This window comes from Streptococcus sp. DAT741 (genome assembly GCF_009866825.1).
GTDB lineage: Bacteria > Bacillota > Bacilli > Lactobacillales > Streptococcaceae > Streptococcus > Streptococcus ruminantium.
The window spans coordinates 1,729,122-1,786,792 of record NZ_CP019557.1; the positions used below are offsets into that span (position 1 = coordinate 1,729,122).

The 57,671-nt window shown below is 39.7% G+C and carries 55 protein-coding genes and 2 pseudogenes (2 of these 57 cut by a window edge); 11 read left to right on the forward strand and 46 right to left on the reverse strand.

The annotated features are described in order from the left end of the window. From sufD to BZG42_RS08200, 5 genes are all read right to left on the reverse strand, one after another. Positions 1-1,029 carry the 5' portion of a Fe-S cluster assembly protein SufD gene (gene sufD, locus BZG42_RS08180; RefSeq protein WP_155964976.1) on the reverse strand. 234 nt of this gene lie to the left of the window's left edge, so only the first 1,029 of its 1,263 coding nucleotides appear in the window; its start codon is at positions 1,027-1,029; the stop codon falls past the left edge of the window. A 16-nt stretch (positions 1,030-1,045) separates the two neighbouring features. Continuing rightward, positions 1,046-1,819 carry a Fe-S cluster assembly ATPase SufC gene (sufC, locus tag BZG42_RS08185; RefSeq protein ID WP_024531874.1) on the reverse strand — a complete coding sequence of 258 codons (774 nt, stop codon included), beginning with the start codon at positions 1,817-1,819 and terminating at the stop codon, positions 1,046-1,048. A 92-nt stretch (positions 1,820-1,911) separates the two neighbouring features. Then, positions 1,912-3,072, reverse strand: a complete 1,161-nt coding sequence (locus tag BZG42_RS08190; protein WP_120172178.1) for a glycosyltransferase family 4 protein — start codon at positions 3,070-3,072, stop codon at positions 1,912-1,914. Further along, on the reverse strand, positions 3,069-3,791 hold the full coding sequence (gene mecA / locus BZG42_RS08195) for an adaptor protein MecA (protein ID WP_024531872.1): 723 nt from the start codon (positions 3,789-3,791) through the stop codon (positions 3,069-3,071). The genes BZG42_RS08190 and mecA overlap by 4 nt, the downstream gene beginning before the upstream one ends. A 210-nt stretch (positions 3,792-4,001) precedes the next feature. Continuing rightward, entirely contained in the window at positions 4,002-4,838 is an 837-nt protein-coding gene (locus tag BZG42_RS08200; RefSeq protein WP_155972136.1) for an undecaprenyl-diphosphate phosphatase, read from the reverse strand. 131 nt (positions 4,839-4,969) lie between these two features. On the opposite strand from BZG42_RS08200, the gene BZG42_RS08205 reads away from it, so the two are divergent. Further along, positions 4,970-6,532 carry an ABC transporter substrate-binding protein/permease gene (locus BZG42_RS08205; protein ID WP_155995776.1) on the forward strand — a complete coding sequence of 521 codons (1,563 nt, stop codon included), beginning with the start codon at positions 4,970-4,972 and terminating at the stop codon, positions 6,530-6,532. Then, entirely contained in the window at positions 6,525-7,268 is a 744-nt protein-coding gene (locus tag BZG42_RS08210; RefSeq protein ID WP_024531869.1) for an amino acid ABC transporter ATP-binding protein, read from the forward strand. Before BZG42_RS08205 ends, BZG42_RS08210 begins: the two co-directional genes overlap by 8 nt. A gap of 248 nt (positions 7,269-7,516) precedes the next feature. On the opposite strand, the gene BZG42_RS08215 is transcribed toward BZG42_RS08210, so the two are convergent. The 6 genes from BZG42_RS08215 to BZG42_RS08235 form a co-directional block, all read right to left on the reverse strand. Continuing rightward, positions 7,517-7,726, reverse strand: coding sequence for a capsule biosynthesis transcriptional regulator (locus tag BZG42_RS08215; RefSeq protein ID WP_024531868.1), 210 nt, complete (start codon positions 7,724-7,726; stop codon positions 7,517-7,519). An 85-nt stretch (positions 7,727-7,811) separates the two neighbouring features. Then, positions 7,812-8,711, reverse strand: coding sequence for an SPFH domain-containing protein (locus tag BZG42_RS09970; protein ID WP_024531867.1), 900 nt, complete (start codon positions 8,709-8,711; stop codon positions 7,812-7,814). 9 nt (positions 8,712-8,720) lie between these two features. Further along, positions 8,721-9,971 carry a threonine ammonia-lyase IlvA gene (ilvA, locus tag BZG42_RS09975; protein ID WP_155995774.1) on the reverse strand — a complete coding sequence of 417 codons (1,251 nt, stop codon included), beginning with the start codon at positions 9,969-9,971 and terminating at the stop codon, positions 8,721-8,723. Positions 9,972-10,378: 407 nt separating this feature from the next. After that, positions 10,379-11,401, reverse strand: a complete 1,023-nt coding sequence (ilvC, locus tag BZG42_RS08225; RefSeq protein ID WP_024531865.1) for a ketol-acid reductoisomerase — start codon at positions 11,399-11,401, stop codon at positions 10,379-10,381. A 360-nt stretch (positions 11,402-11,761) separates the two neighbouring features. Next, the gene (ilvN, locus tag BZG42_RS08230; protein ID WP_029751313.1) at positions 11,762-12,016 is read right to left on the reverse strand and encodes an acetolactate synthase small subunit; all 255 of its coding nucleotides are present in this window, start codon (positions 12,014-12,016) and stop codon (positions 11,762-11,764) included. Next, a complete protein-coding gene (locus BZG42_RS08235; protein WP_155973874.1) occupies positions 12,009-13,712 on the reverse strand; it encodes an acetolactate synthase large subunit in 1,704 nt (567 codons plus the stop codon). Before BZG42_RS08235 ends, ilvN begins: the two co-directional genes overlap by 8 nt. 385 nt (positions 13,713-14,097) lie before the next feature. Between BZG42_RS08235 and ilvD the strand changes: the two genes are divergently transcribed. After that, a complete protein-coding gene (ilvD, locus tag BZG42_RS08240) occupies positions 14,098-15,813 on the forward strand; it encodes a dihydroxy-acid dehydratase (protein WP_155995772.1) in 1,716 nt (571 codons plus the stop codon). 131 nt (positions 15,814-15,944) lie between these two features. After that, the gene (locus tag BZG42_RS08245) at positions 15,945-16,331 is read left to right on the forward strand and encodes a DUF6176 family protein (protein WP_120172183.1); all 387 of its coding nucleotides are present in this window, start codon (positions 15,945-15,947) and stop codon (positions 16,329-16,331) included. A gap of 216 nt (positions 16,332-16,547) precedes the next feature. On the opposite strand, the gene BZG42_RS08250 is transcribed toward BZG42_RS08245, so the two are convergent. Then, positions 16,548-16,667 carry a putative metal homeostasis protein gene (locus tag BZG42_RS08250; RefSeq protein ID WP_099773173.1) on the reverse strand — a complete coding sequence of 40 codons (120 nt, stop codon included), beginning with the start codon at positions 16,665-16,667 and terminating at the stop codon, positions 16,548-16,550. Positions 16,668-16,820: 153 nt separating this feature from the next. Between BZG42_RS08250 and BZG42_RS08255 the strand changes: the two genes are divergently transcribed. Next, positions 16,821-19,586, forward strand: coding sequence for a pneumococcal-type histidine triad protein (locus BZG42_RS08255; RefSeq protein ID WP_155995770.1), 2,766 nt, complete (start codon positions 16,821-16,823; stop codon positions 19,584-19,586). Positions 19,587-20,060: 474 nt separating this feature from the next. On the opposite strand, the gene BZG42_RS08260 is transcribed toward BZG42_RS08255, so the two are convergent. Then, the gene (locus tag BZG42_RS08260) at positions 20,061-20,402 is read right to left on the reverse strand and encodes a metal-sulfur cluster assembly factor (protein ID WP_024533119.1); all 342 of its coding nucleotides are present in this window, start codon (positions 20,400-20,402) and stop codon (positions 20,061-20,063) included. Positions 20,403-21,023: 621 nt separating this feature from the next. On the opposite strand from BZG42_RS08260, the gene BZG42_RS08265 reads away from it, so the two are divergent. Together BZG42_RS08265 and BZG42_RS08270 are read left to right on the forward strand one after the other, a co-directional pair. Next, positions 21,024-21,245 carry an AbrB/MazE/SpoVT family DNA-binding domain-containing protein gene (locus BZG42_RS08265; protein ID WP_001100856.1) on the forward strand — a complete coding sequence of 74 codons (222 nt, stop codon included), beginning with the start codon at positions 21,024-21,026 and terminating at the stop codon, positions 21,243-21,245. Next, positions 21,242-21,649 carry a type II toxin-antitoxin system death-on-curing family toxin gene (locus BZG42_RS08270; protein WP_024533120.1) on the forward strand — a complete coding sequence of 136 codons (408 nt, stop codon included), beginning with the start codon at positions 21,242-21,244 and terminating at the stop codon, positions 21,647-21,649. The genes BZG42_RS08265 and BZG42_RS08270 overlap by 4 nt, the downstream gene beginning before the upstream one ends. A gap of 95 nt (positions 21,650-21,744) precedes the next feature. On the opposite strand, the pseudogene BZG42_RS08275 reads toward BZG42_RS08270, so the two are convergent. Together BZG42_RS08275 and BZG42_RS08280 are read right to left on the reverse strand one after the other, a co-directional pair. Continuing rightward, positions 21,745-23,180 (reverse strand): annotated as a pseudogene (locus BZG42_RS08275) (ATP-binding protein). A 20-nt stretch (positions 23,181-23,200) separates the two neighbouring features. Continuing rightward, on the reverse strand, positions 23,201-26,209 hold the full coding sequence (locus tag BZG42_RS08280) for a type I restriction endonuclease subunit R (RefSeq protein ID WP_155995768.1): 3,009 nt from the start codon (positions 26,207-26,209) through the stop codon (positions 23,201-23,203). A gap of 124 nt (positions 26,210-26,333) precedes the next feature. Between BZG42_RS08280 and BZG42_RS08285 the strand changes: the two genes are divergently transcribed. Beyond that, positions 26,334-26,882, forward strand: coding sequence for a restriction endonuclease subunit S (locus BZG42_RS08285; RefSeq protein ID WP_155995766.1), 549 nt, complete (start codon positions 26,334-26,336; stop codon positions 26,880-26,882). Here BZG42_RS08285 and BZG42_RS08290 read toward each other — a convergent pair. The 9 genes from BZG42_RS08290 to BZG42_RS08330 all read right to left on the reverse strand — a co-directional run bounded on the left by BZG42_RS08290 (position 26,879) and on the right by BZG42_RS08330 (position 33,634). Further along, positions 26,879-27,415, reverse strand: a complete 537-nt coding sequence (locus BZG42_RS08290) for a restriction endonuclease subunit S (protein WP_155995764.1) — start codon at positions 27,413-27,415, stop codon at positions 26,879-26,881. The two genes, BZG42_RS08285 and BZG42_RS08290, sit on opposite strands and share 4 nt — an antisense overlap. Before the next feature lie 13 nt (positions 27,416-27,428). Further along, complete coding sequence (gene xerA, locus BZG42_RS08295; RefSeq protein WP_155972448.1) at positions 27,429-28,415, reverse strand: site-specific tyrosine recombinase/integron integrase; 987 nt, start codon at positions 28,413-28,415, stop codon at positions 27,429-27,431. Between the two features lie 62 nt (positions 28,416-28,477). Further along, entirely contained in the window at positions 28,478-29,680 is a 1,203-nt protein-coding gene (locus BZG42_RS08300; RefSeq protein WP_159780116.1) for a restriction endonuclease subunit S, read from the reverse strand. After that, complete coding sequence (locus BZG42_RS08305; protein WP_155972388.1) at positions 29,670-31,175, reverse strand: class I SAM-dependent DNA methyltransferase; 1,506 nt, start codon at positions 31,173-31,175, stop codon at positions 29,670-29,672. Before BZG42_RS08305 ends, BZG42_RS08300 begins: the two co-directional genes overlap by 11 nt. A gap of 302 nt (positions 31,176-31,477) precedes the next feature. After that, positions 31,478-31,840 carry a transposase gene (locus BZG42_RS08310; protein ID WP_155972390.1) on the reverse strand — a complete coding sequence of 121 codons (363 nt, stop codon included), beginning with the start codon at positions 31,838-31,840 and terminating at the stop codon, positions 31,478-31,480. Next, positions 31,837-32,199 carry a plasmid mobilization protein gene (locus tag BZG42_RS08315; protein ID WP_155972392.1) on the reverse strand — a complete coding sequence of 121 codons (363 nt, stop codon included), beginning with the start codon at positions 32,197-32,199 and terminating at the stop codon, positions 31,837-31,839. Before BZG42_RS08315 ends, BZG42_RS08310 begins: the two co-directional genes overlap by 4 nt. Position 32,200: 1 nt before the next feature. Beyond that, positions 32,201-32,482: a DUF5962 family protein gene (locus BZG42_RS08320; protein ID WP_155972394.1), complete on the reverse strand. Its 282-nt coding sequence runs from the start codon at positions 32,480-32,482 to the stop codon at positions 32,201-32,203. A 12-nt stretch (positions 32,483-32,494) separates the two neighbouring features. Continuing rightward, positions 32,495-33,337 (reverse strand): phage replisome organizer N-terminal domain-containing protein, encoded by an 843-nt coding sequence (locus BZG42_RS08325; protein ID WP_155995760.1) that lies wholly within the window; start codon positions 33,335-33,337, stop codon positions 32,495-32,497. 12 nt (positions 33,338-33,349) lie between these two features. After that, complete coding sequence (locus BZG42_RS08330) at positions 33,350-33,634, reverse strand: DNA-binding protein (RefSeq protein WP_065957486.1); 285 nt, start codon at positions 33,632-33,634, stop codon at positions 33,350-33,352. A 124-nt stretch (positions 33,635-33,758) separates the two neighbouring features. On the opposite strand from BZG42_RS08330, the pseudogene BZG42_RS08335 reads away from it, so the two are divergent. Next, a pseudogene (locus BZG42_RS08335) lies at positions 33,759-34,280 on the forward strand (helix-turn-helix domain-containing protein). Between the two features lie 49 nt (positions 34,281-34,329). Further along, positions 34,330-35,484, forward strand: coding sequence for a site-specific integrase (locus BZG42_RS08340; RefSeq protein ID WP_155995758.1), 1,155 nt, complete (start codon positions 34,330-34,332; stop codon positions 35,482-35,484). Between the two features lie 283 nt (positions 35,485-35,767). On the opposite strand, the gene rpsI is transcribed toward BZG42_RS08340, so the two are convergent. The 7 genes from rpsI to BZG42_RS08375 all read right to left on the reverse strand — a co-directional run bounded on the left by rpsI (position 35,768) and on the right by BZG42_RS08375 (position 41,256). Next, on the reverse strand, positions 35,768-36,160 hold the full coding sequence (gene rpsI / locus BZG42_RS08345; RefSeq protein ID WP_024531759.1) for a 30S ribosomal protein S9: 393 nt from the start codon (positions 36,158-36,160) through the stop codon (positions 35,768-35,770). 19 nt (positions 36,161-36,179) lie between these two features. Then, positions 36,180-36,626: a 50S ribosomal protein L13 gene (gene rplM, locus BZG42_RS08350; protein ID WP_024531760.1), complete on the reverse strand. Its 447-nt coding sequence runs from the start codon at positions 36,624-36,626 to the stop codon at positions 36,180-36,182. A 456-nt stretch (positions 36,627-37,082) separates the two neighbouring features. Continuing rightward, entirely contained in the window at positions 37,083-37,946 is an 864-nt protein-coding gene (locus tag BZG42_RS08355) for a DegV family protein (RefSeq protein ID WP_155972404.1), read from the reverse strand. Continuing rightward, complete coding sequence (locus BZG42_RS08360; RefSeq protein ID WP_155995756.1) at positions 37,943-38,464, reverse strand: NYN domain-containing protein; 522 nt, start codon at positions 38,462-38,464, stop codon at positions 37,943-37,945. The genes BZG42_RS08355 and BZG42_RS08360 overlap by 4 nt, the downstream gene beginning before the upstream one ends. Further along, positions 38,465-39,193 (reverse strand): 23S rRNA (guanosine(2251)-2'-O)-methyltransferase RlmB, encoded by a 729-nt coding sequence (gene rlmB / locus BZG42_RS08365; protein WP_155995754.1) that lies wholly within the window; start codon positions 39,191-39,193, stop codon positions 38,465-38,467. A 126-nt stretch (positions 39,194-39,319) separates the two neighbouring features. Next, a complete protein-coding gene (locus BZG42_RS08370; RefSeq protein ID WP_155995752.1) occupies positions 39,320-40,435 on the reverse strand; it encodes an SH3 domain-containing protein in 1,116 nt (371 codons plus the stop codon). After that, positions 40,435-41,256, reverse strand: coding sequence for a GIY-YIG nuclease family protein (locus BZG42_RS08375; RefSeq protein ID WP_155995750.1), 822 nt, complete (start codon positions 41,254-41,256; stop codon positions 40,435-40,437). The genes BZG42_RS08370 and BZG42_RS08375 overlap by 1 nt, the downstream gene beginning before the upstream one ends. 78 nt (positions 41,257-41,334) lie before the next feature. Between BZG42_RS08375 and BZG42_RS08380 the strand changes: the two genes are divergently transcribed. Further along, positions 41,335-42,315 carry an aromatic acid exporter family protein gene (locus BZG42_RS08380; protein ID WP_120172215.1) on the forward strand — a complete coding sequence of 327 codons (981 nt, stop codon included), beginning with the start codon at positions 41,335-41,337 and terminating at the stop codon, positions 42,313-42,315. A gap of 31 nt (positions 42,316-42,346) precedes the next feature. Here BZG42_RS08380 and BZG42_RS08385 read toward each other — a convergent pair whose 3' ends face one another. The 15 genes from BZG42_RS08385 to BZG42_RS08455 all read right to left on the reverse strand — a co-directional run. Continuing rightward, the gene (locus BZG42_RS08385; protein ID WP_120172217.1) at positions 42,347-43,477 is read right to left on the reverse strand and encodes an ABC transporter ATP-binding protein; all 1,131 of its coding nucleotides are present in this window, start codon (positions 43,475-43,477) and stop codon (positions 42,347-42,349) included. Between the two features lie 115 nt (positions 43,478-43,592). Next, a complete protein-coding gene (locus BZG42_RS08390; RefSeq protein WP_120172219.1) occupies positions 43,593-44,459 on the reverse strand; it encodes a helix-turn-helix domain-containing protein in 867 nt (288 codons plus the stop codon). Position 44,460: 1 nt separating this feature from the next. Beyond that, a complete protein-coding gene (locus BZG42_RS08395) occupies positions 44,461-44,859 on the reverse strand; it encodes a Mini-ribonuclease 3 (protein ID WP_120172220.1) in 399 nt (132 codons plus the stop codon). Further along, complete coding sequence (gene cysS, locus BZG42_RS08400; protein ID WP_120172221.1) at positions 44,852-46,195, reverse strand: cysteine--tRNA ligase; 1,344 nt, start codon at positions 46,193-46,195, stop codon at positions 44,852-44,854. The genes BZG42_RS08395 and cysS overlap by 8 nt, the downstream gene beginning before the upstream one ends. Before the next feature lie 10 nt (positions 46,196-46,205). Then, positions 46,206-46,391, reverse strand: a complete 186-nt coding sequence (locus BZG42_RS08405) for a hypothetical protein (protein ID WP_024531771.1) — start codon at positions 46,389-46,391, stop codon at positions 46,206-46,208. Then, on the reverse strand, positions 46,385-47,158 hold the full coding sequence (locus tag BZG42_RS08410; RefSeq protein ID WP_155965270.1) for a nucleoside phosphorylase: 774 nt from the start codon (positions 47,156-47,158) through the stop codon (positions 46,385-46,387). Before BZG42_RS08410 ends, BZG42_RS08405 begins: the two co-directional genes overlap by 7 nt. Before the next feature lie 18 nt (positions 47,159-47,176). Continuing rightward, entirely contained in the window at positions 47,177-47,794 is a 618-nt protein-coding gene (gene cysE / locus BZG42_RS08415; protein ID WP_120172224.1) for a serine O-acetyltransferase, read from the reverse strand. 323 nt (positions 47,795-48,117) lie between these two features. Beyond that, the gene (gene pnp, locus BZG42_RS08420; RefSeq protein ID WP_155962409.1) at positions 48,118-50,334 is read right to left on the reverse strand and encodes a polyribonucleotide nucleotidyltransferase; all 2,217 of its coding nucleotides are present in this window, start codon (positions 50,332-50,334) and stop codon (positions 48,118-48,120) included. A 626-nt stretch (positions 50,335-50,960) separates the two neighbouring features. Then, a complete protein-coding gene (locus tag BZG42_RS08425) occupies positions 50,961-51,836 on the reverse strand; it encodes a helix-turn-helix domain-containing protein (RefSeq protein WP_159780118.1) in 876 nt (291 codons plus the stop codon). 15 nt (positions 51,837-51,851) lie between these two features. Continuing rightward, complete coding sequence (locus BZG42_RS08430; RefSeq protein ID WP_159780120.1) at positions 51,852-53,468, reverse strand: ATP-binding cassette domain-containing protein; 1,617 nt, start codon at positions 53,466-53,468, stop codon at positions 51,852-51,854. Then, the gene (locus BZG42_RS08435) at positions 53,434-54,504 is read right to left on the reverse strand and encodes a lanthionine synthetase LanC family protein (protein WP_155995744.1); all 1,071 of its coding nucleotides are present in this window, start codon (positions 54,502-54,504) and stop codon (positions 53,434-53,436) included. Before BZG42_RS08435 ends, BZG42_RS08430 begins: the two co-directional genes overlap by 35 nt. A gap of 5 nt (positions 54,505-54,509) precedes the next feature. Next, entirely contained in the window at positions 54,510-54,827 is a 318-nt protein-coding gene (locus tag BZG42_RS08440) for a hypothetical protein (protein WP_155997278.1), read from the reverse strand. A 461-nt stretch (positions 54,828-55,288) separates the two neighbouring features. Further along, a complete protein-coding gene (gene rpsO / locus BZG42_RS08445) occupies positions 55,289-55,558 on the reverse strand; it encodes a 30S ribosomal protein S15 (protein ID WP_024391455.1) in 270 nt (89 codons plus the stop codon). A 190-nt stretch (positions 55,559-55,748) separates the two neighbouring features. Then, the gene (locus BZG42_RS08450; RefSeq protein ID WP_024531780.1) at positions 55,749-57,026 is read right to left on the reverse strand and encodes a uracil-xanthine permease family protein; all 1,278 of its coding nucleotides are present in this window, start codon (positions 57,024-57,026) and stop codon (positions 55,749-55,751) included. Between the two features lie 262 nt (positions 57,027-57,288). Continuing rightward, positions 57,289-57,671 carry the 3' portion of a pseudouridine synthase gene (locus tag BZG42_RS08455; RefSeq protein ID WP_155995742.1) on the reverse strand. Its footprint extends 346 nt past the window's final position, so 383 of the gene's 729 nt are visible here — the last part of the coding sequence; its start codon lies off the right edge, out of view — the gene reads right to left on this strand; its stop codon occupies positions 57,289-57,291.

A 57,671-nucleotide genomic window follows, 5' to 3' on the forward strand; every position in this document is an offset into this window, starting at 1 on the left:
ATCTGAGCGCGCCTTATCCGACAGCATAAGCACACGACTTTCCTGTTGAGCATCTGCACCCTTGGCTCCGCGAATAATATGGCCGATTCCGTTAAAGGTCAGGGTACCACTCTCTAAAATAACGCCATGTTGCAAGATATGGCCGACCGAATTGTGACCGTAATTCGTCACACGCGTATCAACACCTTGCACCTGACGACCAGATGAGAGCGCAACAACTTTGAGATTAGCGTGGCTACCGTTTCCTTTCAAATCACTGTCAAAATCTGCAACCACATTTCCTTGATTCATAAGTCCCAAGGCCCAGTCAATGCTGGCATCATTGCCCAGCAAACCACGACGCGCCATATAGGTATCCAAATGCTTACCAAGTCGATCAATGGCTGCAAATTTTATCTGACTACCTGCCTGCGCAATCACTTCCACAATGATATTCGCAGTACTTGGAGAAGCACCATCTCCTAGACTTTCAAAACGCTCCAGATAATTTAGCTTACTATTTTTTCCAGCAATGATCAGTACGCGTTTGTTAAATGGAACAGCACTTGTACTATCTTGATAGAACAGCGCTTCAACAGGCTGCTCAACCTCTACATTATCTGGAATATAGAGAACGGCCGTTGCATTAAAATAAGCTGTATTGTAGGCAGAAAGTCTGTGTTCATCAAAGGCAACCGCAGATCCTAGATACTTCTCAATAATATCTGGAATCACATCCATCGCCGAAGCAAAATCTGTAAAGACTACACCTTGTTCTACCAGCTCAATTGGTAATTGTTCCAAAACAGTCTGACTACCGACTTGAACCAGCTTGGGATTATCTCCAAGAGAAGTGAAATCAGGAACCGCACCAATTGCTTCGTTAACTGCTAGACTTCCATCTCCTAAGTTCCAACGGTGAAATTTAACACGTTCAACAACTGGAAAATCCAGTTCTGCGATTTTGTCAAATGCTTTAAGACGAATATCCGTCAACCAAGTTGGCTCTGTCTGTTCTAGTGAAAATTCTTTGATTCTATCTTTGGTCATCGCTTCCTCCAAAGACCTAAATGTCATCTTCTTTATAGTCAATGCCAAGTTCAGCAGCAACCTGAACATAGCCTTCTTTTTCCAAACGTTGTGCCAATTCTGGCCCACCTGAAAGCACCACACGGCCTTCCATCATGACATGGACAACATCAGGAGTGATGTAGTTGAGAAGACGTTGGTAGTGGGTGATAATCATCGCTCCAAAGCCTTCACCACGCATGGCGTTAATTCCCTTAGACACAACTTTTAGTGCATCAATATCTAGACCTGAGTCAATCTCATCAAGCAGGGCAAAAGTTGGCTCTAGCATGAGTAATTGTAAAATCTCATTGCGCTTCTTCTCACCACCTGAGAAACCTTCATTGAGATAGCGCTCTGCCATTTCTTCCTTCATATTGAGCAGTTCCATTTTTTCATCCAACTTGGTAATGAAGTCACGGACCGAAATCTTATCTTCATCTTCCTTGCCAGCGTTCATGGCTGCACGAAGAAACTCCGCATTGGTAATTCCAGGAATTTCTGATGGATACTGCATAGCAAGGAAAAGTCCCATACGAGCGCGCTCATCTACTTCCAATTCTAAAATATTGACACCATCAAAGAGGACTTCCCCTTGGGTTACCTCGTAGCTAGGATTTCCCATGATAGCTGCCGAAAGAGTTGATTTTCCCGTTCCATTCGGTCCCATAATAGCCGCAATTTCACCGGTTTTCAGAGTCAAATTGACTCCTTTAAGAATTTCTTTCCCTTCAATTTCCACATGAAGGTCTTTTATTTCTAATATCGACATGCTGTTCTCCTTTTCATTTTCTCCTTTCATATTATAACAAAAAAAGAGCCAACTGGCTCTTATCATGTTTAGAAACATTCCCATGTTCTTGTCTACTTTTTGAAGCGTTCTTTGTACTTAGCAACTCTCTCTTGCCGGTAACTGCTATTGCCGATAAAGCGCAAAAGATTGAGTAGAGGCATCCGATTGACTCCAAAAATACCGATCAATTCGCAGAGAATTTCAACTCCCAAACCCATGGTTACCAAAAGAAGAACTCCTCCAATTCGGCTAGAAACATTAAGCAAGAGTGAAGTCAGGGAAAACACGAAGGAAATCGCATAGATTACCAACACGGTCCCCCTATGGGTCAATCCCAGCGATAACAAGCGATGGTGCAAATGCATCTTATCTGCTTCATAGATTTTTTGACCCGATAATTTCCGACGAATGATGGCTACGACTGTATCTGTAATCGGCACTCCCAGAATAATCATCGGTGTCACCACAGCGACGGCTGTAGAATTTTTCAATCCTTGAAGCGATAAAACCCCAATCATAAATCCAATAAAGAGAGCACCCGTATCACCTAGAAAAATAATTGCCGGATTGTAATTGTAAGGCAAAAAACCAATAATAGCTGCTACCAAGATAAAAATAGTTAGCGTCAAAAAAATGTTACTGTCGTGTAAAAAGAAGTATGACACAATCCCCATCGTGGTCAAGGAAATAACAGATACTCCCGACACCAAACCATCTAGTCCATCAATTAAATTCACAGCATTCGTAATAGTAACAATCCATAAGACTGTCAATACAAAAGATAGCCATACAGGAAAGTGAATCAAGGGACCACCGAAAGGGAGCTTAAAACTATCAAAACGAAATTCAGTAAAAATCCAGATAAGAGCCGCAGCTACAACAATCCCTAACAGCTTAGGAACAGGCTTTAGTTCTCTGACATCATCAATATAACCTGTCGCAACAATAATACTAGAGGCTACCACAAGAGGCCAAATATAATTTAAGTAGCTTCCATGATAGCTGATATGAGCCACGATACCTGGCAAAAACCATAAAGCCGATAAAGTAAAAGCAATAAAGATTGCCAGTCCCCCCGCTGAAGGCATAGGTGCCGTGTTAATCCGACGAACATTAGGATTATCAACAGCCCCAACCCTCAGAGACAAAAAACGTACTAAAGGCGTTACAACCGCTGAGATAACCATGGTCGAAATAATAACCATTATGTACTTTAGGGCGAAGGGAATCATGCTATTGTAACCTTTCTAAGCTCTTCAATCGCTGCATGGGAGAGGAGGAGCATCCCGTGTTCTTGCAAGACAGGTCTTGCTAATTTTGTATCGTTGGAAAACTCTAACATACGTGAAAGAAGGTGCTCTGGATATTGCTTGGAACGGTTTTCTATATCAACAAGAACTGTCAGATAATAGTAACCATCCATCTTATAAAGTTCCGATTCTTCAATCGAATAGTCAACCGTACCAACAAAAATAAACAGTTCTTCAATCTTTTTGAACTCTAAAATATAGTAGATATACCGTTCTTGCTCTCCGTCCTCATCCTCTTCTGCCTGCTCAATATCTTCTAGATGGTGGACAGCAGCTACATCTGCGGCACTCTTCTCACGAACCGTCTGCTCCAAACTCTTGAAAAATTCATCTGGAGTCATACTGGCAACATCACCAAGGTCAGACAAATCTGTAAATTCATCAAAATTCAAATTTTGATCCAAATCAGATTTGGTCACAAAAATGTCAACCCTATCAGGCTTTGGTGTCACACGGAAACTCAGCATACCACTTTCGCGGAAAGTCATCGGCAAGTCCAGCTCATCCAGAACTGTGTAGAAAAACTCTTCTGTCTTCTCCTGTGGGATAAGAAAGTCAGAAAGTTCCATGCCTCTTTCTTCCAAGTCATCCAATTTGATAGTGATTTTTAAGGTAGAATCACTAATTTGTTTTACTTTCATAACCACCTCATTCAATCGTCAGTGTTCTCAAGTTTATACTCAATAAAAAGCCAAAATAGCCTAAGAAGCAAAAGCCATCTAAAACTGTTGATAATACATCACCTTGGTTTTCATAGAGCATGACTGACTATTCTCAATACTCAAGCATATCTTCCACCATTATACTAAAAGCAGCCCCGAAAGACAAAAGAAAAGCAGGGAACCCTGCTCTTAAAATAAAAATGTAACAAAGGAGTATACCAATAGGACAGCCCCCAAAACAATACGGTAATAACCAAAAACAGTAAAATCATGTTTCTTCACAAAATCAGTCAAGAAGCGAATGACAATCAGCGATACAAGATAGGCTGTCACGCTAGCTACCAATAAGAGTAATATCTGTTCAAGATTGAGTCCATTGCCATCCAAAAAATACTTAACAGCCTTCAAACCACTGTAGCCAAACATGGTTGGAATACCGAGGAAAAAAGTAAAATCAGCTGCCACCGACCGACTAGTCCCCAAGATGATAGCTCCTAGAATCGTCGCTCCTGATCGACTCGTTCCCGGAACGATACTCAAAACTTGAAAACACCCAATCAACAAGGCTGTTTTATAACTCATTTTCGCCAAGTCCTTCACTTGAGGCTCCACATCTTTATTGCGATTCTCAATCCAGATGAAAGCGACACCATAGACAATCAAGGCAATGGCAATCGGTACCATAAAATTAAAGTTCGCTTCAAACCAGTCATCCAAAGGAACTGCAATTAAGATTGACGGAATACAAGCAATGACAACTTTGGCCCATAGTTGCCAAGTTAATCGAATCTCACGCTGAGTTTTTCCAGGCTGAAAGGGATTTAATTTTCTAAAGTAAATTGTCATAACCGCTAAGATAGCTCCCAGCTGAATGACAATATTAAACATCTCTAGGAACTGTTTATTTTGATTTAGTTTCATAAATTCTTGAACTAAAATCAAATGTCCAGTAGAGGACACAGGTAACCACTCTGTAATTCCTTCAATAAGCCCTAAAAATATAGCTTTCAATAACTCTAGCAACATATAAAGCTCCTTTTCATCAATTCTCTACATTATATCATATCATAAAAAAATAACATACTCATAGTGCAAGGATATTGAAATTTGTCAGAATTTTTAATAAAATGGTGTAATAGCATTAAAAAGGAGAAATTATGAAACATAAACTCAGCATATTTCTGCTGACACTCATTACTGTTTTTTCTATGGTAACAGAGGTTAAAGCAGATGAATACCTTCGAGTCGGTATGGAAGCAGCCTATGCTCCTTTCAACTGGACCCAAGAGGATGCCAGTAATGGTGCGGCTCCCATTGAAGGCACCAATCAATTCGCCAATGGATACGATGTCCAAGTTGCCCAAAAAATTGCTCAAGCAATGGACAAAAAATTACTAATCGTCAAGACTAAATGGGAAGGATTGGTTCCAGCTCTTACATCTAAAAAAATTGATATGATTATCGCTGGCATGAGTCCAACCGAAGAACGCAAAAAGGAAATTGCTTTTTCAAATAGCTACTACACTTCCACTCCCACATTGGTAGTACGCTCAGATAGTCAGTACGCAAGTGCAACAAGCTTGACTGACTTTGCAGGTGCCAAAATCACTGCCCAACAGGGAGTCTATCTCTATGATTTGATTAACCAAATCAAGGGAGCAAATAAGCAAACTGCCATGGGAGATTTTTCTCAAATCCGTCAAGCCTTGGAATCCGGTATCATTGATGCCTATGTTTCCGAGCGTCCAGAAGGACGTACCGCAGAAGCTGCCAATAAAGCATTCAAAATGATTGAACTTACTGAAGGCTTTAAAACCAAGGCCGAGGATGTAACCATTGCAGTTGGCATGCGCAAAGAAGATACTCGCATCACTCAGGTCAATGAAGTACTGACCACACTATCAGAAAACGATCAAATTTCTCTCATGGACAATATGATTGAAAACCAACCAGTTGAAGAAGCCAGCGAAGAAACACCTAGCTTTTTCTCTCAGGTTTGGAACATCATCGTCAATAACTGGCAACAACTTCTTCGTGGTACAGGAATGACGCTCCTCATTTCAATTATCGGTACCATTGTCGGAACAGTAATTGGACTGTTAATCGGTATTTTCCGCACTGCTCCAAAGGCAACCAATAAAGCCCTAGCTGTTGGTCAAAAGCTGTTGGGCTGGATAATCAATATTTATATCGAAATTTTCCGCGGTACCCCAATGATTGTACAATCTATGGTTATCTACTATGGTACTGCCCAAGCCTTCGGTCTAAACCTTGACCGCACTCTAGCAGCCATCTTCATCGTATCCATCAATACCGGTGCTTATATGAGCGAGATTGTTCGTGGAGGCATCTTTGCTGTTGACAAGGGACAATTTGAAGCGGCAACGGCTCTTGGATTTACCCACAACCAAACCATGCGTAAAATCGTTCTTCCTCAGGTAATCCGCAACATCTTGCCAGCAACTGGTAATGAATTTGTCATCAATATCAAAGATACTTCTGTATTGAACGTCATTTCAGTTGTCGAACTCTACTTCTCAGGAAATACTGTCGCAACTCAGACCTATCAGTACTTCCAAACCTTCACAGTTATCGCTATTATTTACTTTATTTTAACCTTTACTGTAACTCGTATCCTACGTGCCATTGAAAAACGTTTGGACACTGATACTTACACAACAGGTGCCAACCAAATGCAAACGGAGGTGCTCCATGACTAATCCTGTCATCTTAGAAATCAAAAACCTCAAAAAATCCTATGGGCAGAATCAAGTCCTCAAAGGTATTTCCGTCACGGTTAAACAGGGGGAAGTCATCTCTATTATCGGTTCATCCGGTTCAGGAAAATCAACTTTCCTTCGCTCTATTAACCTATTGGAAATTCCAACTGAAGGGCAGATTCTCTACCACAACCAAGACGTTCTTGCCAAAGGCTACAATCTGACAACCTATCGCGAAAAGCTGGGTATGGTTTTCCAGTCGTTTAATCTTTTTAATAACCTTAATGTTTTAGAAAATGCCATCGTAGCACAGACCACTGTTTTAAAACGTGATCGAGCTGAAGCGGAAAAAATTGCCAAAGAAAATCTCAACAAGGTCGGCATGACAGAGCAGTATTGGACTGCTAAACCAAGCCAGTTATCAGGTGGACAAAAGCAACGTGTTGCCATTGCTCGTGCCTTATCTGTCAATCCAGAGGTAATCCTCTTTGATGAGCCAACTTCTGCCCTAGACCCAGAGATGGTCGGAGAAGTTCTCAAAACCATGCAGGACTTAGCTAAATCAGGTCTAACTATGATTATCGTTACCCATGAAATGGAATTTGCTCGGGATGTATCTGATCGTGTTATCTTCATGGATAAAGGTGTCATAGCAGAAGAAGGAAGCCCACAGCAAATCTTTGAAAACCCACAAGAGGAGCGGACACGTGAATTCCTTCAACGTTTTCTCGGATAAAAATAATTGACATTGGAAAAGTCTGATTCTGTACTTAAAAAACGAACAAAGATTGATTTCAAAAAAGAAATCTAGTCTTTGTTCGTTTTTATATATGCAATTTTATTGAATAATAATAATAGATGATGCAGGATTCCTAAACTCAAAATCTTTTTGTCCCAGACTCATTTTTTACATTGTAACCCAAAAAGAGAGAAACCCAACCGAATCTCTCTCCATCACTACATATCCAAACAAAGCCATTCAGATTAGCTTTCAAACTTCTTGTGGTTTTTATCGTAAAAGTCAATCAACCCCAAAGCAGTAGCAAACGAAATGTTATCAATCTTAGCACGACCTTGTGCAAGTGCGATAACTGACATTTCGCGAGCGTTTGTTTCCTTACTGATGCGGTAACCTGTGATCTTCTTGTCACGAACCCAGCCGACAACTGCGGCTACTTTTTCATAACTAGTCATTAGAAACCCCTTTCCTTTTTATTCGTGCAATTTAGTATAATATAAGCAAACCTATTTTGTCAAGCAAAAGATTTAGCTTCCACCATTATTTTGCTTTTAGAGACGATAGTATCTGTGTCCTTATATCCTCAACTCCTTCTGGGCTAGCAGGAAGGAAAATAGTCTGATTACCCCCTTGTGCAAAATTATTTAGGGTATCCAAATACTGGTTAGTCAGCAAAATGGACATAATCTGTGCTTCTGATAGGCTGATGTTCGAGTCTTTCAACTCACGAATTGAATCTGCTAGCCCATCAACAATCGCCTTACGTTGTTGGGCTATACCCACACCGTGCAGACGATCTTTTTCAGCCTCTGCTTCTGCGGCAGTAACAATCTTAATTTTATCAGCTTCTGCCAATTCTTGGGCTGCAACCCGTTTCCGCTGAGCTGCATTGATTTCGTTCATTGATTGCTTCACCTCGGCATCTGGCTCAACCTTGGTAATCAAGGTTTTAACAATAACATAACCGTAGGTTGACATTTCTTCTGCTACTTGTTTTTGTACTTCAAGGGCAATTTCATCTTTTTTCTCAAACAGTTCATCCAAAGTCAATTTAGGAACAGATGAACGCAAAGCATCTTCGATATAAGACTTGATCTGTGCTTCTGGATGCATGAGTTTGTAGTAAGCATCCGTCACATTGTTTTCATTTACTCGATACTGTGTAGCGACATTCATGGTTACAAAAACATTATCCTGTGTCTTGGTCTCAACTACAATTTCACTCTGTAACATACGCAATTGGATACGAGCCGCAATCATATCTACACCGAACGGAATTTTAAAGTTGATACCCGAAGTAGATGTTTTCTGATATTTACCAAATCGCTCAATAATCGCAACCGTCTGTTGCTTAACAACATAAAGCCCTGAGACTAGCAACACCAAGGCAATAAACATAACAAGTAAGATAAAACCAATAATAAATAAATTAATTGACATAACAGCCTCCTAAACTAACATTTTATAAAGCGAATCATTTTCATGTAAATTGATGTACTGCGGATCAAATTCTTCCAACCGTTCGATAAACTGAGTGTAGTCAGCTTTATTCTCCAGAGCAATCCCTATCAGGACCGGACCTGTCCCTTTATTGGCACGTTTGATATATTCAAAGCGGGTAATATCATCGTTTGGACCTAAAATATCATTCACAAACTCGCGAAGGGCGCCTGGGCGTTGTGGGAAGTTGACAACAAAATAGTGTTTAATTCCTTCGTAAATGAGAGCTCGTTCTTCCATCTCCGGCATGCGGTTAATATCATTATTCCCACCCGAAATAATGCAACAAATCGTTTGCCCCTTGATTTGATCCTTGATGACGTCTAGTGCGGCAATGGTCGCTGCTCCTGCCGGTTCTGCAACAATCCCTAGTTTAGAATAGAGGTCCAGAATTGTACCGGAAATCCAGCCTTCATTCACACCAATGAGCTTGTCTACACATCTACGAGCAATTTCATAGGTTGATTTTCCGACTTTCTGGACAGCAATACCGTCCGCAAATTTATCAATTGTCGCCAACTTAACTGGACGCCCTTTATCAAAAGCAGCCTTCATAGAACGAGCCCCGCTCGCCTCTACACCGATAATCTTTATCGCAGGAGCGTGTTCCTTGAGATAGACAGAGACTCCCGAAATCAATCCACCACCACCAACAGGGACTAGGATTTGATCAAAGCTAATACTCTGCTCTTCGGCTTCATCTAAGATTTCATAGGCGACCGTACCTTGCCCAGCCTGTACATTCTCATCATCAAAAGGATCGATGAAGGTTTTTCCGCTTTCTTTGGTGTATTCTTGCGCTGCCTGAGTAGACTCATCAAAGGTGTCACCAACAAGACGAATATCAACATAGTCACCACCGAAAAATTTTACCTGTCCAACCTTCTGCTGAGGGGTTGTAATCGGCATAAAAATAGTAGCAGGAATTTTCATCTCTTGACAAGTGTAGGCAACTCCTTGGGCATGATTTCCTGCAGAAGCACAAACGACACCTCGTACTTTTTCTTCATCCGTTCGTTGCGAAATAGCATAATAGGCTCCACGAATTTTGAAAGAACGAACCTTCTGTTCATTTTCACGCTTGATGTAAATAGTAGCATCGTATTTTTCTGACAAATAGCGACTATAATCCAAAGGAGTCCGAACAACCACTTGCTTAAGAACCGAATAAGCTTGCTCTACATTTTTTGCTGTAATCATACTCACATTAAATTCTTTCTATTTTTTATTATACCAATATTTCCCAGAAAATCCTAGTATTTAGATAGTTATGTTAAATAATTGTGATAGGTATGGGAAAAAACGAATTTCCTATTGCCGGTTGATTTATTTTGTCAATAAGTGAGTTTAAAAAGTTGGTCAAACCAACTCTTTTGTTCACTCTTTTGACTAGCAAAATAGGACCTCTTCAATCTGATGCCTGCTTTAAACCTACTTGCAATCTAAAAAATCCAGCCTCTTTCCTTTCTGATGACGACTTCAGTCGTTTAAAAAAGTTGACGAGTAGGAAACAAAAATATGCAGTGTCCCTATTCTTGCAGTCTTGGTTCCAAAATCTATTGATTTGACCTTCCAGAAATTCTCAACAAAAATCCCATCAAACCTTTTTAGCTATAGATTTTAAACGAGGCATCATCATCGGGACTGACAAACGGCATAGCTTTACGGAGTTCTGCGCCAACTTTTTCAATTTCGAGATTTTCTGCCTCTTTACGATAGATTTCCATACGTGGACGACCTGCTTTATAGTCGCTGACAAATTCACTGGCAAACTTCCCTGACTGGATGTCTGCAAGGACAGCCTTCATATTTTTCTTCACTTGATCCGTAATGATACGCGGACCGGATAGGTAATCCCCAAACTCAGCAGTGTTTGAGATAGATTGGCGCATTTTCTTGAATCCTCCTTCATAAATGAGGTCAACGATAAGCTTCATTTCGTGCAACACTTCAAAGTAAGCCAATTCTGGAGCATAGCCTGCTTCTGTGAGCACCTCAAAACCTGCTTGCATAAGGGCTGTTAACCCCCCACAAAGAACTGCTTGCTCACCGAATAAGTCTTCTTCTGTTTCCTCCTTGAAGGTCGTTTCCAAAAGACCTACACGAGCTGCACCGACACCTTTGGCCCAATCCATCGCAATATGCTTGGCATTGCCAGTCGCATCTTGGTAAACTGCGTAAAGAGCTGGAACGCCAAAACCTTCCTCAAAAGTACGACGAACCAAGTGACCTGGTCCTTTGGGTGCACACATGAAGACATCTACATCGGCTGGAACCTTAATATATCCAAAATGAATATTAAAGCCGTGAGCAAAGCCAAGGGCATTACCTGCTTGCAAGTGTGGTGCGATTTCATGCGCATAAAGATCTGCTTGAATTTCGTCCGGTGCCAGAATCATGATAACATCAGCTTGTTTAGCAGCCACTGCTACATCAAAGGTCTCAAATCCATCTTCTTTTGCTTTATCAAACGACTTCCCTGCACGAACACCGATGATAACATCGTGACCTGAATCACGCAGGTTTTGAGCATGAGCATGACCTTGCGAACCATAACCGATTACGGCGATACGTCTGCCATCAAGAGCTGCTACTGTTACATCTTTTTCATATTGCATTACTACTGTCATACATTTTCTCTTTTCTAAATCATTACTACTATTGTGATACTCAGACTGTTCAACCCCAACTGCCCCAAAATAGGCAGAGGCATACAGAACTTCGTTCGGTCATACAAGAGATAAAGTTGATCAAAAATTATCGGGTCAACCTAACATAAGACCGATCTCAAAGAGTACCAATCATGGTAAAAACCGCTTGCTCTGGTTTTCGTAACTTCCTTTGTATCGCAGGATGAAACAGATAAAGAAGTACTTCTACTTTGTCTTCGTTTTCTATTATTCTAAAACCAATAGAACAAAGAGCAGCATCTCCCCCCTGATACGGAAAAACTGAATGAATACTGCTTCATCTATTTTACTGAAGGGATATTACTCAAAATATGACTGGTCTGTTGAATCACAGATACAAACCACATCAATCAGGCGATCAAATTGCTTCATCACTTGTTTCACTTCATCATAACTAGCCATGTCCACAATGACAGTTACTTGCGCTAAATCCTCCACCTCAGTCAGTCCAACGCAAAGTGATTCAATATTGATTTGACGACGAGACAAAACACCGGTAAAGCGGTTCAGAACACCTGGGGCATTTCGTAGTGTTGCTGTTAAGGTCCTACGCATTGAACTTCACCCCCAACATTTCTGCATTACTCTTGCCAGCCGGAACCATCGGTTGAACGTGCTCACGATTGGAAATGTGAACTTCTATCAGCATGGGTCTATCTTCTAAGATGACTTTTATATCTTCTGCCAAAGTAGCTGGATTTTTTAAATGATAATGACTGATACCATAAGCTTCAGCTAAAAGTTGAAAATTCGGTTCATCATTAAAGACAGACTGGCTACGACGATTCTCATAGAATGATTCCTGCCATTGGCGGACCATCCCTAACGAGTGATTATTCATCAGGATAATTTTAATGGGAACACCATATCCATTTAGAAGAGCCAACTCCTGATTGGTCATTTGAAAACCCCCATCACCAACAAAAACGATAACTTCTTTATCCGGATTGGCTAATTTTGCCCCGATAGCCGCCGGGATACCAAAGCCCATTGTTCCCATACCGCCAGAAGTTACCAACTGACGAATGTGTTTGTAAGGATAAAATTGAGCTGTCCACATTTGATGTTGCCCAACATCCGTAACAATGATCGCATCCCCATCAGTCAGTTGACCAACCAGCTCAATCGCTGCCTGCGGCTTGATATAAGTTGAATCCTCATCGTATCCAAATGGCGCTCGGCGCTTGTTTTCCAACACTTGTCTTGTCCAAGTAGCATGGTTCGTTTTGACCGGTTCTAGCTTTAACAGCGCTGTTAAAGTTGCCTTAGCATCTCCAACCACTGGAATAGCTGTCTCAACAATCTTGCCAATCTCGGACGGATCAATATCAATATGGGCTATCGTTGCATTTGGTGCATAGGTAGCGGGATTTCCCGTCAATCGATCATCAAAACGAGCACCAACATTGATGAGATAGTCAGCTTCATCCATAGCCATATTGGCAGCATAAGAACCGTGCATACCTCCCATAGCTAGGGACAAGTCGTGCTCAATTGGTATAGCGCCTAAACCGAGTAACGTTGATACGACAGGAATCTGGTAGCGTTCGGCAAAAGCTACTAATTCTCTACCAGCATCCGCATAGTTGACACCACCACCAGCTAAGATAACTGGCTTTTTTGCCCTGCTCAATTGTTGCAAAATCTTTTTGACCTGTACATCATCTGGTTCAATAATAGGCTGATAACTCGGTAAATGGAGACTGGGATCGTGATAAAATTCAACTACCTTTTCCTGAATATCTTTTGGAACATCAATAACAACCGGTCCTGGACGACCCGTTGTTGCAATATGTAAAGCTTCTGTTACAATTCTAGGAATATCTGCTGCATCACGAATTTGGTAGTTGTATTTGGTAATCGGCATGGTCATCCCCAAAACATCAGCTTCTTGAAAGGTATCTTTGCCAATACCTCTAGTTGCTACTTGACCAGTAAAAACCAAAAGTGGCACGCTATCTCCCATAGCATCTACAATTCCTGTGATAGCATTGGTAGCTCCTGGGCCAGATGTCACAATCGCCACCCCCACCTTTCCTGACGATTTGGCGTAGCCTTCTGCCTCATGAACAGCTCCTTGCTCATGACGTGCTAAAATATGCTGGATACCCTCATACTGATAAATCGCATCATACAAGGGTAAAACCGCCCCACCAGGATAGCCGAAAACAAGGTCAACTCCTAAACGGTGTAGGGTATCTAGCAATAGATAGGATCCCGAACGTGGTTGATCTAACTGAATTTCTTGCACGCTTTTTCCTCCTCTCCGCAAGTATATTACCTATTATCATAGCACAAGGAAATAGAATGTCAAGGAATTTTCTGAAAATTCCTACTTTTGTTTAATACAAAAATAATGCCAAACTGATTACGTCCGATAATTTGCGGAATTCTGTCATCTAGCTACTGCTACAAACCTTCTGACCTCATTTTTTGTCAGCCCTTTTATTTCGTAAAACAGCAGCATTCACAAGCCCATTTAACTAGCTATAAGCAAAAGTAGGATATTTTCAATCCTCTTTTTTTCTCAGTTAGGGTCTTAAAAATTCAGAAATTTCCAATTATTCATTAAATTCCTGAACCACTGACTAATAACTATGGTATAATAATTAAAATAAGATAGGAAGGGAAGTATCATGACAGACCTAAGTAAACAAAAAAAACTTCGTCATCGTAGCTCCGTCTATGATTCGATGGTCAAATCACCCAACCGAGCAATGCTTCGAGCAACTGGCATGCAGGATAAAGACTTTGAATCGCCTATTGTGGGAGTGATCTCTACTTGGGCAGAAAATACACCTTGCAATATTCACCTTCATGATCTTGGAAAGATAGCTAAAAAAGGAGTCACATCTGCCGGTGCTTGGCCAGTCCAATATGGTACCATTACGGTAGCCGATGGAATTGCCATGGGAACTCCAGGAATGCGCTTTTCTCTAACTTCACGCGATATTATTGCAGATTCAATCGAGGCAGCTATGGGAGGACATAATGTAGATGCTTTTGTCGCCATTGGTGGATGCGATAAGAATATGCCCGGAGCCATGATTGCTATTGCAAACATGGATATTCCAGCCATCTTTGCCTACGGTGGAACGATTGCCCCAGGAAACTTAGATGGTAAAGACATTGATCTTGTGTCCGTATTTGAAGGTATCGGCAAGTGGAACCATGGTGATATGACTGCTGAAGAAGTGCGCCAACTGGAATGCAATGCCTGTCCCGGTCCAGGGGGATGTGGCGGTATGTATACAGCTAATACCATGGCCTCTGCTATAGAGGCTCTAGGAATGAGTCTACCTGGTTCATCTTCACATCCAGCTGAGTCTATGGAAAAAAAGGTTGATATTGAAGATGCCGGTCGCGCAGTTGTCCGTATGTTAGAATTAGGCCTCAAACCATCTGACATTATGACCCGCAAAGCCTTTGAAAATGCCATAACTGTCGTCATGGCTTTAGGTGGCTCAACCAACGCTACCTTACATTTATTGGCCATGGCTCACGCTGCTAATGTCGAATTGACACTGGAAGATTTCAACACCTTCCAAGAAAAAGTTCCGCATTTAGCCGATTTAAAACCATCTGGTCGCTACGTTTTTCAAGACCTCTACAATGTTGGCGGAGTACAGGCTGTCATGAAATACCTCTATCAGAATGGTTTCTTACATGGTGATTGTATGACTTGCACAGGTAAAACCATTGCAGAAAACCTAGCTGACGCACCCGACCTGACTCCTGGACAAGATGTCATCATGCCATTGGATAACCCCAAACGTGCAGATGGCCCACTGATTGTCCTCCACGGTAATCTAGCTCCAGAAGGTGCAGTTGCTAAGGTTTCTGGGGTGAAAGTCCGTCGCCATATCGGCCCAGCTCGTGTCTTTGATTCTGAAGAAGCTGCGGTTGCAGCTGTATTAGCTGATGAGATTGTAGAGGGGGACGTAGTAGTTGTTCGCTATGTCGGTCCAAAAGGCGGGCCTGGCATGCCTGAAATGCTTTCCCTTTCCTCTATCTTAGTCGGTAAAGGGCAGGGCGAATCTGTAGCTTTATTAACAGACGGTCGTTTCTCTGGTGGTACATACGGTCTCGTTGTCGGCCATATCGCACCAGAAGCTCAAGACGGAGGACCAATTGCCTACTTGCGCGATGGAGATACTATTCTTATTGACCAAGATACTAAGGAATTGACGATGGAGGTTTCTTTGGAGGAAATTGAACGTCGCAAGGCTGAAACAGTTATCCCCCCACTCTACTCTCGTGGGGTTCTTGGCAAATACGCTCATACCGTATCTTCTGCCTCAAAAGGAGCCGTTACAGACTTTTGGCGACCAGAACGAACGGGCAAAAAATAATACTCTTGGAAAACCAAGACCGTATGGTATCCACTTATTTTGATAAGCACTCATCTCATTGAGCATCTTCAGTTTGCTCCTTAAAAGCTACTTTTGATTTTACTTTACTAAAATAGAACAGGAAATCCAAAATGAAATTACATGTTGAATTATCTCGCTTTCGTGTCAAGGAAGGCAAATCAGCCGTTGTTGATCAATGGATGAACTTTTTAAACGATCACATGAAAGACACGCTATTAACCTTAGAAGGTGAGAAAATGTATATCGAGACTATCTTTCGTGAAGTTTTAGACGGCAATGAATATCTCTACTGGTACTCAGTTCAAGCTGAGGGAGGAATGGAAGTTGAAAATTCTGAGTCCTACGTTGATAAAAAACACTTGGAATACTGGAAAGAATGCATTGACCCTTGCTTTGGCATGGTAGACCTCAAACCACAGGTCGTTATGATTCCCAAGCCCATCTATGAAACTATGGAAGAATTAGATAAACAATACGATGAGTCCCATAAAAAATGAGCTGCAACTGTGCAGCTCATTTTCTTACTCTCAGAACGTGGATTCCCCTTGAACATTTAATAACTTCGAAAGTTCTACGGTAGTATAGTTCATTTTTCAACTCTTAGAAACGCTATTATTCCAACGTTTCTGGAAAGCTTTTGCTACTGATTGCAAAAAAAAGACTGAAGATCTTGTCCAAAATGAACTTTCTCTTCAATCCGGATAGGATTTCTCCTACTTCCCTTTTTTCTGACGCTTATGAGCTTGGATAACTGCCAAAGCTCGCTTGCGTGTTTTAATATTGGGACTCTTCAGTTTGCGATATGCACTGGATAAATCTAATCTTTCTGCCATGATGACCTCCAAAAATTCTGATAAGATATAGTTTACCTTATTTTAATTAACCAGTCAAGCATTTTGAAAAAATCTATTGACAGTTTATTGATTAAGCTGTAAAATAACCTTGATTACTTAACTGGTTAATCTTTTTTACAAAAAGGAGATAAAATGAAAAAAAGAAAATTACTTTATAGTAGTCTCATTCTAGCTACCTTAGCTGGAACTTCAGGAATAGCTTATCAACTAGGAATTGCTAACGGGAGAAGGGAAGTCAAATCTTCTGTAGATTATGTTTCTCAAAAAGTTACTAAAAAAGGTGCATCATCCAGTAAAACATCCCCCAAAAATCCAGAAGAAGATGCCAAGGATGAAGGTATCTCCGCAGAGCAAATTGTTGTCAAGATAACAGCCGAGGGTTACGTTACCTCTCATGGAGACCACTTTCACTACTACAATGGAAAAGTACCATTTGATGCAATTTTCAGCGAAGAACTCCTGATAAAAGACCCTACTTATAAATTAGATGAGAGTCATATTATAAGCACCATTAAAGATGGCTATATCATCAAGGTTAACGGACAATATTATATCTATCTAAAACAAAATAGTAAGCAAAATCACATACGTAGCAAGGAAGAAATTGACCATCAGCGACAGCAAACATCTAACCATCCAGTCGACAAATCTTCCCCTGATGGAAGTTACACGACAGACGACGGCTATATCTTTAAACCAAGCGATATAATCGAAGATCTAGGGAATGCTTTTGTTGTTCGGCATAAGGATCATCTGCATTACATTCCAAAATCAGACTTATCTGAAAATGAACGTACTACCGCACAATCTTATTGGAATCAACGTCGCCAACAAATTCACACCAGCAAGTCTACAATTCCAAGTCAGCAAACCGATAACTATTCTAGAACTTCTCCAGTAAATGTTAATAATAGTATTGAAGCCAAACGTGCTTATATGGCTAAGATGTACGGTCTAGCCATTTCCGACATTCAGATTGCAGGCGATTATTTCACTTATCCACACGGAAACCATAGACATGCCCTGCCAATTTCTCAAGTTATTGTCGGACAGTTTCCAACCGCAGCCAGTGTTGAAGCGGACCTCAATCACAGACACACTAACATACCTATTCCGTTAAAACCAGCTACTAAACCAATACAAACAGAGCCGATTGCTCCTCAAAATAATGATAAAGAGTTACAAGACAAAATTAACTACATTGCTCAGCTCTACGGAATTGATCCCGAAAGGATTCAGGTACAAGGTGATAGTTTGATTTGGCCACATGAAGATCACACACACGGAATGGCTATTTCCGAGATTGTCATTCCCAAAATTAGTGATGACCCTGAAGCTGACTTTGAGGCAGAATTGACAACCCTAGCTAAGACTCTACATGTTGATCCATCAAGTATCATCATTCAAGATGGTACAATGACGGTTCCTCACGGAGATCATAGCCACACTTACAAGATTAAAAGTCCGGGCTGGCGCGATTACATTAAGCACAAAATCCCAGCTTTAGATGGCAGCTATATCGCTGGTCCACTGGATCGCAAAATCGTTCGCACCAAGGTTCAAGAACTCATTTTATCAGCCAAAACGATTTTTCAGGATGACCCAAAACAATTACGTCGCATCAAAGCAGCTCTCAGAGATTTTGAAAATGGTTTAGACTGGGCGACTAATTCCACACAAGGATACCTGAAAATTCTGGATGATTTTGATAAGAAGTACATCCAATTGACTACTGTCCCAGTTACAATAGTAGAAACTGCTGAAGCTGATACCAGCTGGGCTGATGTTGATGCCTTAGTTCAAAAAATCCAAGATGCTCTACCAAAAGCACATGAACAGTATTCCAAAGCTCTTTCCAAGTTACAAAGTCTCAAGGAAAGCATTGGTTATCGCCAAGAAACACCTGCTACTCTGAAGGTTCACCTTCTTCAATTTGCTGCTGAACACCAACTTAATCTTGAACAGGCAATAGCTCCTTCTGTAACAGTTAATGACAGTAGCAATTTTGAAACAGCTAAAGAACAAGTTCATGCTGCTATCCTAAGATTAAATGAAGATAAATATTTATTAAAACGTGTACAATTGCTCAACCAAGTCTACGATGCTAAAACTATCTCAGAACTACAAGCCATTCAGGATGAGTTGATCCACATCGGAACAACAGCTAGCAATCCTGCTCTAAAGCAAGTAGATGATCTCAAGCAATATTTAAAAGCCAACGAAAATGACAATCGACTCACAAGCGAACTCAAAACCGCAATCCAAGACGCTCTAAAAAACGATTCCACCAGTGTACAATCTCTGACCAATCTAAAACAAAAAATTAAAGATTCCTACCGTCAAGCTGACATCAAACAACATCAACTGGTCTCTCGTATCACTGAGTTGCTATCTCAAATTCAAGAAGCAATCACTGCTCTTTCTGAAGGAGATACAAGAACTAGACTTGAAGCTGAGTCAGAAGAACTCAAGAACCTCCTTCAAATAACTACTTCTGATAAAGATGCACTCCTCTTGCGCGCTCAAGAGTTGAAAGCGAAAATTGAGAAAAGCACTGATTCTTCAGAAATCCCTGAAAAAGAGTCATCCTCAGAAGACTCAACTATTGCCACGGAAACGCCTGTCCCAGTTGCCAATCCAGAATTAGTAGCCCAAATTGAAGCTATTATTGATTTTATCACTGATAACCGCCGCAAGATTGAGACAACACCTATTACTTTAAAAGTTGAATTGCTGAATAAGGCTGATGACTTGGAAGCACAATTCAAGGCTAGATCCAAAAATCTACAAGAACTGTATGAACAATTACAGAGCTTGAAAACTCAGATTGAACCCCACATTAAAGCTGATAATAGTACAAACAATACAGCCGCTAACGATTGGGGAACCGGATGGTAACAACTACTCGTAAATATGATTTTATATCTAGCTAGAAGGATAAGCTGTTCAGTACGTTTAATGCTTCCTAATACTCAGTTATTGATTATCACTTGATCTATCTTTTATTACTTTGGTAAACAAGGAAACTTCATTTCCTTACTGCTTTAGACAACTGATATTATTTGAAATCGCCCTATCTACCCTCATTGGTGTCTGTTTAACACGGACTCCAATCACTTTATTTCCAACCTTCAACAGGTTGTTTTCAGATTTTTTTGGAACTGACTACATCAACTGTGAAGATCAAAAAACAATGCCTAGGGAGAGCAACATTTCGTTCTCTCTTTTTTGTATGAAAGACCAAGCTAAAAGAGCACGCTAGCCCTTTTTTATATTTAATAATGACTCTAAAAACTACCTCTATCGGACTATCCTTGGAAACAAGTGATGCTCCTTCAAATTTGATTGACCTTAACAGTCAAACTAACTTTTCTATTTAGGGCTAATTCCTAACATAATCCTTCCCAGACGACTAATTCTGGTCATCTTCCATACGGGAGACCAAACAATTTCTACTTGAACACTTTCAATACCTTCAATCGTTTTTAAAGCAGCCACAAGTTCGTTTGGTACGGTATCTGTACAGGAACATGCTGAATCCGTAAAAGTCATAGTTAGTTTGCACAGCCCAGTCTCATCTAGATGAATCTCATACACTAGTCCTAAATTGTATATGTCTAACTCAATCTCCGGATCATAAATGGACTCCAAAACTTCTACCAGTTGATCTGATAAGGCCTGTGCTCGATCGTTTATCTGAATATCTTTTCGCATAATTTCTTCTTATTTTCTCCACGTTTGTATCATTTTCTCATATTTTTTGTACATTTTCAAGAAAAATTTGTAAATTCTGAATATTTCAGCGATTCCAAGAGAAATTGCTCAATAAATAAAAAGCAAAATTGACAATAAAAATCCCTTATAACTTCTTGTAAAGTGCTTTGAAGCGTTGATGCATCGCTGATACTTCAGTATAAGTTTACCCACTATAGTTGGCAAGGCATCAAAAAAACACCAGCAAGATGCTGATGCCTTAAACTTATTGAACTCATTAAGCGAGTAAACATTTGAACCAATTTGAACCAAAAAGTTGGCACAAAGGTTGTCCCCATAACGTTTTGATTAACGTTTTGAGAATTGTGAAGCTTTACGAGCTTTCTTAAGACCTGGTTTTGGGTTGTAAAAATTAAATATTTGTAAAAGTCTATTAAATTAAGCTTTCTAACTTCATTTCCATTGAAAATAAGCACTTATAACCTAATCCTACAAACAATGGATTACCATTAGATTACCAAAAATCTGTTTTCGGAGCTGATGTAGTTGAGGAACAATATGTATTCACTTTACTTTTTTGTAAGTTCGTTTTATAATGTATATACAAAAGGAGGTGGAACCATGAATGTTATCTTGAGAAAAACAGGAAATAGTACTGTCATTACAATTCCCAATAAAATAAAAGAGACTCTTGGAGCAGAAATTGGAGAAGAAATCGAATTTGTCACTTCGGGAAATAACGTCATCATTCGTAAAGCTGAGCCAAAATTTGATTTTGATAAGGAACTAGAAAAAGCCATGAACCAGTACGATGAGCTTTTGAAAGAATTGGTGGATAGATGAGATATCTAACTGCTGAAGATATTATCAAAATCAATGTCATGGCTATTGGTAAATATTCTCCTAATGAACCTGTTGGCATTGCTGATCCAAACAGTCTTCAAATGATTGTTGAACAGCCTAAACAAGAGATTTTCGGCAAAGTTCTCTATCCAGATATCTACAGTAAAGCTGCTATTATCTGGATAAATTTGATTAAGAAACATCCTTTTTACAATGCCAACAAACGAACTGCCGTTCTTGCCTTACATATGTTTCTAGCAATGAATGGCTATCAGTCCCATCTCTCACTAAGTGATGGACTTGAAAAGACAATTGAAATTGCTACCTTTCAAGGAGATTTTGAAGATTTAAAGAAAATAATTATTCACTTCCTCAAGCAAGATGGAAATATAACTAAATTATAATTAAAAAGTGGTTGTCAACTTTTCGTTGAAGACCACTTTTTGTATTCTACTGCATCCTACTGTATCCTACTGTATCCTACTTCATAAAGGATAAACTATCTGTCAACCAAAGTATAGTACTGATTTCTATCATTTTTGTTTGCGCCGTACCAATTAAGGATGCCCAATTCTTGTAAGTTTTTCATAGTTTTTACAATAAATTTACGGCTTCTACCAGTAATTTCAATCGCTTTGGCCGTAGTCATCTTCTCGCCTGAATTATACATGTAGTGAACCAGTAATTGCTCATCAGCATTGAGGTCGCCAAAGTCAGTAAACTGTTTCTCTAAACTATCTCGTGTTCGGAGATGTCGACTCACGATGTTATTTTCAAGGGTCAAAACCACCTTATTACCTGGTTCTGAATATTTAGGCTCATGAAGAAATGCTGATTCCATCTCAGAGTAGATCCGTTTAACACCTTCATTCATTTCACGGACCCAGCCAAACTCTGTCAGGGTTCTGGCAACTCGAGGATTTCTTGAAAACCGTTCATGCTTGATATTGTCAACGGTGACGATATTTGGCAATTTCCCTGGGCTATGAATTTCCAGTCGGTCATCAAACATCAGCACACGAATATGATCCCCATAGACAGAGTAATCACGGTGAGTAACAGCATTGACAACACCTTCAAACCAGGCAAATTCTGGATACTCAGGCAAAATTTGAAATTGCCCATTGTCATCCAGATATTGGAACTCACGCAGCTGGGTACGAATAAAATCACGAGCCTTGATAATCAGGCTTGGTAGAGCATCATCAAAGGTTGCTTCCTTGATGACATTAAAGCTAGTCCCTGTCCCCATGTCCGTGCCATCAAACCGCTGAAAACGAACACGAGCTTGAGGGAAGAAGGCTGACGGGTATTTACCAAAAAGCAAGATAGCTGCCTTGGTCAATTTTCCATTGACCAGAAAACGCCGAGCTTTGAGAATTTCTTCCGTAGAACGGTCTGAAATATCAAATCGATTCTTGAAATCCTGTACCAGACTATCATCAATGTCTTCCAAGGTTGCGTCAGCCACAACTTCATCCTCAAAGAAACGCTGCCCTTTATCATAGCTGAGTTGAGTTCGTTGTTCATAACTAAGTTTAACAGTCTCATCACCCTGACGCAGGTAAACCTCATCATTAGGCGCAGCAATCACTCGGTTTGAAGATAATTCAACTGAGATAACCAAAATCAGGTCATCTTCCCCCTTATGATTAACCACAGAGATTTCTTCAAATGACAAATCCAGAGGGGAGTATCACGCATCTCACGGTCAATCTTTTTGAAATCGTCTATGGGATAAGATCTGCCATCTTTGAAGCCAGTGATGATGTTATTCTGCTTGTCGTCCTCAATACCGATGACCAGCTGACCACCATCTGCATTAGCAAAGACAATCAGGTGTTTAAGAAGTTCAGACGGCTTCTTTCGGGCGGATTTCCTGTCCAAATGTTGGCTTTCTAGTGAGAATTGGTAGTGGGATAGGGTTTGATTCATGTCATTCTCCTGAGTGATAGTTAGTTATCTACCCACAGTTCACATTGGATGATAACTGTGGACAAAGCATCTTCAAGTCCTTCGGGAGGGTACTTGTATTTTCTTAACAACCTCTTTACAATACGTCGCATATTAGCACGTGCAGATTCTTTTTTCTGCCAATCAATCGTACGACTTCTCCGCAATTCATTCGTCAGCTCACGCGTCAATGCAACTAGCTGGGCATTGTCGTAGAAATCTTTAACGGCAGCTGGTTTGGTGATGGCGTCATAAAACGCTATTTCCTCTTGGCTCAGTCCCAACTTGTTTCCAACATCACTCGCCGCTCGCATTTCAGAAGCCATACGTTTTAGTTCTTCGATAACTTCTTCATTTGTCAGCATACCGTTTAGATAAGCTTTCATAGCTCTGGAAAGCATTTCTGAAAATTTATCAGATTGAACAACATTCGTCCGCCTGTAAATATGAACCTGCTCTTGTATCAATTTCTTTAATAACTCAACCGCAATATTTTTTTCTCTCATCCTTGCAATTTCGTCCAAGAACTTAGGGTCAAATAGTGAAAAATCTCTTTCAGAATCTGCAAATAAATTAATAACACCTTCACTCTTGATGCTTGATTTAAGCAATTCATTGATTCTTGCATTTATTTCTTTAACCGATAAAGGTTTTCTTGGATTAACAATGCGAGTTAATATTGTCCGAATAGCTTCGAAATAAGCTGCCTCGTAGCGCTCTTCTGCTGTTAATAGGGAACGACATAGTTGCAAGGCTTGTTTCAACAAACTAGCCTCACGTAAAAAACTTTCCCTATCCTTATCTCTACCAGTGATAAAGTTAACACCTCCTGTAATCGCATTTGCACGCATAAGATTGGTTGCGCCCCAATCTTTAAAAGCTGTGTAATCAAAACCAAAGAACATGTCTTGACACACTTCGAGTTTTTCTTGAAATTTTGGATAAGCTGTTGTAGCAATATTGGTGTCGCCAAAATTTCCCTTATCACGATTGGTGTAATCATTCATGGCTTGTTTCAAAGCCGAGGCTATACCAACATAATCAACGACCAATCCCCCCTCTTTATCCTTATAGACACGGTTAACACGTGCAATAGCCTGCATGAGATTATGACCAGACATGGGCTTATAAACATACATAGTCGCAAGACTTGGAACATCAAAACCAGTCAACCACATATCAACAACAATAGCAATCTTGAAAGAACTATTATCACCCTTAAATCGCTTGGCTAACTCCTCTTTGTGCTTTTTATTGCCGATAATATCATGCCATTCTTCGGGATCTTTATTATTAGAGGTCATCACAACACCGACTTTTTCTCCCCAATCAGGACGCAAATTAAGAATCTTACGATAAATCTTCATTCCAATGGGTCTCGAATAAGCGACAATCATCGCCTTACCAGTCAATTCGTTTTCACGATGTTCTTCATAATGGTTAATAATATCTGTCACTAGTGCTGAAATAGTCTGCTCAGCACCTAGAACACTATCCAAGCGACTAAGTTCTTTTTTACTCTTACTAATAGCAGATTCTTCAGCTTGTTTAGCTAATACATCGTACTCGGCATCAATCTTCTGCAAAATCTTTTCATCTAGGTTGAGGTGAATCACGCGACTTTCGTAGTAAACAGGTCGGGTTGAACCATCTGCAACAGCCTGTGTCATATCATAAATGTCAATATAGTCCCCAAACACTTCTGTTGTTGACTTGTCTTTGGTTGAGATAGGTGTTCCTGTAAAGCCAATATAGGTGGCATTAGGAAGACTATCACGAATCATGCGTGCTGCTCCAATTTTAACCTTACCAGTTTTTGGGTCTATTTTTTCTTCTAAACCGTACTGACCACGGTGGGCCTCATCTGCCATGACAACAATATTATGTCGTTCCGACAAAGCTTCCGATGACTCTTCAAACTTCTGCATGGTTGTAAAAATAATGCCATTAGCCTGTCTGCCTACCAATAACTCCCTTAGGTGTTGACGGCTTGTTGCTTGTACTGGAGTCTGACGTAGAAAATGACGACAACGTTCAAATTGCTTAAATAATTGATCATCCAAATCATTTCTATCCGTTAGGACAACAATCGTTGGTGACTGCAGGATTTTATCTAACAAATGAGCATAGAAAACCATTGAAAGGGACTTACCGCTACCTTGTGTATGCCAGAAAACTCCACCACGACCATCTGTCTCGGTTGCTTTTAAAGTTGAACGAGCTGCTTTATTTACAGCAAAATACTGGTGATAAGCTGCTAAAATTTTAGTATCATCAGAAAAGCAAACAAAGTTTTTAAGAATGTCTAGCAAACGTTCTTTGACAAACATTCCCTTGATCAGAGTTGTAAAGTTCGCCAACTGTGTATCTTCGTAATTACCATCTGTCGTCTTCCACTCCATGAAGCGATCTTCTCCAGCCGTTATAGTGCCCGCCTTTGATGTCGCCATGTCACTCATAACCAAAAAAGCATTATAATAAAATAGAGATGGGATTTCTTTCATGTAGTTTCGGAGTTGACTATACGCCTCTGAAACTTCTGTCTCCTCACGTGACGGGCTTTTAAGTTCAAAAACCACTACAGGAATACCATTCAGAAAGACAATAATATCTGGTCGCTTCTCACTATGTTCGGCAATCGACCACTGATTAGTTACAATAAAGTTGTTAGCCCCTGGTTTGTCATAGTCAACTAGATAAACAATACTTGAAATTTCTTCACCATTTTTAACATAAGTGACAGGCACCCCATTTTGGAGATAATCCATGAATGTCTTATTCTTCTGCAAAAGTGTGCCACTTTCAAAATCACGCAACTTATTGATAGCCAAATCAATAGCAGTGCTGGGTAGGTTTGGATTTAGATGTCCCAACGACACATCAAGCACACCACGAAAGAGACTATCACGATAGTCTCTTTCAACATCAGGGCCATAATAATAGTCGTAACCTAATTGATTTTGAAAAATGTCTAAAATAGCATTTTCAAATTGGCTTTCACTAAATTTCATAACAAATCCTTTCTTGGATTAAGTATGGTGGTAAATAAATCATCATTTAGAAGAGATAATAAACACAATCTACCTGATGTTTATTGAGAGTGGTGATCAATTAGAAACGAGGAGACTTGGAGAGTTGTTTGATACCAAGACAGCTACCTTTAATCCATCTAAAACAAATGAAAAGAAAGTATATCACTTTAGTTTACCTGCATTTGATGTTAATCAATACCCAATAGTCGATGACACGAATAATATTAAAAGCAATAAAAATGTTGTTAAAGAGTATTCAGTCTTAGTTTCAAAGCTTAATCCGGCAACAAAGAGGGTATGGATACCATTTACGAACGATGACTTACTTAGTGTATGCTCCACAGAATTTATTTCTTTGGCAGGAAAAGATATACTTGAGCAAGCCGTTTTATTTGCCATTATCAATAGCCAAAATTTTCAGGATTGCTTTATAGCTCGCAGTACTGGAACGACTAACAGTAGACAGCGAACGAAACCTAGTGTAGCTTATGAATTCGAGATACCTTATAATAAGAGTCTATTTAGAGAACTGGGAATTTCCCTTTCTCCATTATTATTGAATCTCAAAGAGAATTTACATCAAATTCAAAAACTAACTCAAATAAGAGATGAACTTCTTCCTAAACTATTATCAGGAAATTTGTCTATTTAAGCCACTAAATGATGATTTATCTTTTTGTTGTTCTCAATTTTATCATCAATTACACTTAAAATTTTACCAATTTGGACTTGTTCGTCCAAAGGGGGACATAGAATTTCATAATTTTTGACTACATCTAATTGTACTCGTTGTCTTCCCGAAGTTCCAACCATTGACTTAATGGCAACATCTCTCACATTTGGAGACATCATCAAATAATAAATAAAATTCTCATCACTGATACCCTTTTGAGCTCTAGCTATGATAAATTCTGTTGAGCCAAACCCCACTTCATCTTCGTCAAGCAAACTCACTTTCGCTGTTTTACCATTTTCAAGACTTGGTGTAATACGCGCCATCAGTGTATCCCCATTTCTGAATTTAGTTCCACTTTTATATTCTAATAATTCAAATTCAGGAATATCACGAGTAAATGGCGCTATTTTTTCCATTGCTATTTTTTTAGCAAGAGTTCCTTTAGATAGGCGCTCTGTTGGATTGAACTCTATAATATCACCAAGTTTCACCTTCTTCCAATTACTCACTTCTTAATTCTCCTCACCCTATATATTTTCGATGCGAATTTTTAACATTCGCTTGATTTACCATGGCATAGTGCATGGTTGTGTCTATCTTGACATGCCCTAACAAATGCTGAACTTGCTCAATGGGCATGCCCTTATCTATAGCTCTTGTTGCCAGAGTGCGTCTAAATTTATGCGGATGAACCTTGTTCAAGTCTGCTTTTTTCCCTAATTGTCTCAACCTTGTCTCCACTCCACCTATCAAAAGTCTGTCATGGGGGGAAGAGAGTGAAACAAAGAGAGCTGGATTGTTGTCAGTCCTACTATCAAGATAGTTAAGTAGATGAATTTTTGTCCTAGCATCAAAATAAACAATTCGCTCGCTATTTCCCTTACCAAAAACAACACATTCCCTCTCATAGAAATTGATATCTTCTCTATTTAATCCCACTAACTCACCAACCCGCATCCCTGTCGAGGCCAGTAGATCAATCATGGCCAAATCTCTAATCTCGTCACAAGCATCCCTCAAAAGTTCAAGCCCTTCATCAGAAAAGGTTTCTTTTATCATCTTATCTGTCTTTATCTTGTTAATACGGCGAACAGGACTTTTGAGAATGTAGTCCTCGTTCTCTAACCAACTGAAAAAACTACTGAGAATGCGACGCATATTATCAATGGTTACTTTACTAGACTTCCTCTCCTTTTGATAATCAGCCAAATAAGTTCGTAAATCACTAGTTGTTAAATCACGAATAGCTTTATCTAACTTGACAAGCAATTTTTCGATTACCATTCGATAGTAAGTTAAGGACTTCTCACTACAACCTTCAATTCTCTTCGCAGAAATAAAAATCTCTAGCAATTGACTATTTGTTTCCTGTTCATTGACCGAGCGAACTTCTGCGAACTCAACATTAATCAACGCTGCTTTTAGAACTTCTTGCAAATTCTCTAATTGCTTGATTGTTAATTGTTTCTCCATATCAGTCACAATCTTAGTAATCAGTCTATCTTTCATCATTTACCCACCTTTCGTATATCTTTTATTATACAGTATGAAGGAGATGAGAAGATAAATCATCATTTAGTGGCTTGAGTGACAGAAAGTTCGCCTGATAAAAGTTTGGGAAGTAATCGATTCCTTAATTTTTCCAAAGTTTCATTTTGTCTACTATTTTCACTCATCAGAGTTATCATGGGGCGAATAGTCAGTGTCAACTCATGAGAGTTTTCAGGGATTCCTATTTTGAACTTTAAAATGGCGCCTTTATCTCCTCTAGGCATTTTAGTCCCTTTTGATGATTTTGTGACTGCTTCAAAAAAACTATCTTGATAGAGATATGCCCAAAGTATCTCAGAACTTATAATATCAGTATTAGCTCTAAAATTGATTACATCTGCCGAATGTCCCCCAACTCTATCAGAATACCAAATTTTTTTGAAATATGGCCGTATATTTGAGACTAATATATCATTCGGTTGGAATTTTTTTGCTAATGACATTTCTGGCAAACTAACAGAATAGTTTATTCCAGATTTTCCTGGAAGCATATTGGTAGTTGAAATATAGTTTCTAATACTTAATTCAGAAGATAATACTTTATGACTAGTTTCTATAGTTACTTCCTCAATAGTTTTGTATCTAGTATTTTGATTTTCAACAGATTCATTATAAAGTGCAGAGACTTGATTTGCTAAATGATGATTTATTTGTTTATTAAGTTGTATTTTTTGGTCATACGAATTCAAAATATCTGCTATTTTCCGTTGTTCGTCTATCGGCGGGACTGGAACTAACATTTTCCGAAACTCGGTCTTATTAAACTTTGGTTGAGCGCTTCCAGATATGATAGTGGAAATCATATGTTTACCATATTTACTCTTTAGCCAATGAAAATAAAAATCGTCACAATACTTTGTTCTTAACATTACCGAATTAGGAGCCAAAGCCATTTTTATATTCAAATTAGGAGCTTTAAATACAGTTCCCACATTCGCACCAACATTAGAAATAATAATTTCACCACCAAATAACTGACTCTTCTTTAAAAAATCATACGATGATTCATTTATATAGATAAATTCACCTGAAAAATTTTTATTAAAGTCTACAAGCCGAATTAACACAGCATAATCAGGCTCCGAAAGATACTGAACATTCTTTTTTAATGCTGTAAAACTTCCATTAGCAACATAGTCCGTCACTACTTCAGCAATTTCTTCTATGCTTTTTATTTCCCAGTGGCTAGGTATTTCTCCAAAAGGACTTGTCTTATATTTCAAATCCAATCTCCCCCAATCGTTGTCTGATTTCTTCTTCTAGAATATGGGACTGTTTAAACATTTCAGAGAGTTCTACTGTCAACCGTTCCATTTTTTCTTCAAAAGGTTCACTATCTTCTTCCTTGTCCTCAATACCAACATAACGACCTGGTGTTAGGATATAGTCTTGATTAGCAATGGCCTTAGTATCAACGACAGCACAGAAACCTTTCTCATTTTCTAATGTCCCTTCTTGAAAGTATTCAAACGTCTTAGCAATCTTTTGAATATCCTCATCCGAAAAATCTCTATGCTTACGGTCAACCATGTGTCCCATATTTCTGGCATCGATAAAAACCGTTTTACCTTTTTGTTTTTTATTTTTAGAAATAAACCAGAGACAAGCTGGGATGGTCACACTATAAAAGAGTTGAGCTGGAAGTGCCACTATACCTTCAACTAAATCATCTTCAATGATGGCTTTGCGAATATCTCCCTCGCCACCCTGCATTGATGATAACGATCCATTAGCCAAGACAAGGCCAATTTTTCCATTGGGGGCCAAGTGGTGTATCATGTGCTGTATCCATGCATAATTGGCATTTCCTTCTGGAGGAGTCCCATATTTCCATCGTACATCATCTGCTAGTTTATCTGCCCCCCACTTCTTCAAATTAAAAGGAGGGTTTGCCATAATGTAGTCGGCCTTAAGCGTTGGGTGTAAATCATTGGTGAATGTATCTGCATGATGAGGACCGAAATTAGGTTCAATACCTCGGATAGCCATATTAATTTTAGCCATTTTCCACGTATCGGCCACTGCCTCTTGACCATAAATGGAAAGGTTATTTATGTTCCCGCTATGATTTTCAACGAATGTTTCTGACTGCACAAACATACCACCAGAGCCACAAGCTGGGTCATACACACGACCATTAAAAGGCTTTAGAATTTCAACTATTGTTTTAACAATACTTGTTGGCGTGTAGAATTCCCCGCCATTCTTACCTTCATAAGCAGCGAATTGTTCCAAACAATATTCATAAGTACGCCCTAATAAATCCTTTTCATTACCATGTGCGAACATATCAATATTGGTGAAAATATCAACTACTTCCCCTAAAACTCGCTTATCTAAATCAGGAGTAGCATAAACTTTTGGAAGAACTCCTGCCAAAGATTTATTTTCTAATTCAATCTCACGCATAGCTTCATCAAGAATAATACCTATCTCTGGAGAATGTGCATTCTCTGCAATATAATTCCAACGAGACTTTATAGGGACAAAAAATATATTTTCAGATATATATTCATCACGGTCTTCTTCAAAACCCTCTCCCTCCTTAAGAAGATAATTATATTTAATCGTAAATGAATCGGAAACGTACTTTAAGAAAATCAAACCAATAATAACTTTGCGATAATCAGCCGCTGAAATATGACCTCGTAAAGAGTCTGCTGCAGCCCAAAGCTCCTTTTCAAAACCAATATTAGCACTTGTATTTGTTTTTGCCATTTTTCACTCCCGAACTATTGTATTTCCTCCATTATACCATATTCTAACGCTATCTCTAACCATTTCTCAAGGGGTTTGGGGCTTTGCCCCAAGTGTTAAAATCCATCACCTAAAGGAGCTGTCTGCTCACTCTTGGTGATGGATTTTTTGCGATAGTGTGTATACACTATCTGAGCTCGCAAAGACCTAAACCCAAGTTTCTCAGTCCTTTCTCATTGTCCCGGGTTAAATACGGGGGTGACATTGCTAGGCAACTGAATTTCAGAAGAACACAATAAAACCGCTGGCTGCTGCCAACGGTTTTATTCACTTTTTCGGGACTTCTTTTGGGGTATTACTGAAATTTCTTTCTCCACCGCCTCCATCAATCGAGTCACCAACTGACCAAGCTCTATAAAATCCGATTGCAAAATCATTCCAACCTGCGTTGACAACTTAGCAATGACATTGATTGAGCGACCAATTTGAATCAATTGCTCTGTCAACTGCTCATACTCAGGAAAACTGACTGTCCATGATTCTAGCTCGTTGTTAAATAGTTTCTTTCTGGCATAGGCTGAAAAGTTTGTCTCCTCTTCCTCCGACATCAGAGCTAGCAATCTCGCATTTTCTTCTTCCGTCAAAAAGACCTGCTTTACGATATTTTTGATCCTCTTCTTCCTCAATCCACTTTTGATAGCAACCTCTCCTTCTTCTGTTTATGGCGTTTGAGTAACACTTTTTCATACTTTCCAATCATTTGAACACTATATCCCATAGCTCGCATGGCTTGACTATTCTTAGATTGTTCTGCAATCCTTGCCAACTGCTTCAAATTATTCTTAATTCTCCTCAAGGAAAATATCAATGACTCAAACGATGTTTCATCAAATATCACGACAATAGGCTTTTTCTTGAACAACATTTTCCTAGTATAGCTGGAAAAATTTCCGAGACCTGTATAACCTATGAATTCATTTAAGATTTGATTCTGCGATTCAGTAATATAGAATTTTTTCAGGACTGTTCGATAACGGTCAGCCATGCTACACCTTCTTTTCATAAAATTCCGCCTGAGCATCATCATGCTTTCGTAAACATTCCACTAGGGATTGATAGTCATGTAGCAAGCCCAATTCCAAATCTGGAAAGTCATTTTCCTTGGTTTCGATAATAACTTCCAACTGACTAACAATTTCTCTGACTGAAAAGCTATAATCCAACGTCTCAGCTTCGTAGTTTTGCTTTAACTCTTGATAGCGTTCAAATTCATCTTGCGACTTAAAACCAGCCACCAGCATGTTCTCAAGTTGATAATAATCCGTCATTTCTTCTTTCCTCTATTTCTTTTGATACTTTCTTCTAGCATTTTCATGGGCAATGGCTTTCGCTTCTAACAACCTCTCCTCCTTTAACCGTTCCATGGAACTGATTAGATAAGCTAGGGGAGATTCTACATCTTCTGGAATCCTATCAATCATAGCCAGAACCTCATCACTTGTCATGTAGCCATCACTCAAAAATTGACCAATTAGCATCTTTTGTTGATGGGTCAGACTATAATTGTAAGGATAAATAAACTTTTCGTTGTACTTGTCTGCAATGACTTGTAGCAACGAATAATATTCAGGTTTGATATAAGGTTGAGTCTCTCTAGAACTATTATCCAGTATAGTCTTATTCTCCTTCTTACTCTTGTTCTTAATCTGTTGCGTTACTTGACCGTTACCATCCGTTACAGGTAACGCTTCTGTAACGTTACATTCCAGTTTTAACTGCTCTTTACCATTGACCACCGCTTTTTGCTTTTGACGAAAGCGTATTACCCTTTCTCTAGTTTGCTGACGAATTTTCTCAAGGCCATCAATATTCTGATGTTTTTCCCAGTTAGGAATGGTGACAGTACCATCTACAAAGGCTATCATTCTAAATTGTTCAAAGGTCTTTAAGGCTAATTTGATCGTCGTAGCTTTTCGCCTGAAAACTGTCGTCAGCATTTCTTCAGTGTAAAAGATTTTATCGCCTAGAGCTAGTACGCCACTATAATTCTGTTTGCCCGCTAAGACTAACAACTTGAACCAAATAACAATTAAGGTATCACCCTCTGGCATTGATTCAATCAACTGAATCTTTTCATCATCAAAAATATCCGTTGTAATCTTAATCCACCGAACACCACTCATAAATGTGCCTCTTTATCTTTCATATTGCTTCAGCCAGCGTGTCACAGCCCGCTTATCGTAGAGAGTTACACCATCTATCACCATAGTTGGCATACCCTCACGTGTCCATTTTTGCAAAGTGGTTGTGGACACATCTAACCATCTTGCCAAAGCAGCCATTCGCACCATCGGTTTATAGAGTTCTTTATCCTCTAAAGCTCGCTCCACTGCTGTTGCAATCATCTCATCATAGTGAGCTCGTAATTGCTTTTCTAGTGCTTTAGGAAGTTGGACAACCAAAGTCGTTTCTTCTGACATATCGTTACCTCATTTCCATTTTTCAATTAAATAAACTCCGAAATTTGTATATTTTTTTATACATTTTAGATTATATATACTTTTTGTATTGAATGTGGTTGCAATATCTAAGAGGAGGTTACTTATAACCAATAATATCGCCAAACTTATCGAAGAAAGTGGCAAAAAAATAAAAATTATTAGTGAAATACTCGATATATCTTATTCCACATTATCTAGCTACAATCAAGGTATACGGAAACCTAAAAAAGAAAATGCCCAAAACTTGCGGGCTACTTTGGTGTTTCAGTAGCCTATATTTTAGGTCTAGATGATGATAAAAATGCACCATCTAATTTGAAAATCGTCGCAGATAGTTTCAAGACATCAGAAATCACCTCTGTAACCCCTTTTAAGAGCGATATGGATAGGCTTAAAAAGTATCGAGCTTGGTGAAATTCATCTATCTATGCCCCTAAATGAGGCGTTCTCAGATGAATTTAGACGTTTCTTATCAGGTTACTTGGTTGATTATGAAGAGACATTTATCAAGCATTTAACCAAACACATGAACAGTCAAAATCGTGAATCAGATCTTTGGAAAATCTGGACCCAAACAGAAGAGTATCAGATTAGACGAACAGATCGCGAAAAAAAAATAAACTAACAGTTTCTCAATTACATAAGCTCCGAAAACTTAGAAACGGAGAACTGTTATGTCAATTCATAAATACCAATCCCTCAAAGGAACCACCTATTTTGTCAAAATTTACCTAGGTCTAAACGACTATGGTAAGAAAAAGTATTACACCAAGCGAGGATTCAAAACTCGCAAAGCTGCAAAAGCACATGAAACAACTATAACTCACCAACTGAATTCTGGAGTTTTTGTTCAACTTTCCAGGCAGGTATCATTTACCTACAAAGAGTTATATCAAAAGTGGTACGAAGCCTACAAAGACACTGTGGAAGCAACCACAGCTGCGAAAACTGCTGACTTATATCGCCTTCATATTCTACCAATCTTTGGGGAGAAAAAGATTTCAAAAATTAGTCCATTGGATTACCAAACCTTTATTACAGATAAGGCCAAGTCATTCAAGAATATGAAACAAATCAAGTCATATACCTCAAAAATCTTTGAATTTGCCGTCAACATGAATTTCATTGAACGCAATCCAATGAGCAAGGTGATTATGCCTAAAATCAAAAAAACTGCCAGCGAAAATTTCTGGTCAGTTAGTGAGTTGCAGCAGTTTTTGACAATCATTTTAGAAAATGAACCTTATAAACACTATGCCTTGTTCAGACTATTAGCTTATAGTGGTTTACGAAAAGGTGAATTGTATGCTCTTAGATGGTCAGACTTTAATCCAGATACCCAATTACTAACCATCAATAAAAGCCTGGGTAGGATAGATGGGCATGCCGTTGAAAAAGACATGAAGAACTCATTTTCTGTACGTTCAATCTACCTTGACGATGAGACTTGTACCATACTTCATAAGTGGAAACAAGAATCTATCCAAGAGAAAGGCCAGCTACATATCGCACCTCTCTCCATAGAAGATAATTTTATGTTCACTTACTGCACAAGAACAGGTGGTATTGAGCCACTTCACGCTGACTACATCAACAATATTCTAAAACGCATTATACGTAAGCATAATCTTAAAAAGATTAGCCCACATGGGTTTAGACACACTCACACAACCTTGATGATTGAAATGGGAGTTGATCCTGTGAATGCTGCTAAACGGTTAGGACACGCTAGTAGCCAAATGACACTGGATACCTATAGCCATGCCACAAAAGCTGGTGAAAAACAGTCCATTACAACATTCGCTGAATACTTCAATAAAGCTAAATAACCCTAGCTTTATTTTTCCAACTAAATTTAACCAGGTCTTAAGAGATTACCAAAAGGATTACCAAGCCCACTTTTCCACAAAAAAGGCACCTTGCAAGTGACTTGCAAAGTGCCTGTAAATGTTGATACATTAACGTTTTGAGGCAGGCTCTGACGAGCTCTGCAGCCGCATCTGTAAGCGCCTAAAGCCGCAACAGCTGCGTCAATTGTGCCGTCAATTTAGACACAAAAACACTCCCCAAATCTGAGGAGTGTTTGAGATAGACGATAATCTGACCAACAGATTAACGTTTACTAAATTGACTCGCTTTACGAGCTTTCTTAAGACCTGGTTTCTTACGTTCAACCATACGAGCGTCACGAGTAAGAAGACCTGCACGTTTCAATGAATCGCGGAAGTCTGGGTCAACTTGAAGCAATGCACGCGCGATACCGTGACGGATCGCACCTGATTGACCGCCGTAACCACCACCATTAACGTTTACGAAAACGTCATATGAACCTTGTGTTGAAGTTACTGCAAACGGTTGGTTAATTACCAAACGAAGGTCAGCGCGTGGGATATATTCTTCTACATCTTTTTTGTTAACTGTAATTTTACCAGTACCTGGGACCAAACGTACGCGTGCAACCGCGTTTTTACGACGACCAGTACCTGTGTATTGTGCTTGTGCCATTTAGATTACGTCCTTTCCCTTAGATAAGACCTGAAATATCAAGTACTTCTGGTTGTTGTGCAGCGTGATTGTGCTCACCACCTACAAACACTTTCAACTTCATGCCTTGTGCACGACCAAGTGTGTTGTGTGGAAGCATACCTTTAACTGATTTTTCAATCAAACGAACAGCGTTTTTAGAACGCAATTCACCCGCAGTGATTGATTTCAAACCACCTGGATGCAATGAGTGAGTGTAGTACACCTTATCAGTTGCTTTTTTACCAGTCAATTTCACCTTCTCAGCGTTGATGACAATAACGAAATCACCAGTATCAGTGTGAGGTGTGAAAGTTGGTTTGTTTTTACCGCGAAGAACGCTAGCAACTACTGCTGAAAGGCGTCCAAGAGGCACATCAGTAGCATCTACCACATACCATTTACGTTCAACTTGGCCTGGCTTAGCCATAAATGTTGTTTTGTTCATGATTTCTCCTATACGAATCGTTTTTGTTTACTAAGGCGGATGTTCCGGTCCGCGGATATTTGGAAGGTTCCGGGGCCTTTCAAATGGGGTAAACAATACCATCTACCATTCTATCAAATATAGGGGAGCTCGTCAAGATATTTTACTTTACTTTTTTTATTTTTTAGCAATAACAGATTTGCCAATTAAAAACAATTTTTACAGCTCCTCCTTTGATTTTTCCATTCCTTCACATCATCATCCGAAGATTGTACATTACCGTTCCTAGTCATCATGGTCATTGAATAATCTGCTGCCTTATTTCCTGATAACCATTCCCGTTGATTGGTCAAATAAAATCAATTATAGTACCTCAACCAACAATAGCGCTCTGCTATTTTGCAAAAAAAAAATAAAAGCAAGAGAGTATACCAAAGAAGTATTGGCTAACTCCCCTACCACACAAGGCAACTTTCCCTAGGATCTTTTTTCTGATCCAATGGATAGAATAGCTAGAACACCTGTCCCTGTATGGGTTGCAATAACAGGTCCTAGCTCAGTCACAATCACTTCTGAAACCCGATGATCTTCAAGAAGGGTAGTTTTTATAGCTGTTGCTGCTGTCAAATCACCTGTATAAGCTACCATGACAGTTGAATGATCTAAGTTATCTAGGGTAAGGTTCATCATTTCCTTAATCCCTTTCTTACGTCCGCGCATCTTGGCAATAGGCTCCAGCTTACCTTCTGCATTAAGAGAAAGCAGGGGCTTGATATTAACCAAACCACCGATAAGCCCTGCTGCCTTAGACAGGCGACCACCGCGTACCAAGTGATTGAGATCATCAACCAAAAGATAGGTTCGTAGACGTGGACTCAATTCTTCAATAAGCGCCGCCGTTTCCTTTAAACTCTTTCCCATAGCACGCGCTTCGACAGCCTTCATCACTAGGTAGCCCTCACCGATAGTCGCTGCCTTTGTATCAATAATGGTAATGACTGCTTCTGGATACTGATCCAAAACCATATCTCGGGCGATGACTGCACTTTGATAAGTCCCTGAAAGAGCTGCTGAAAAAGCCAAATAAAGAACAGCTTCTTCAGCTTTAGCTGCTGCCTGAAAAACTTCTTCAAACTGTCCAACATTGACCTGACTGGTTGTTGGTTGACTTCCTGCTTCCATCTTCTCTAATAGGAAATCGCTAGTCAATCTGTTATCTCCAACCGTTTCATAGGTCTTACCATCTAGATTTATGGTTAAACCCAGCACTGTTACGCCATGCTCTTGCGCCCAACCAGTCGGCAAATCCGAGGTTGAGTCTGTTACAATTCTAAACGTCACTCGTTCATTTCCTCCATCATTTCTTTCAAGGCTTGAAAATTTCTATCTGACCATGGATTCAGACGCGGAGTATAAAGTTCTACCCGATCTACAAACTTATCCAAATCCTTTTTAACCACCTGTGTCCGCTCTTCCAACTCACGAGCAGATACCCGTAAGGCACCTTGAGAAAAGACAACCCATTGTTCGTTAAGGTCACTTGTAGCTACCGATACTTGTTTTCGGTGGTTTTGATTTAACTCTGCACTCAAGCGCTCGATATAACTATCTGCAGTTTCTTCCTCTTCTGTAAAGACAACCGACACATTAAACTCATCATATTGCTGCCGCAAGCCTGGAACATGGTGGGCGTCAAAAACACAGATAATTTCTAAATTCTCAAAGGAAGCATAATTGGACAATGTTTGAAGAAGGCTAGTCCTAGCTGCATCCAATTCTCCTTTTTTAAAGTCTTGTTTTGTTGATCTCCAGGAGGCAATCATATTATAGCCATCTACGATAAGAATTTTTTCCTTCATCTAAATCTTCTTTCGGGATACTTCATACATCAATATCGCAGCTGCTACACTGGCATTGAGGCTCTGGACATGACCAGTCATGGGAATGGTAATCATCTCATCTACCTGCTTTTTGATATTAACTGAAATTCCCTTGCCTTCGTTACCAATAATGAGAGCTAGTTTGCCAGAGGTATTCCACTTAGTTGATGGTGTACCATTCATATCCGTCCCAAAAATCCAAAAACCAACTTCCTTGAGTTTGTCCAAGGTCTGACTGAGATTGGTCACACGAGCAATTGGTACATGCTCAACCGCACCTGTCGAGGTCTTTGACACAACGGGTGTAACTCCAACCGCACGATGCTTGGGAATAATGACCCCACAAACTCCTGTTGCATCAGCCGTCCGCAAAATTGAACCAAAGTTGTGGGGATCGGTCAAGCCATCCAAGATGAGAATGAGGGAATTGTCTTGCTGCTCTGCTTTTTCCAAAATCGTAGATAATTCCGCATAGGCAAACTCAGATACACGTAGGACAAAGCCTTGATGAACCGCCCCATCAGTCATCTCAGACAAGGTTTTCTTCGGTGTCCAAGAAATCGAAACTTTTTTCTCAGCCGCCAATGCCTTGACTTTGTCAACCTTTTTGCCCCGCAAATCGTCTTGAATGTACAGTTTGTTGCCAGTATTGGCCTGCAAACTTTCTGTGACAGCGTGAACGCCGTAAACTATGTCATTTTGTTCCATAATTTCAGTATAACATAGAACAATCAATAAACAAAGAGAGAGTAGCTAAACTTACTACTCTTTCCTGATGATTAGTCAGCGGTTACACTAAATTGTCAACAGCTTGAACTACTGCTTGGATGATCATTATTCTGTATATTCCTCGGAAACAGGCTCCCAAATCAGTTTATGATCAAATTGAGCATGCTCCAGGTGACCGTCTCCATTGATTCGATACTGTCCAACTTTTTCAGCATTAAAATTAGGATCACTGGGAATAGTAATATTGGCATAAACTAAGCCATCTTCTGCCATTTGAACAGCGATTACCAAATCCGTCCTTACATATTTTTTGCTGTTCCCCTTTGTTCTCATAAAGACAGTCGCAACCCATTTTTTCACCTGCTCAGTCGTCAGATTTTTTGTATCAATCCGTTGGTTAGCTTGACCAGCTACTCCTGATACATTTTCTCCATGAGCGACTACGCTTCCCCCAACTATGTTTAGAGCAATCCAACCTTCACCTGATTTTAGCTTACCCCAAAGTTGTCCATCAACCTTCCGGGTTGCTGTGATTGTGTAACGCCCTTTAGGAATTAAACGTACAACTGGAGCAGACAGACTAGGACTTTGACGAATATTGAGGTCAGTGACTGTGACATCAACTGTAAATTCAGTTGAGTTAGTATGCTCGGTATTAGCATAAGGTGCTGGTAATGCTGATGAAGAACTTGATGGCACAGGTTCACTCATAGATAACGCTGACCTATCATCGCTTGACGATAAGACAGCAGATTGAGCAGATGCACCAAAAGTTCCATCTTCTTCACCAGCCTTTAATACTGTTTGAACGGTACTAGTTCCGCTCTTCTGTCTGTTATTCTGACCACCAAATATTTCCTTAAACATCAAGAAAAGCAAAGGAATCATGATTAACAATAAAACAATTGAGATGACTCGGCCTATTCTCTCAGATTTTCTTTTCCTTTCCAAATAGCCCTCATAATCTGCTTGTGCTTCATCTAAAAGGATTTGGATTTGTTCCTGCTGATGACTGTCAGAAGCCTGTGCCAAGGCTAAACGCAAGCGATCAATTTTATCCTTGTAAGACTTTTCCTCTTCTTTTTTACGCTGTCGCTCTTGATTGGCAATTTGAAGAGCTAACAAATCATTTTGCCGTCGAGATTCATTAGCCATTTGCTCTTCAAATTGTTTTCTTTCAAAATCTCGTATCCAGTTATTGTTATTCATCACAAACCACATCAATTCTCATTATAGCCAAATTCTCTTGTCTTCAAAACTTGTTTCCAATAAGTTTCTCTCCCAAGGACACACTTATCGTCTATCTTAGCATTGTAATTTTCTAGCACACTATACTGGAAATACTTTTTGACATAGTCAAACCCTTCCCTATTCACCAAGGCAAGTAATTCCTTATTGCCACCGTGACCGTTTTGAATATAAGATTGCCAGCGAGACAAAAGCATGCCATAATCACTGGTCGCTGAACCTACATAAAGTTTCCCTGTATAGGTATCAGTAATAAGATAAACAGCCTTTTGATTGGTCAGAGCAGTCAACCAATCCTTTTTTCCCAAGCGTAAGATGGATTCCAATTGTTGATAAGTTAGGCAGATATTATCATAACCAGGAAATTCCTCACTCCCATAGACTTCAGGTAAGAGTTGATGCACCTCTAAATGATCTATCACCGTTTGGAAGCTAAAAACAGAAGCACGTCCGGGACGCTTGCAATGCAAAATCAAACGAGCAAAATAAGGAGAATATTCCTCTAAAACCTCCCCCGTATAGTTTTGACCAAAGGTCACACCAAGTTCCTTGGTAACACGTTTAATCGTGGTCAAAAGCCACTTATCGTGTCCCATCTGAATGAGGTTAATAGCAATGTCGCCAACCGAGTAATTTCGATTTTTATTTCGCCAGAATAGATTGAAGTTATCTACCGTTTCAGGGTCAGATAGGTAGTTTTGTAGCGGATTTTCCCCAGTCCAGTTATTAAACTTGACCTTAACGCGTGGCAGTTTTTCTTCTGAAAATTGTAGCAAATCTTGCAAACGAATCATCTCTCGCTCCTCAACTTTCTTTACCAATAGTTTAAGCTTTTTTGCTTCTATGATACAATGAAAGAAAAGGAGATTACTATGCCCATTTTTCAACGAACCATAAAACTGATACTGGCAACTGTCTTAGCCATCTACCTTGCAGATTGGCTGGGATTAGCCTATGCGACATCGGCTGGGATTATCGCAATTTTGAGTGTTTTAGATACCCGAAAATCTAGTTTCAAAATGGCATGCAATCGTCTCTTTTCCACCCTTTTAGCGCTAACAATAGCTTCTCTGACCTTTGTATTGTTTGGGTTTGACATCTGGACTCTCACTATCTATCTAGCATTCTATGTTCCTATCGCTTATCATTTCGGCTGGGAAGCAGGCATTGCACCTTCAACCGTCCTTGCCGCCCATCTCCTACTAGAGCAAAATATATCCTTTTCTTTTTTAGGCAATGAACTAGCACTTTTTCTACTTGGAACAGGACTAGCCCTCTTATTCAACAACCTCTATATGCCTTCACAAGAACAGAATATTGAGGCCTATCACGCGCAGGTGGAAGACCTGCTCAAACAGATTCTCCTACGTTTTGAATCCTTCTTACTAAATGGTGATGGTCGTAATGAAGCACAGCTCATCAACCAGTTAGACCTGACTCTTGAAAAAGCCTTGAAAGTCGTCTACCTAGACCGCCATAACCAACTTTTTCAGCAAACCAACTATCAGGTCCATTATTTTGAAATGCGTGCCGCCCAAAATAAAATCCTGCGTACCATGGCAGGAAATATTAACAAATGCTTACTGGAAGGTCGAGAAAATATTATTTTAGCTAGTCTGTTTGAGCGAGTAGCCCAGCAACTTAGTCGAGAAAATTCAGCCAAGGAACTTTTACTGGACATTGAACTCTTTCATACTACCTTCCGCGAGCGACCGCTCCCACAGACCAGAGAAGAATTCGAGACCAGAGCAACCCTCTTCCAACTCCTACATGACATGGAAGCTTTTATTCGACTTAAGGTCGAATTTTACCAAACCTACTCAAAAGAAGATGAAAAAGACCCATCAGTATGACTGGCGGGTCTTAGGTGTTTTATGAACAAGATTAGACAATCGCTTGATCTGTGTCATCATCAAAGAAATGTGCCTTATTGAGGTTGAAGGTCAAACGAACTTTATCACCTGGATTATGGTAATCACGCGCATCAACACGAGAAACAAATTCTGTATCACCAACCTTAGAATAGAGCATAGTTTCTGCACCAAGAAGCTCTGAAACGACAACTTCTGCCTCAACGATAGAACTTGGGAAAGTATCCAATTCCAACTGAGAAGCCTTGATGTCTTCCGGACGAATACCAAGTGTAAATGATTTACCATTGTAGCCTTTTTCTTCCAAGTGTTTGCGGCGTCCCTCTGGAAGATCAACCTTGAAGCCATCTCCCACAAGAACACCATCTTGAAGTGTAACTGTGAAGAAGTTCATAGCAGGGCTACCAATAAAGCTAGCGACAAACTTGTTAACCGGCTTATTGTACAATTCTTCTGGGCTACCAATTTGCTCAATCCGACCAATCGTACCTGTACCTGCATCATTCTTAGTTGCAGACATGATAACGATGCGGTCTGCCAAGGTCATTGCTTCTGTCTGATCGTGGGTTACGTAGATAGTTGTTGCGCCAATACGACGGTGAATTTTAGCGATTTCTGTACGCATAGATACACGAAGTTTGGCATCCAAGTTTGATAAAGGTTCGTCCATCAAGAACACCTTGGCATCACGAACGATAGCACGTCCCATAGCAACACGTTGACGTTGACCACCAGAAAGATCCGCTGGTTTACGTTGCAAGAATTCTGTCAAACCAAGGATTTGCGCTGCTTCTTCTACACGCTTTTTGATTTCGTCCTTGCTGTACTTGCGTAATTTAAGGCCGAAAGCCATATTATCAAATACAGTCATGTGCGGATAAAGGGCATAGTTCTGGAAAACCATAGCAATATCGCGATCTTTTGGTGCTACATCGTTCATCAATACGCCATCAATGTATGCTTCTCCTTCTGTGATGTCTTCCAGACCAGCAATCATACGAAGGGTTGTTGACTTACCACATCCTGAAGGACCTACGAATACGATAAATTCCTTATCCTTGATGTCCAAATTGAAATTTTCTACTGAGTAATGCTCACTATTTGGGTATTTTTTATAGATATTCTTTAAATTCAGTTGAACCATAGTCCGGCCTCGCTTTCTTTTATGCTTCCATTATATATGAAAGCGTTTTATTTTTCTAGGTCAGGGTGAACAAAAAGAAAAAAATCTTTTGTACATCTTGCACAAAAGATCAGCATCATTGTTCCATTAGCACTTGGTAACACATGGTCAAATCGGTCAGCTCTTTTAATTGTAAGCCTGTCAAATCTTGCCATTTTTCCAAACGATATTGAAGGGTATTGCGATGAACATAGAGGCGTTGGGCCGCCTTGGTTACCACTGCAGCCTCGGACCAAAGAGCCAAAATAGTTTCCTCAAGTTGATCCTGACTTAGAAGCAAGCCACGTAAAACCGATTTTAAGTACTGTCTCCCCCTGCTGCCCTGTCCCGTACCCAAGATGAATACTTGACTAAAGCGTAAAAAGGTCGACTGATGGACTGAATGTTTCCAGTCGGTAAACAAATTCACTTCTGCTTGAAAAATCTGCGGCCATTCTTGCACAATTTGTTGCGGCCATATTTGTCCGATAAATACTGCCAACTTCAAACCCAAATCATATTCCAAAGCAGGGAGCACTGATTGAACAATCTCCTCAACATCAACCCTAAAGGTCTGGTCTAAAACAAAGACATAGTCCCACTTCGATTGCTGAAAAACGGTCACTTGATTCGTCAACAAGTCTCCCATCATCTCCAACAAGGTCTTAATCGCTTCTGTATCACTAGAACCCGGAATATGGATATAAATAGCCTGTAAAGCTCCCAAAGGTTGAGGAAGTTTCCCACCTTGATTTAGATAAAGAAACCAAGGGTTAGAAGAAGTTTGTTTAGTCTTACCAGTCAATAGCTCAAATAAGAATAGTTCCCTTGCTGTCAACTCCTCTTTGGGAACTTGTAAACAACGTCCATCTTCTAAAACCAGTGAAAGCCATGATGATTGTGGCAATTCTTCTTCCACGATTCGAGCAGTTGGAAACCAAGAAACTAACTCCTTTTCGTACATTCTAGCCCCTTTCCACTCGTTCAATACACCAAGTCACCAACTCTTCTAGACGCTCGATTTCCCCAGTCATATGCAGGTAGCCCAAAACCGCCTCAAAGCCTGTAGACATGCGATAGGTCACCACATCCGCATTCTTAGCTTTGGTGTGACTGTGGGTATTGCGCCCTCGCTTATAGATTTCCTCCTCTTTTTCGGTCAATAGCTGAGCCTCTAAGAGGGCTGAAACTAGGCTTGCCTGCGCCTTAGCTGATACGTATTTGTTGGCCTCGCTGTGCAATTTATTAGGCTTGGTTATGCCCTTGAAAATCAAATGCCTGCGAATATACATGGCATAAACCGCATCACCCTCAAAAGCAAGAGCAATGCCATTGATGAGATTAACATCTACTGAACTAGTCACGTGTCCACCTCACTCCATCTTTTGTATCCAATAGTTTGATACCTTGAGATGCCAGTTCATCACGGATTCGGTCAGCTGTAGCAAAATCTCGATTAGCACGAGCTGCTTGACGCTCCGCAATCAAGACCTCAATCTCGCTGTCCAAGACATCCTCTTCAAAGACAATACCGAAAACTGCCAACATCTTCCCAAAGGCTTCTTTGACTGCTTCATCGTAGTTGCCAGAGTTAATCCACTTAGCAAAATCAAAGACAACTGTAATACCATTTGCCGCATTGAAGTCATCATTCATTGCCGACTCAAAAGCCGACAAATAGTGATTCAGACCTGCTTCATCCGTGACCATTGATACCGGTTGAGTGTAGGTGTTTTTCAAATACTTGAGATTTACCTCCGCATCATGGATAGCCTTTTCAGTATAGTTAAGTGGACGACGATAGTGCTGAGTGGATAGGAAGAAACGCAGAATCTGTCCGTCAATTTGCTCCAACATATCATGTGCTGTCAGAAAATTGCCTAAGGACTTGGACATTTTTTCATCATTGATATTGAGCATGGCATTGTGCATCCAGTAGTTAGCAAAAGTCTGACCTGTCTTACACTCTGATTGGGCAATTTCATTGGTATGGTGAGGAAACTCCAAATCTGCACCGCCACCATGAATATCAATAGTGTCTCCCAAAATCTCTGTCGCCATAACCGAGCACTCAATATGCCAACCAGGGCGACCAGCGCCCCAAGGACTCTCCCAAGAAACCTCACCTGGCTTAGCTGACTTCCAAAGAGCAAAGTCAAAAGGATGCTCCTTGAGCTGACCTTCCCCATCAACCCGACCAGAAGCACCGGCCTCAAGGTCCGACAAGGTTTTATTAGCTAGACGAGCATAGTTTTCAGCTCTTTTCACCCGGAAATAGACATCACCAGCCGCCTCATAAGCATAGCCCTTGTCCATCAAGACTTGCACAAAATCAATAATCTCATCCATGTAATCAATAACACGTGGATTGTTTGTTGCAGGTTTAACACCCAAGCTAGCTACATCTTCTTTGAAGGCTGCAATAAACCGATCAGACAATTCTTTGGTTGTCATACCAGCTTCATTGGCAGCTTTGATAATTTTATCGTCCACATCTGTGAAATTGGAAACGTACATCACCTCATAACCACAGTACTCAAAATAACGCCGAATAGTATCAAAAGCCACCACACTACGAGCATTGCCAATATGGATATAGTTGTAAACTGTTGGACCACAGACATACATCTTGACCTTGCCTTCTTCCAAGGGCACAAACTCACGCAAACTGCGAGTCATGGTATCGTAAATTCTAATCATAGATTCTCCATTATCTCTGGGCATTTTTTAAAAATTGGTACTTTTGATAAAGTTTTACTAGCCAATAGGTCGTTGCTACCAACCAAATCATTCCCAACTGCCACTTACCTTGTGAAAATTTTACAGATAACATGATGACACCTGCTATTGATGTCAGCACATAGGGCCAATTCTTTTGCAATAGTTCTTTTAACATGATCTACTTTCTAACTTTTTAGCAATGGCCATAGCAACCTCAAAGAAGACCATGCAATCTTCCTGACGTTTATCCCACCGCACATCCCACTCATTTTTGTGGTGATCCACATAGTCTGCCGTGTAGAAAAATTGATAAACCTCAGCCTGACGAAAATTCGCCCAAGCCATGATGGCAGAAGCTTCCATATCGACCACCATGGCACCAGCGGCTAGGCGGCGTTTGACCTTGGCAGCCGTTTCCCGATAGAAAGCGTCCGTCGTCCAGGTCTTGGCCCGCACATGCTCGATTCCCACTTGATCCAAGGCCTTTTCCATGGTCAATAGCAGAGCCGGGTCATAGCTGATTTCGTCACTAGCCGAAGCATAATGATAGCTGGTTCCCTCATCTCTCAGAGCAGAGCAAGGTAGGATAATCTTATCCGCTGGGATAGATTTGTCCAATACACCGCAAGTCCCCAAAATAATAAATTTCCTAAAGCCCTTGGCTTTCAACTCTTCTAAGTTTCCGACAATCATAGATGCCCCAATCGGTGCTAACATGACTCCTACCTGAATCCCCTCGGCTTCATAGATATACCAAGGCAAACGACCATTGAGATTATAAAGAGCACCGCCCTCACGCACATCTTTTAGCTTTGTAATTCTCTCGATCACCTCACCATTAAAGGAAAGAATCAACGTATCGCAGACCTCCCCTCCTCCACGAATGGAATGATCTGTCGGTTCAATGACAGCAGTACCGGTTTCAAATTCTTCTAGTAACATCATTTTCCCTTGTTTATCTTATAAATGCGAGGAATGGTGGCTAGCTTCTTTCAACTCAGCTAACTTGGTCGTATAGTGTTCCCGACCGTCTTCCATATCATGAATGACCTTCTCATCTTTTCTTCCATGGACGCGGACAATTTTGGCTGGCATACCAACCACTGTCACATTTGCCGGAACATCTGCTAAAACAACAGCTGCCGCTCCGACCTTGGCATTTTCACCAATTTCAATAGGACCAATAATCTGAGCATGAGCAGAAATTAGTGCTCCCTTGCGAACGGTAGGATGACGTTTACCACAATCCTTACCAGTCCCACCCAAGGTCACTCCATGATAAAGCATAGCGCCCGACTCTATAACAGCAGTTTCTCCAATCACTAGACCAGCTCCATGATCAATGAAAACCCCCGCTTCGATACTAGCTCCAGGATGAATTTCAATATTGGTCCAAAAACGCCAAAATTGACTATGCATACGGGCCAATAACTTAAAGCCCTTTCCCCACATAAAATGAGAGAAACGATGGGCAGCTAGAGCCTTAACGCCAGGGTAGGTCAAAAGGACTTCCAGACTGGTTCGTGCTGCCGGATCTTTTTCTTTTACAATCTCAATGGTGTCTTTCCACCATCCCATGTCGTAACTCCTTCCTTTCCTAACGCATTCCGAGAAAATAGACACTCAACCAGACAGCGAGAAAACTGTGAGACTGCAATTTTCAAAGAATGGTCTACTACGGAAAGAGGCTGGGCATAACGTCCAGTCCTCTATTTTTATTCTCTGAAACTGTCTGACATAGTAGCTTATCCCTTTAGCAGTTAGATACTACTATCGTGAAAATAGAGATTGCGAAACAAGTCTCACAGACCCTTTTCATTTCAGCAACAGCACTATAACTACACCGTATTTGTGTTTATTCTAACCTTTATCAACTGCTGGATCGTTTGAGCAGTCTATCACTACTTTTTCTCCACCTTGTGGAACTTAAACTCCCCAAAATTACCGTCTTTTTTATCTTTGTGTTCCTTGTGACGACGTGGCTTGTCTGAACGTTCCCGCTTTTCTTCTGTGCAACCTTCTGGTCTTGGAAGAAGAGCCTTCATAGAAGCATCTACACGTCCCTTATCATCAATCTTGATAACCTTGACATCAACGACATCACCGATTTCTACCAAATCTTCGGGTTTGTTGACACGAGTCCAAGCCATTTCAGAAACATGCACCAAAGCATCCGTCTTGTCAAAGAGGTTAACAAAGGCACCGAACTTCTCTAGACGAACAACTTTCGCTTGATATACTTCATCCACCTTAGCCTCACGAACAAGACCTGAAATAATCTCTTTCGTACGCTCAATCGCTTCACGGTCTGGTGAGAAGATTGCTACAAGACCGTCTTCATCAATATCAATTTTTACGCCAGTCTCTGCAATGATCTTGTCGATGGTCTCACCACCCTTACCAATAACAATCTTAATCTTATCAACATCAATCTTGATGGTATCGATCTTCGGTGCTGTCGGTGCCAAATCAGGACGAACCTCTGGAATAGTTGCTTCGATGACATCAAGAATCTCAAAACGAGCTTTCTTGGCTTGTGCAAGTGCTTCTTCCAAGATTTGCGGTGTGATGCCATCAATCTTTATATCCATTTGAAGGGCTGTAATCCCCTCACGAGTCCCTGCCACCTTAAAGTCCATATCTCCGAAATGGTCCTCAAGACCTTGAATATCTGTCAAAACAGTATAATTGGTGCCATCTGAAATCAAGCCCATGGCAATTCCTGCAACCGGTGCCTTAATCGGTACACCACCCGCCATAAGGGCAAGTGTCCCAGCCGTGATAGAAGCTTGCGATGATGAACCATTCGATTCCAGAACCTCAGCGACCAAACGGATAGCATAAGGAAACTCCTCTAAACTTGGCAAAACTTGCTCAAGAGCACGCTCCCCAAGGGCACCATGACCGATTTCACGACGACCTGGTGCACCATAACGACCGGTTGAACCAACGGAGTATTGCGGGAAGTTGTAGTGGTGCAAGAAACGCTTCTTGTATTCATCATCCAAACCATCAATGATTTGGGTTTCACCCATCGGTGCCAACGTTAAAACAGAAAGTGCTTGTGTTTGGCCACGAGTGAAAAGACCTGATCCATGAACATTTGGTAAAAAATCTACCTCTGCATCAAGCGGGCGAATTTCATCTACGCGGCGGCCATCCGGACGAACCTTGTCCTCTGTGATCAAACGACGCACTTCTGCGTGCTCCATGAGTTCTAAGATTTCGTGAACATCGCGCATGATGCGGTCAAACTCTTCGTGTTCAGCGTATTTTTCTTCGTAGGCTGTGATGACTGCTTCACGAACTGCATTGGTTGCATCTTCGCGGGCTAGTTTTTCTTCAACCTGCACCGCTTTTTTCAAATCATCATTATAAATTGCCACGATCTCCGCCTGCAAGTCGGGATCAACTTGCAACAACTCAACATCTGCTTTTTCCTTACCCACTGCCGCTACGATTTGGTTTTGGAAGTCTAGCAATTCTTGAATGGCTGCATGGCCCTTGAGCAGAGCCTCAAGCATGATGTCCTCTGACAATTCTTTGGCACCTGACTCTACCATGTTGATAGCATCCTTATTACCGGCCACTGTCAGATCAAGCAAGGACTCTTCCATCTGTGCCTTATCTGGATTGATGATAAATTCACTGTTTACATAGCCAACCTGAACACCTGCGATTGGTCCATTGAAGGGAATATCTGAGATAGCAAGAGCCAAGGAACTACCAAACATGGCTGCCATAGGAGCAGATGCATCTGGATCATAAGAAAGAACCGTATTGATTACTTGCACTTCATTGCGGAAGCCTTCAGCGAACATTGGACGGATTGGACGGTCAATCAGACGTGCAGTTAGGGTCGCATCTGTTGATGGTCGGCCTTCACGCTTCATCCAACCACCTGGAAACTTCCCAGCAGCATACATCTTTTCTTCGTAGTTGACTTGGAGCGGAAAGAAGTCTCCCGTTGCCATTTTTTTGGACATAACCGCTGCAGTGAGAACTGTTGAGTCGCCATAGCGAACGACAACTGCACCGTTGGCCTGTTTGGCAACTTGACCTGTTTCAACAACCAACTTCTTGCCAGCAAAAACCGTTTCAAATACTTGTTTTGACATAAATTGTCTCCTGATATTTATTTTGCTCAATAAAAATCAAACTTCAAACAAGAAAAAACGCAGAAATGCACTTCTATTTTGAGTTTTAACAGCAGTGGGAATCGTTAAAAATTTAACTTATGCCAAAAGGTAGCCCTACCGATACCATAGCCAACTGATAGGAAGACAAACTAAAGTACTGTGCAAACAGAGTTTACCAAATTGAGTTCTTACCGTATGAATTTGATTTTTGCAGAGGAATACGTGTTTTCCACAAAGTTCAACCCAATACCCCTATCGGATTCAGCTTTGCACAAAACCACGCATACTCTTTATTTTATCATATTTGATGAAAAATGTGGGGAAATGAGGAAGGAATTTATGATAAAAACCGATGAAAAACGAATGAAGAACAGCATACATAAAAACACAACCTAAAATGAATAGGTGATGCAGTCTAAAAATTCTGAACCAGTGATATTTTTCAATTTTTTAAGTTAATCAAAAAACACCTACTTCCTGCCGTTCATTTTGAGGGATTTAGGTGTTTTATGATAATCTAAACTGATTTTCAATATCAACTTAGTATTACTGGAGGAATTTTATCTCCAAATAAAATCACATATGTAAACAATAACAAACTAAATTTAATTAATTTCTTCTTCATCTTTCGGCTCCTTTTCCATTAAATCTATAAAGAATGATTGAGCTAAATTTTTTAAAAGTTCATCACCTTCTAAGTCATAAACAACTATTGCTTTTTTGACCATATCAATCGCTTCTGAAATAATAGAGCGCTTCGCTAATATATTGGCTCTCATTAATAAAGTATTACCTAGCATAAATAAAGTATTTCGACTCCTTAGCAATTCTAGTGATTCAGCATTATAAATTAATGCCTTTTCAAAGCTGTTACACAGGTACAAAATTCTAGAATATCCGTATTGAAATAATACTTTCAGCTCCCAGGCATTTGATTCATTATAGTGATGAATGAGACTTTCATACTGGTTCATTGATGCTGTATAATCTTCTAACTCAGAATATATCCCCGCAATGGCAATCCCAACTCGTAAAAATAGATTAGAGTTTTCAACCAAAGTAGGCAGCAACTCTTCCAAAATTTCTAATGCCTCGTTTGTTTTTTTATATTTTCCAAACAACAATACCCCGTTAAGATATCGTATATAGGGACTTTGATTCGAAGGTACAGAATCTTTTGAAATAAACTGTAAAAAATATTCTAATGTATCATACTCTCTTCGGTAAAGAATAGATCTCAATTCATCCGTAAGAATAGATTCTTCTGTACTCTTCTTTAGCTGAAACAATTCCAATATCACACTAGAATCAATGTCTAATTTTTTGACAAGTTTAAAAAATAATTCGACTGAGGGAGAAACCTCGGCTTTTTCAATTTTACTAATAACGGCCTGAGCACAAATACCCTCAGACAGTTCTTTTTGACTAAATCCCTTCTCCAAACGAGTCCGCTTAATAAGACTAGCAATCTTTTCTTTCACGATTCACATTCCAATTCATAGTATTTTCTCTATTGTACCACTATTCGGTTGAATTTCCCATATTTCATCGTATAGGCTTAAGTCCGACTCTGTATAATGATGAGCAACCTCAAAGATTGTAATTGGTAATTGGGCAAGTTTGTTACGAATGAGAGTCGAAGACTTTTTATCAATTGCTGACGTTCCCTCATCAATTAATAAGATTTTCTTATTATGAAGAAGGGCTCTGGCAATCTCAATACGTTGTTTTTGTCCTCCTGATAACTGCGCCCCATTTTCACCATAATATTTCTCTAAACAATCTTCACCTAGCTCTTCTACCAACCCTAGTGCTGAAAGCAAGGCTAACAACTCCTCCTCACGGACTGATTCCAGTGCCATTAGGAGATTCTCTTTTAAACTTGCCTCAAAATAGTAGGGAGATTGCTGTATTCTAGCCATTTGATTGCTAGGATTGTTTATTTTCTTCTGACGATCTAATACAGAAATCTCCCCCTCCAATGGCTGAAGTACCCCCTGTATGCTATCTAGTAAGGTCGTCTTGCCGCTTCCTGAGGCTCCTCTAATGAGTATTTTTCGACCATATGGAACTGTAGCATTAAATTTTTTTATAATAGGCATTCCGTGTCCAATTGCAACACCTGAAAATTGAATCTCAGGCGTCAATATTGATTCATCAATATGATTTTCAGACACTTCCTGTTGCTGAGAATCCTGTAACATTTTCTCTAATTTTTTTCGAGTCTGCTCCGTTGATTGTATCATCCGTAAATAGTTCGAAACATTTCTAAATGGATAGATAACACGGTCACTGGCTAAAAATAAAGCGATAACAATACTAGCATCTAGCTTCCCTTGGGTTACAAATACTAGAGCTACAGTTATTGGAACAATATAACTTAACCACGATAGCATGGAAGAAACAAGGTTAACTATGCTGTGTTTATTATTTAATGCCTCATTACTATTTTCTAAGTCATTGACAGTTGTCTCAGCCATCCCTAAAAACTTACGATTCGCACCGTATGTCCATAGAACCGAAAAACCTTGAAAAATATCTTTTATGCTACGAATAAATTTCTCATTCGACTTAGTAAAGTTCTCTGTTGCAGTTCCTAGATATTTGCTAAATAGTATTGCTGGCAACATTGGAAGAAATGAGAAAATAATAAATAATACAGAAATTGCAGGACTTAGATAGACAAGATATATCAATGAAACTGCCCCTAAAAGACTGTAGTATAAGCAATCAAAAAGAACGGAAAAATATTTATCTTCTACTAATTTTAAATCTACTGTTAATACCGCAAGAGACTCTGTAACGTCTAATGCATTTCCCTTATTTCCAAGATAGTTTAACAGCTCCATCTTATACTTTTTATGCAGATTTTTTAGTAAATCGTTTTTTATTATTGAAACAAATAAATCTGATAATTGAATCAATAAATAGAACAATATACTGCAACCAGCGAATAGTAAAATATCTTTTACAGTTGATTCCGAGCTAAATTTACTAACTCTCGAAATAACCTGAGACATAATAATACCGTCAAAACTCGCTCCTACCAATGCAAGCAAGAGTAAACATATTTTAAACTTAGGCAATATTCTCCATACCTGTTTTAATCTCATAACCCGTTCTCCATTTTCTAAAGATTTCATCAAGTAAATATAAAGCAAACTCTGAGGGTGCTGTTTGCACACCTTGCTTATACTTTACGTATCTATATAAGACGAGCGCTATTCCACTACTACCTGAATGTAAATCATGGGAAATTTTTAAATTTCCTTCACCTAAAAATCCAAATAATATCTCACTCCCGTCTCTCTGTTCAAAAAGATTCAAAGTCTTGATTTGCTGATCAACTACTTTTGATGTTCTTTCTGAGACTTCATCACACAATACTCCTTCTTGTAAACAAGTAATTAATAAATCAGTTATCCCTGCCAATCCACGCATCAGAGTAGCAAAATAGTGGATATCATAATCTAAACTCAAACAGATATTGTTTAACATGTTTGAGTATTCGACATTTTTAGTCACTTTATAATAGTAAAGCAACAAATACCCGATATCCGACAAACCATTGTATAAGAACGGAGACTCAATCCTCTTTCCAGAATTATTTTTCCCAACTCGGTCTACAGTGAGGTTTCCATGTGAGTTTTCATATACATACGTCAAAATATTTGCTACATGGCTCTCCCCAATATCTAAATAACGTCTATCGTTTGTAACCATATACATCACCAAGTAGACCAAAGCAACACCAGATTCCCCCTCATACAATCCTACTACATCTGTTTCTAACCGTCTTTCCAGCAACCATTCTTGTAACTCTAAAAGTATTGTTTCGGAACATCCCTCAAATCCAAAGTATGCTCCTAAAATAACAAATCCAGAAATACCATAATATATCCCCGTATTATTACTATTTTTTAATGTTTTGAAACTTCTATTAAAAATATTCCATGCTTTTAATATTTTGTTCTCACACATGAGAAAGTATGCAAAACTCAATTCTCCAATCATTAATCCACTTGAAATATCAATACAAGCATCAAATAACACCCCATATGTAGTATTAATAATATTGTTACTAATATTTTGTATTTCGTTTAATATTGTTCCTTCTTTTTCATCAGAAATTCGTCGTAGAGAATACAAAACACCTAGCCCACCATGAGCAATACTATAGGGATTTGTATTATAAACTTGTGGACCCGCTGGAAAAAAATTTTTTTATGGTCCACTTCTAAAACAGCATAACTTTGCAGTATACATTTCAATATCTGATCTAACTGCTGACTGATATCATCAGGATAATCTTCACATACATTTGTTATATCATCAATTGTTTTAATATGCTTTTCTATTTGATCCAGCATTTTTTGAGCATACTTATTATTAATTCTATTTTTTAAATACTGAATACTTTTGAAAATATTGGTACGATTAAATTCAAACATATTTTGTATTGGAAACATCATACATATCCCTATAATGTAAGCTTTAGGGTGTTTTTTCATGTTTATTTTTATTCAGTTTTTATCAATATCATTACTTATATTTTTTTCATTTTACCTATTGACTTTTAATAGTTAGTCTTTCTAAAATGTTTTAGCTAATCAACTGAATACATTATAATATACTTATTTTAAAAAGTCAATTACTTTTTTTTTGTTTTTTATAATTTTATTGATATTATCAAGTTATATTTTGTTTCTATATGCCTTTTATCCCAACAACCCCATCCACTATCAAAGATTCGCATTACAGATTGAGTAAGAACCCGACATAAGTTCTTGCTGAATAATTGATACGAGCTGCGTCCTCACATCTTGAGCAGTTGAACACAACCTAAAACCCAGAAAAAAGAAGAACTGCCAATATCCGAAGACATTGGCAGTTCTCTATTTTTCAGTCGTTTTTGACGGGCTTTATACCTATCTTAACGACGCAATCCAAGTGAATTGATCAATTCACGGTAACGGTTAACATCTGTGCGGCGTAGGTATGCCAACAAGTTACGACGACGACCGATTTTTTTCATCAAACCACGATAAGTTGCATGGTCTTTTTTATGTTGCTTAATATGGTCGTTAAGGTGGTTGATTTCCCAAGTAAGTACAGCTACTTGTACCTCAACTGAACCAGTGTCGCCTTCATGACGAGCATACTGCGCCATGATTTCATTTTTTTTCTCTTTTGAGATTGCCATGATCTATTCTCCTTTTATTTGAGCCTAATCCGAGTGACAGGTTGGCGACCTGCAACCAAGAAAAAGCTAGATTTGTCCTTTAGGACCTTATTCATTTTAACAAGGAAGGAGACTTTTGTCAAATAATATTGTGTCAAACAAAAGTCTGATAAGACTAATTCACTTTTGACATCTCCAATCGGTTAGTCGGCTATTCCGTTTTCTCAGCTCTTGGCAAGATTAGATTTAGAATAATTCCCACAATCGCTGAGAGAGCCGTACCTGATAGCTTAATGGCACCAAGATTCAAAACAGCTCCGCCAAGTCCCAATACCAGCATAGAACTTGCAATAATCAAATTCCGAACCTGACCAAAATCCACACGACTTTCAATCAACACTTTCAAACCATTTGAGGCAATAACACCGTAAAGTAAGATGGACATACCCCCAAGAACTGCACTTGGAATCGTTGAGATGAGGGCAGTAAATTTACCTAAGAATGAAAAGGCAATAGCAATCATAGCAGCATTGCGAATAACGGATACAGAAGCATTGCGGGTCATCCCAATAACCCCCGTATTTTCACCGTAAGTCGTATTAGCAGGACCACCGATAAAGGCTGAAACAGCAGTCGCTACACCATCGCCAATCAAGGTACGACTGAGCCCTGGATCTTTCAAGAATTGACGTCCACAAATTTGACTAAGAACAGTATGGTCACCAATATGTTCAGCAACGGTCACGACTGCAATTGGCAAAATAGCAACCATCTCAGGTCCAAAATAGAAGCGATAAGAGTCAAAGATGCTGGTTTTAAATGGTAGATAGAAACGCGGCAATTCAAACCAAGCTGCTTTTAAAACAGGCTCAAAATCAACCAGACCAAGCGTAAGGGCAAGAATATAACCACCAATGATAGCAATCAAGAAAGGAACAATCTTGGCAAAACCTTTCCCTTTGGTATTGACAAATGCTGCGATTAGGAAGGTCGCAATAGCAACCACCACCTTTTTCCAATCTCCATCTGCCACAAATCCAGCAGAAGTAACTGCTGAATTGGCGAGTCCAAGACCAATAACAATAATCATGGGACCAATAACGATTGGCGGCAAAAGAGTGTCAATCCATCTAGTACCGACCATCTTAACAAGAGCCGCAATCAGCACATAAATCAAACCGACAAAGAGAATACCAGTTTGAGCTGCCGAAATATCACCTCCCATTTCCTTAATCGCTAAAGACATGGCTGAAATATAGGCGAAGGAAGAACCTAAGTAAACCGGCACCTTAAACTGCGTTGCCACTTGATAAATCAGGGTTCCAATACCTGAAGCAAAGAGGGCAACCGACACCGGCATTCCCAAAATCAATGGCACCAAAATCGTTGCACCAAACATAGCAAATACATGCTGGAAACTAAGCAGTATCCCTTGAAGTGGAGCTGGTTTCTCGTGGACATCAAACAAAAGGTTGGCTTTTGTATTCATCATTCTCCCATTCTGGGTACACAAAAAGACCCAGACTTTCTAAATATACATAGTCATAGGCCCTTAATTGATTTTCCTGTTGTCTTTCTCACCTCACGGGATGAGTTTAAAAACCTACGCTTTTGATATTATAGCATAAAAAACTAATCTTTGACAAGAAGTTTTATATTTTTTTGTTTGAGTAGCGGTAAAAAATAGGGAGCGAAGCAACATCTCTCCTCCATTCCTTATTCTGCTCTGCAATCAATCCCCTTACTTCCCATCACAGCTCCACACCAAATACTTCTAATTTGGCCAACTCTGCCTCAGTTAATCTACGGTAAAGCCCAGGATCAAGACTGGGATCCAAAGTCAATGGGCCCATGGATAAACGTTCTAAGTCTATTACCTTTTTCCCACAAGCCTGCACCATGCGTTTAATCTGATGAAACTTTCCTTCTCTAATCGTAATATCTACCAGTGAAATCCCTTTTTCTTCATCGGTAGATAAAATTTCTAACTGGGCTGGCTGACAGGTGAAATCTTTTAATGCCAGACCAGCGGCAAACCGATCTACATCCACCCGATCCATAATGCCATCCACCTTTGCACGATAGCACTTATCCACGTGCTTTTTGGGTGACAGCATGGCATGGGCTAGCTGTC

Coding starts and splice junctions, on each gene's coding strand:
- sufC (WP_024531874.1), bottom strand. CDS start 1,819: ATGTCGATATTAGAAATAAAAGACCTTCATGTGGAAATTGAAGGGAAA.
- BZG42_RS08190 (WP_120172178.1), bottom strand. CDS start 3,072: ATGATTCCCTTCGCCCTAAAGTACATAATGGTTATTATTTCGACCATG.
- mecA (WP_024531872.1), bottom strand. CDS start 3,791: ATGAAAGTAAAACAAATTAGTGATTCTACCTTAAAAATCACTATCAAA.
- BZG42_RS08200 (WP_155972136.1), bottom strand. CDS start 4,838: ATGTTGCTAGAGTTATTGAAAGCTATATTTTTAGGGCTTATTGAAGGA.
- BZG42_RS08205 (WP_155995776.1), top strand. CDS start 4,970: ATGAAACATAAACTCAGCATATTTCTGCTGACACTCATTACTGTTTTT.
- BZG42_RS08210 (WP_024531869.1), top strand. CDS start 6,525: ATGACTAATCCTGTCATCTTAGAAATCAAAAACCTCAAAAAATCCTAT.
- BZG42_RS08215 (WP_024531868.1), bottom strand. CDS start 7,726: ATGACTAGTTATGAAAAAGTAGCCGCAGTTGTCGGCTGGGTTCGTGAC.
- BZG42_RS09970 (WP_024531867.1), bottom strand. CDS start 8,711: ATGTCAATTAATTTATTTATTATTGGTTTTATCTTACTTGTTATGTTT.
- ilvA (WP_155995774.1), bottom strand. CDS start 9,971: ATGATTACAGCAAAAAATGTAGAGCAAGCTTATTCGGTTCTTAAGCAA.
- ilvC (WP_024531865.1), bottom strand. CDS start 11,401: ATGACAGTAGTAATGCAATATGAAAAAGATGTAACAGTAGCAGCTCTT.
- ilvN (WP_029751313.1), bottom strand. CDS start 12,016: ATGCGTAGGACCTTAACAGCAACACTACGAAATGCCCCAGGTGTTCTG.
- ilvD (WP_155995772.1), top strand. CDS start 14,098: ATGACAGACCTAAGTAAACAAAAAAAACTTCGTCATCGTAGCTCCGTC.
- BZG42_RS08245 (WP_120172183.1), top strand. CDS start 15,945: ATGAAATTACATGTTGAATTATCTCGCTTTCGTGTCAAGGAAGGCAAA.
- BZG42_RS08250 (WP_099773173.1), bottom strand. CDS start 16,667: ATGGCAGAAAGATTAGATTTATCCAGTGCATATCGCAAACTGAAGAGT.
- BZG42_RS08255 (WP_155995770.1), top strand. CDS start 16,821: ATGAAAAAAAGAAAATTACTTTATAGTAGTCTCATTCTAGCTACCTTA.
- BZG42_RS08260 (WP_024533119.1), bottom strand. CDS start 20,402: ATGCGAAAAGATATTCAGATAAACGATCGAGCACAGGCCTTATCAGAT.
- BZG42_RS08265 (WP_001100856.1), top strand. CDS start 21,024: ATGAATGTTATCTTGAGAAAAACAGGAAATAGTACTGTCATTACAATT.
- BZG42_RS08270 (WP_024533120.1), top strand. CDS start 21,242: ATGAGATATCTAACTGCTGAAGATATTATCAAAATCAATGTCATGGCT.
- BZG42_RS08280 (WP_155995768.1), bottom strand. CDS start 26,209: ATGAAATTTAGTGAAAGCCAATTTGAAAATGCTATTTTAGACATTTTT.
- xerA (WP_155972448.1), bottom strand. CDS start 28,415: ATGAAAGATAGACTGATTACTAAGATTGTGACTGATATGGAGAAACAA.
- BZG42_RS08305 (WP_155972388.1), bottom strand. CDS start 31,175: ATGGCAAAAACAAATACAAGTGCTAATATTGGTTTTGAAAAGGAGCTT.
- BZG42_RS08315 (WP_155972392.1), bottom strand. CDS start 32,199: ATGGCTGACCGTTATCGAACAGTCCTGAAAAAATTCTATATTACTGAA.
- BZG42_RS08320 (WP_155972394.1), bottom strand. CDS start 32,482: ATGACGGATTATTATCAACTTGAGAACATGCTGGTGGCTGGTTTTAAG.
- BZG42_RS08325 (WP_155995760.1), bottom strand. CDS start 33,337: ATGAGTGGTGTTCGGTGGATTAAGATTACAACGGATATTTTTGATGAT.
- BZG42_RS08330 (WP_065957486.1), bottom strand. CDS start 33,634: ATGTCAGAAGAAACGACTTTGGTTGTCCAACTTCCTAAAGCACTAGAA.
- BZG42_RS08340 (WP_155995758.1), top strand. CDS start 34,330: ATGTCAATTCATAAATACCAATCCCTCAAAGGAACCACCTATTTTGTC.
- rpsI (WP_024531759.1), bottom strand. CDS start 36,160: ATGGCACAAGCACAATACACAGGTACTGGTCGTCGTAAAAACGCGGTT.
- rplM (WP_024531760.1), bottom strand. CDS start 36,626: ATGAACAAAACAACATTTATGGCTAAGCCAGGCCAAGTTGAACGTAAA.
- BZG42_RS08360 (WP_155995756.1), bottom strand. CDS start 38,464: ATGAAGGAAAAAATTCTTATCGTAGATGGCTATAATATGATTGCCTCC.
- rlmB (WP_155995754.1), bottom strand. CDS start 39,193: ATGGAACAAAATGACATAGTTTACGGCGTTCACGCTGTCACAGAAAGT.
- BZG42_RS08370 (WP_155995752.1), bottom strand. CDS start 40,435: ATGTGGTTTGTGATGAATAACAATAACTGGATACGAGATTTTGAAAGA.
- BZG42_RS08375 (WP_155995750.1), bottom strand. CDS start 41,256: ATGATTCGTTTGCAAGATTTGCTACAATTTTCAGAAGAAAAACTGCCA.
- BZG42_RS08380 (WP_120172215.1), top strand. CDS start 41,335: ATGCCCATTTTTCAACGAACCATAAAACTGATACTGGCAACTGTCTTA.
- BZG42_RS08385 (WP_120172217.1), bottom strand. CDS start 43,477: ATGGTTCAACTGAATTTAAAGAATATCTATAAAAAATACCCAAATAGT.
- BZG42_RS08390 (WP_120172219.1), bottom strand. CDS start 44,459: ATGTACGAAAAGGAGTTAGTTTCTTGGTTTCCAACTGCTCGAATCGTG.
- cysS (WP_120172221.1), bottom strand. CDS start 46,195: ATGATTAGAATTTACGATACCATGACTCGCAGTTTGCGTGAGTTTGTG.
- BZG42_RS08405 (WP_024531771.1), bottom strand. CDS start 46,391: ATGTTAAAAGAACTATTGCAAAAGAATTGGCCCTATGTGCTGACATCA.
- BZG42_RS08410 (WP_155965270.1), bottom strand. CDS start 47,158: ATGTTACTAGAAGAATTTGAAACCGGTACTGCTGTCATTGAACCGACA.
- cysE (WP_120172224.1), bottom strand. CDS start 47,794: ATGGGATGGTGGAAAGACACCATTGAGATTGTAAAAGAAAAAGATCCG.
- pnp (WP_155962409.1), bottom strand. CDS start 50,334: ATGTCAAAACAAGTATTTGAAACGGTTTTTGCTGGCAAGAAGTTGGTT.
- BZG42_RS08430 (WP_159780120.1), bottom strand. CDS start 53,468: ATGAGATTAAAACAGGTATGGAGAATATTGCCTAAGTTTAAAATATGT.
- BZG42_RS08440 (WP_155997278.1), bottom strand. CDS start 54,827: ATGATGTTTCCAATACAAAATATGTTTGAATTTAATCGTACCAATATT.
- rpsO (WP_024391455.1), bottom strand. CDS start 55,558: ATGGCAATCTCAAAAGAGAAAAAAAATGAAATCATGGCGCAGTATGCT.
- BZG42_RS08450 (WP_024531780.1), bottom strand. CDS start 57,026: ATGAATACAAAAGCCAACCTTTTGTTTGATGTCCACGAGAAACCAGCT.